The organism is Lacisediminimonas profundi, from assembly GCF_008831265.1.
Lineage (GTDB): Bacteria > Pseudomonadota > Gammaproteobacteria > Burkholderiales > Burkholderiaceae_D > Lacisediminimonas > Lacisediminimonas profundi.
Map to the genome: position 1 here is coordinate 57,672 of NZ_VTTH01000006.1, position 56,653 is coordinate 114,324.

Genomic DNA, 56,653 nt, shown 5'->3' on the forward strand with positions numbered 1-56,653 from the left:
CAGTTGCGGCGCGTTGCCATGACATGGGTTATAGGCGCTGCCGGTGTTGGCAATGCCGATCACGGGCCGGTCCAGCGCGGTGTCGGTATAGCCTGCACCCTTGATGAAAGCCTTGCGCAGGAACAGCGAGAAGCCGCTGTCGCCATAACTGGTCAGGCCTTTGCGCAGGCCGGTGGCGTCGGACGAGGGCTTCTTGATGGAATCGGAATCGGACATGATGAGGGAGTCGAAAGTCGAGGGGGAACGCAAAGCGGCGGATTGATGTCCCGCCGCCGGTATTTACAAGGCCGCCGCATCCGGCAAGGAAGCGGCGGCGGAATGCTTGTCCGCAAAGCGGCCAGCGCGATCCGCTGGCCGCTTTGCAGCGGTACTGGCAATTACTGGTCGGACTTGATGTTCGAGTCGGTAATCACCTTGGCCCAGCGGTTCACTTCCTGGTTCAGGCGTTCTGCAGCCTTGGCAGGCGTGGTCGCCGGCAGCGCATACACGCCCTGGCCGAGCATCTGCTGCTGTGCGACCGGATCCTTCATGATTTTCGCCAGTTCAACATTCAGCCGATCGATCACCGGGGCCGGGGTGCCGGTCGGGACCAGCACGCCAAAAGTCGAGCTGACGTCGAAATCCTTCAGGCCGGCTTCCATTGCCGTCGGCACGTCAGGCAGCATGCCGATGCGCTGGGCGGTGGTGACTGCCAGCGCGCGCAGCTTGCCGGACTTGACGAACTGCAGCGATGCAGGCGCCGTCTCGGTCATCATCAGCACGGTGCCGCCGATCAGGTCGACCATGGCCGGGCCGCTGCCCTTGTACGGGACATGGATCATTTCAATGCCGGCCTGGCGCTTGAACAGTTCAGCCGCCATGCGCTGCGGAGCGCCGGGGCCGGAAGAAGCATAGGTCAGCTTGTCCGGATTGGCGCGGCCATAGGCGATCAGCTCCTTCAGGTTGGTGGCCGGCACCGATGGATGCACGACGAACACCAGCGGCACGTGGCCGACGATCATGACCGGGGTCAGGTCTTTCAGCAGGTCATATTGCAGGCGGCCCTTCTCCAGCGTGGCCATGGTCGAGTGCGAAGTGATCGCGCCCATCAGGATGGTGTAGCCATCCGGCTTGGCCTTGGCGACTGCTGCCGCGCCGATGTTGCCGCCGGCGCCACCGCGATTTTCGACCACGACCTGCTGGCCGAGCGCTGTCGACAGGCGCTGTGCCAGGATGCGGCCGATGACATCGGTCGCGCCGCCGGGCGGATAGGGCACGACCATCGTGACCGGCTTTTCAGGCCAGGCAGCGAATGCCTGCAGCGGCATCATTGCGGACAGCGCGCCCACCAGGGCAGCAGTGGCCAGTACGGCCCTGCGCGTTTTCTTGAATGTCATGGAGTCTCCTGTCGGATTGATAGATGTCCGGATCCGTCTGGCGCGGACTCGGCGGAACCGCGATTATTGGCGCGGGACAGCCAACCGGAAAGTAGGCAATTTTTTCTTCACGAGAAGAATTTATTATCTTCCGACAGCGCACTACGAGCTATTACTGATCGCTCCACAGTTTGCCGCCAGTCGCCCAGTCTTCACGCTTCACTTCCTGGATGATGACGTCCACGCCTTCCGGCTTGCACCCCAGCGACTCGCAGGTGGCGTCGGTGATCGCTTTGACGAACGCGCGTTTTTGCTCGGCGCTACGGCCTGCAAACATTTGAACATTGATGGTTGGCATGTTTTCCCCTTCTCATTAAAGTCGGCAATCCGGATCGATCGCGTCCAGTTTACGCCACAGCGCCGGCCGTTCCAAACGGCCGGCGCTGTCATCTACGCCCTGCTCACTTGCCGATGGCAGGCGAGAGCTATCGTGGCTGTTGGGCCCCGGCTCCAGGTCCGCCTGCTGACCCACCTGCTGGTCCACCCTTCTCGCCGCCCGGCCCGCCCCGGTGTCCGCGCCCATGACGCTGATGCCCGGTGTTCTCGTTGAACACCTTCTGCTGCTCGGGCGTCAGGGTAGCGTAGAAGGCCTTGGTGGCGTCCAGCCGCTTGTTCAGCGCCGCTTCATGCGTCTTCATCAGCGCCAGGTGCTGCTCCATGCGTTCCGGCGCGCTCAGCGAGGCCCAGGCGGTGGCGTCGGGTCGCTGCGGGCGCTGGGCAGGCGTGATTGCTGCAAGGTAGTTTTTCCAGCCTTGCTCCTGGCCGGCATCGAGCTTGAGCTTGTCATGCAGTTCGGCCGAGCGCTTGCCGAAATATTCCTTCATCCTCGCCTCGCGCTGTTCCGGCGAGCCCTTGCCGGCGCCGTGCCCCTTCATGTGATGACCACCGCCGTGTCCCATCATGCAATGGTCGCCGCCATGTCCCATCATGCCGGGACCGCTGCCCGGGCCCGGCCCCGTTCCCGGCGCCGGCTGCGCCATCGCACCAACCGCTGCGGCACCCAGTCCGGCTGCGGTCACACCGATCAAAAACATCTTGCGAATCGTGTTCATGAATTGCTCCTTTGCTTGTTTAACCGTCCATGTGCCATTGCACATGTCTGCATGATGAGGACGCCATGTATCCTGCAAGTTTCGCCCAACCACGGATTTGTATCGCGATGTATCCCTGGGGCCTTGCGATACAGTGCGATACAAAGCCGCTACCCTGTCCGTTCATGCTGCACCGATAATCTTTCCATGGAAACCACCGCCACCGTACTGGTCGTTGATGATGATCGCGAGATCCGCTCGCTGCTGGGCGACTATCTGGAAGCAAACGGCTACCGCGCGGCGCTCGCGGCCGACGGCGTCGAGATGAAGCAGGTCCTGGACCGGCAGCATGTCGACCTGATGGTGCTCGACCTGAACCTGCCCGGCGAAGACGGCCTCACGCTGTGCCGCCGCCTGCGTGCCAGCTCGGACTTGCCGGTCATCATGCTGACGGCGCGCGACCAGCCGCTGGACCGCATCCTCGGACTGGAAATGGGTGCCGACGATTACTTGCCCAAGCCTTTTGAACCGCGCGAATTGCTGGCGCGCATCCGCAGCGTGCTGCGCCGGACCCAGGGGCTGAACAACCGCAACGACCCCGCTTCGAATCAGTCGCATCAACGCCTGGTCTTCAACGGCTGGTCACTCGACCTGGTTGCGCGCCACCTGGTCAACCCTCATGGCGTGGTGGTGATGCTGTCCGGCGCCGAATTCCGGCTGCTCAGGGTGTTCCTCGAACGCCCCAACCGCGTGCTGAACCGCGACCAGTTGCTGAACCTGACCCAGGGACGCGATGCCGATCCCTTCGACCGCTCGATCGACATCCAGGTCAGCCGCCTGCGGCAGAAGCTGGGCGATGACGCCCGCGCGCCGGCGATCATCAAGACCGTGCGCAACGGCGGATATGTACTGGCGGCAGATGTGAGCGCGGAAGACCGGACATGAGCTCCTTCCTCCGCTCGATGGCCGGGCGCGTATTCCTGATCCTGCTGGTGGGCGTGCTCGCCTCTGCGGCACTGACCTGGTGGCTGGCATTCGGCGAACGGCAGCGGACCTTCGCCCAGGTGCGCGACGCCCGTGTTGCCGAACTGATCGAACAATCGGTGCTTACTCTCGACGCCCTGCCAGCGGCCGAGCGCCAATCGCATCTGGAGCGGGCCCGTCGCTTCGGGGTGCGCTACGAAATCGTGGGCGCGCTCGACGCCAGCGAACGCGCGCAGGCGCAACCGGGTGCCGTCAGCCGTGCGGTGGCGGAACGGCTCGGCACCGGCTTCACGGTGATGCCGCTGCGCCTTGCGCCGGAAGCCTGCCCCGTCCCACGCATGCGGCCCCCGCCCGAGCACGGCATGATGGCGTGGCAGCAGCCTGCTCCGCGTGGCGGGTGCGAAGCACTCGCGGTCGGGCTGCGCGACGGCCAGTTCCTGCGCATCGCGATCCTGCCCGCCCGCAGCACGGCACCACCGCTGCCAGCCGACCTGCCGCTGTATATCGCCCTGTTCCTGCTGTGCATTGCCGCGCTCGTGTTCGCCGTCACCCGCATGACCATGCTACCCCTGCGCCAGCTTGCGAATGCGGCGCGGGAACTCGGTGAAGACCTTCAGCGGCCACCACTGCCAGAACAGGGAGCGACCGAAATCCGGCAGGCCACCGCGGCCTTCAACGCCATGCAGGCGCGCATCCGCCAGCAAATCCAGCAGCGCACCGAGATGCTGGCTGCCATCACCCACGATCTGCAGACGCCGCTGACGCGCCTGCGCCTGCGGCTGGAAAAAGTCAGTGATGCGGCGCTGCGCGACAAGCTGATTGAAGACCTGGCGGCCACGCAGGCGATGGTCAGGGAAGGACTGCTGCTTGCGCGCAGCATGGACAATTCGGAACCGATGCAGCCGGTGGACCTCGATTCGCTGCTCGACAGCGTATGCAGCGACGCCGCCGACGCCGGCGAAGACGTGCAACTGGAAGGGCAAAGCCGGATGTCGGTGCAGGCGCGGCCAACGGCATTGCGCCGGTGCCTGACCAACCTGGTGGATAACGCGGTGAAGTACGGCGGCCATGCCCGCGTGCAGGTCGAGGCGCGCGGCAGGCAGGCGCTGATACGCGTGTCCGATGGCGGGCCGGGCATACCCGAAGACCAGCAGGCCAGGGTGTTCGAACCGTTCTACCGGCTGGAGAACTCACGCTCGCGCGAGTCAGGCGGGACCGGGTTGGGGCTGACGATTGCGCGCAATATCGTTGAACAGCATGGCGGGACGATCAAGCTGGCCAACCGGGCGGAGGGCGGGTTGGAGGTGACGGTGGTTTTGCCGGGGAAGTGAACGTGTGATTCGCGCAGCGAGAGCGCCAACGGCCGATCGACTTTGTAGCTCCCTCCCTTTCAAGGGGAGGGAGCGTTCATGGCGTGCGCAGGTTCACGCTTCGCGCGACCTGCACACACGAACAATCAGCAATTCCCCTTCTTCGCCTGTCCCGGCGGGCATCCGTGCGGGTGTGGCTTCTTCTGCTTCCATTTCCCGTTCTTCAGCCGCCAGCCGTTGTCAGCCTGCTCCCACATCGGCGGTTCGTAAAAGTAACCGGCGCGCGCTGTTTCCCAATGGCCGGGGACCCAGACATGCCGGTAGCCATCCCAGTTCCAGAAGCCCGGAACCCATATGTGCCCGTGCCGCGGCGCAGGTACCGATTCCACCTGCACCGGAGGCGGCGGAACCGCGATGACGATGTTGATGCCGACTTGGGGCGATGCCAATGCCGGCAAGGCACAGCAACCAGCCAGCGCGACGGAAAGTAGCAGGTGCTTCGCAGCGTTCATACGGATGTCCTTTTGATCTGGATTCACGCTTCCGACTATACGCAGCCGCCAGCCAGGAACAATCAAAGATGCAATCCGTTACAGGCGCTGGAAAATGCGGCTGCATTGGCGGCCGGCGGCGAATGCCGCGCGGCCGCGGTCATGCTTACATGCCGACCGGATAACCATCCTTGCGGTGATCCGATGCAGCGATGTAGCCATTGGCGCTTTTCAGGGCGAGTTGGGCGCAGCCGAACTCGGTGTCGAAACGCTGCGCGACCTTCACCGTATGTCCCATTGCCGTCAGCCCGTCGATCACGTCGCGCGGGAAATTCCATTCGACGGCGACGGTGCTGTTGTCGTCCATCACACGCCAGCGCGGAGCGTCGCTGACCGCCTGCGGGTTCTGGCCGAAATCAGCGATGCGCGACGTCACCTGCACATGGCCCTGCGCCTGCATCGAACCGCCCATCACGCCGAAGCTCATCAGCGGCGCACCACCCCGGCTCAGGAAGCCGGGGATGATGGTATGGAACGGACGCTTGCCCGGGGCAACCTGGTTCGGATGGCCCGGCTTGAGCGAGAAGCCCCAGCCGCGGTTATGCAGCGCGATGCCAGTGTCCGGCACCACGACGCCCGAGCCGAAGCCCTTGAAGTTGGACTGGATGAAGGAGATCATCATGCCGTTCTCATCCGCAGCGGTCATGTAGACCGTGCCGCCGCCATGCGGATTGCCGGCACGCGCTGGCGACGCCCGCTTGCGGTCGATCAGGGCTGCGCGGCGCGCCAGGTAGCCACGGTCGAGCAAGTCGGCCGCAGTGACCGTCTTCATCGCATCTTCGTCGGCAACATATTCCGCCATGTCGGCGAACGCCATCTTCATCGCCTCGATCTGCAGATGGGTCGTCTCCAGCGTATCGCGCCCGGCGGCGCCGAGGTCGAAGTTGTCCAGCATGCCCAGCGCCATCAGCGCGCCGATGCCCTGCCCGCTCGGCCCGATTTCATGCAGCGTGACGTCGCGGTACTGCATCGAGATCGGGGTGACCCAGTCTGCCTTGTGCGCAGCCAGATCCTGCTCGTCGATCGCGCCGCCGGTGTTGCGCGCATGTTGGGCGATGGCCTGCGCCAGTTCACCGTGGTAGAAATCATCGCCGCCAGACTGCGCGATGCGTTCCAGCGTGCGCGCCTGCCCCGGGCAGATGAAACGTTCGCCAGGCAGCGGCGCGCGGCCGCCGGGAGCAAAGGCTTCACGGTAGCCCGGCTGGTTGATCATTTCTCCGATCTGCGCCTGCCATTGCCGGTGCACGGTGGGCGACACCATGTAGCCGCCGCGTGCATAGCGCAACGCCGGTTCGAACAGCTCGGCGAAAGGCAGCTTGCCGAAGCGGTCCGACAGCGCCCGCCAGGCTGACACCGTGCCGGGCACCGTCACCGAGTCCCAGCCGCGCAGCGGCACGGCATCGCGTCCCGCGAAATACTCGGGCGTCCACTTGCGCGGCGCGCGGCCGGACGCGTTCAGGCCGTGCATCTCCTTGCCGTCCCAGATGATGGCAAAGGCGTCGCCACCGATGCCGTTCATGCAGGGTTCGACCACGGACAGGGTGATCGCGGTGGCCAGCGCCGCATCCACCGCATTGCCGCCGCGGGCAAACATCTGCAGGCCTGCCGCAGACGCCAGCGGCTGCGAGGTGCTGACGACGTTGCCAGCCATTAGCGGAAAACGCTGCGATTGGTAGGGATAATCCAGCAGCGAATCGGGGTGATCTGGTTGCATCTTGTTCCTTGTGTCTCTAAGCAATCTTTAAATCTGAATCAGTCTTTTGATCGATTGTCGGATCAATCGAGTTTTACTTTGGCGGTTTCAACGACTTTGGCCCAGGTGTTGAACTCGCTGTCGAGCTGTTTGCCGAATTCATCCGGCGCGCTGTATCGCAGCTCCACGCCCTTGGCTTCCAGCGACTGGCGTACCGAAGGCGTGTTGATTGCCGCTTCGACTGCCTTGGCCAGCGCATTCACGATTGCCGGCGGGGTCCCCTTTGGTGCCACCAGACCGAACAGGTTTTCAGCAGCGAAGCCCGGCACGCCGCTTTCCTGCACAGTCGGCACATTCGGCAGGCTGTTCGCGCGCCGGCTCGACGCCACCGCCAGCACCTTGAGCTTGCCGGCCTTCACCAGCGGCATGGAGCCGGGAATGGAGTCGAACATCATCGCCGAGCTGCCGGAAATCAGTTCCGGCAAGGCCTGCGAACTGCCCTTGTAGGGCACATGCACGACGTCGACGCCGGTCTTCATCTTGAACAACTCGGATTCCAGATGCGACAGCGTGCCCGGACCCTGGGACGCAAAATTGTATTTGCCAGGCGATGCCTTCAGGAAGCCTACCAGCTGGGAAACGGTGGTGGCTGGCGTCGAATTCGGCACCACCAGGATGTGCGGCACCGTGCCAACACCCGCCACCGGCGTGAAGCTCTTGATCAGGTGGCCGGGCTGGGGCGAGTAGGCCGCCGCCGCGATGGCCGCATTGGTCACCGCTGCCATGTAGATGGTGTAGCCGTCCGGTGCTGCCTTGGCCGCCAGGTTCAGGCCGATATTGCCGCCCGCACCGGGACGGTTCTCCACCACCACGGTCTGGCCCAGGGTCTCGCTCATCTTCTGGCCGATTGCGCGCGCCAGGATGTCGGTCGCGCCGGCTGGCGGGAAGGACAGGATCATCTGGATCGGGCGATCCGGCCAGGCGGCCTGCGCCGGGACTGCGCACAGGGAGGCAGCAGCAATGGCGAGTGCGCCAAACAGCTGGCGGGACGAGAGCGGGACGCGGATGTCTTTTTTCATCAGTAACTTTCAGTGAAGTTGAATCGGTGACGATACCAGTACGAGATTTTTGCACGGATCAGTGATTTGCGCCTCTTGCGGCACATATTTGCGGCCGGCGACTGCAGCACCAGGATGGCAGCAAGCAGGGACAGCAAGAGGCAAGGAAGATTCGAGCAAGAAGCGGGCCCGAACCCCAGCAGCAAGTGCACAGGAGGTTCGGAACGGGCGCCGCAGACGAAAAAAAGGGGGGATCGACCGATCCCCCCTTTTCCTTCACGCCGAGCACACTGGGTAAGTGCGCCCCATCAGCCCGGGCTTAGTGGGCCCTGACCGCAGGCTTGCCTGCATATTGCTGAGGGAACAATTCCTTGTCGGTCAAGCCGCTGTCGGTTGAACGCAACTCGCCCGCCGCCTTGGCGTTACGGTACTCCTTCATCACTTCCGCCCGGGTCACCGTCGACGTCGATGCCGGGGCTGCCTCCGATCCCGGGTACAACTGGGACAGCGGCAGGTTCATGTCATTTGCCGAAAACGCGCCAGCCTGATGCGCCTTTTGAAAAGCCAGGACTTCGGTCCGGGCTTCGATGCGGGTTTTGGCGGAAGTTGCTGTCACTTCGGCCGGACCGCCGTAGAGTTGGGACGAAGGCAAGCTCATGTCGTTGCTGGAAAATTGGCCTGCAGTGACCGCGGCCGGCGCGGCCTGGGCGAAACCTGCTGCAGCGAGCGCGAGTGCGACCAGTGTTTTTGCGATATTGCGGTTCATGATTTTCCTTTCGGGGGAATGGCAGCCGGCCGGTATGGCCTGTTCAACGACTTGTTGTGGCTGCTCGATGGATGTAGTCTATTCATTCGACCTGCAATGAAAAATGCCGAAAACAGCAATGAATAATTTCTGAAAGAGAAATAATGGATCGCCTTCTTTCAATGCGCACGTTCACCCGGGTAGTCGATGCGGGCAGCTTTGCCGGCGCGGCGCGCGAGCTGGATCTGAACCAGGCCGTCGTCACCCGCCTGGTGGCCGACCTGGAACAGCATCTCGGCGCGCGGCTGCTGCAGCGGACCACCCGGTCGATGAGTCTCACCGAGGCCGGCGCCGCCTACCTGACTCGTTGCAGGGCGATCCTGGAACAAGTGGAAGCGGCCGAACTGGCCGTGTGTCAAGGCCAGGAGCAGCCCGCCGGGCGGGTACGGATCGCCCTGCCCATGCTGTTCGGCACCGACGTAATGCCGGAGCGTCTGAAGGATTTCCGGCAGCGGTATCCGAAGATCGTGCTCGACGTCACCCTGCTCGACCGTCCGATCGACCTGGTCAATGAAGGATTCGACCTTGCCGTCGTGACGTCGCTGCACGGGCCGGGCAGTGGATCGATTGTTTCCCGCCCGATGTTCGACATGCCCTTCTCCTTGTGCGCGTCACCCGACTACCTGGCCCGGCACCCGGCCCCGAAGACGCCTGCCGAACTGGCCGGGCACGCCTGTGTCGGCATCTTCCACAGCGTAGTGGGCGAGCAATGGTCACTGTCGGCAAAGGATGGTACGCAGGCAACGGTGCCGGTCGACATCGTGTTGTGGGCAGGGGACATGCGGCTGATGCGGGAATCGGTGCGCAGCGGCATAGGAATCGGCGTCCTGTCATGCCGGGCGATCGCAACCGACCAGTTGGCTGGCTTGCTGGTTCCGGTGCTGCCAGAATGGCGGATTGGCTCATTGTCGCTGTCGCTGACCTATCCCGGACGCGAGTTCATCCCCGCCCGGGTGCGAGCCGTGATCGACTTCATCCTCGAAGAATCCGACCGGGCCGCGCCCGCCGGCCAGCGCCGGCGCCCGAAGGATTCAATCACAAAAAGTCACAAGTCTATGAACCAATGACAGCTCTGTTTTGTGCGCTGCATCGTTTATAGTTGCAGCCAGTTCAGCATCCAGAAAAAGAGGACCCGAGATGACCGACCGCACTGCACGCACCCAATGTCACCGCCTTCAGGTAGCGACCAATTTGTACCGCTTCATCGAGGATCGGGTGCTGCCCGGCACCGGCGTCTCCAGCGATACATTCTGGCAAGGTTTTGATGCGATCGCACATGACCTGTCACCCAAAAATGCTGCACTGCTCGCAGAGCGCGACCGCTTGCAGTCCGAGCTCGACAAATGGCATGCTGCCAACCCGGGGCCGATCCGCGATGTGAAAGCCTACCGCGCCTTCCTGGAGTCGGTCGGTTACCTGGTGCCGATGCCGGCACAGGCCAAAATCACCACCACCAACGTCGATGCCGAACTGGCACTGCAGGCGGGTCCGCAACTGGTGGTGCCGATCCTGAACGCACGCTACGCGCTCAATGCAGCCAATGCACGCTGGGGTTCGCTGTATGACGCGCTGTATGGCACCGATGCGATCTCCGAAGCCGATGGTGCCGGCAGGACCGCGCCGGACGGCAGCGGCTACAACCAGGCGCGCGGCGCAAAAGTGATCGCCTACGCCCGCAACTTCCTCGACCAGGCAGCACCGCTGGCCCAGGGTTCGCACGCCGATGCGGCTGCTTACACGGTGGTGGGGGGCAAGCTGGCCGTGTCGCTGCAGAACGGCGGCGGCACCAGCCTGAAGGACGAGAGCAAGTTCGTCGGCTACCAGGGCGATGCCGCATCGCCCTCCTCGGTCCTGTTGTGCAACAACGGCCTGCACATCGACATGCAGATCGACCGCAGCACCCGCATCGGCAAACAGGACGCCGCCGGCGTGTCCGATGTCGTGATCGAGTCGGCGCTGTCGACCATCCTCGACCTGGAAGACTCCATCGCCGCAGTAGACGCCAACGACAAGGTGCTGGCCTATGAAAACTGGCTCGGCATCCTGCAGGCCACGCTGACCGAAAGCGTGACCAAGGGCGACAAGACCTTCACCCGCAGCCTGAACGGCGACCGCAAGTACACAGCGGCAGCCGGCGCGACCGATGCCAAGGATGGCATCGTCACGCTGCACGGGCGCTCGCTGCTGTTCCTGCGCAATGTCGGCCACCTGATGAGCAACCCCACCGTGTTGCTCGAAAACGGCACGGAAATTCCGGAAGGCATACTCGACGCCATCGTCACGGTGACCATCGCCGTGCACGACCTCAAGCGCCGCCAGGGCCAGGAAATCGGCAACTCGCGCAGCGGTTCGATCTATATCGTCAAGCCCAAGATGCATGGCCCGGCCGAGGCTGCCTTCGCCAGCGAGATGTTCGGCCGCGTCGAAGCCTTGCTCGGCCTGCCTGCCAACACGGTCAAGCTCGGCATCATGGATGAAGAGCGGCGCACCAGCGTCAACCTGAAAGCCTGTATCGCCGAAGCGCTGCCACGGGTCGCCTTCATCAACACCGGCTTCCTCGACCGCACCGGCGACGAGATGCACACCGCCATGCGCGCCGGCCCCATGTTCCGCAAGGGCGACATGAAGACCAGCACCTGGCTGACTGCCTACGAGCGCAACAATGTGCTGGTTGGCCTGGCCTGCGGTTTGCGCGGCAAGGCGCAGATCGGCAAGGGCATGTGGGCCATGCCGGATCTGATGGCGGCAATGCTGGAACAGAAAATCGTGCATCCGAAGGCCGGCGCCAACACGGCGTGGGTTCCCTCGCCCACCGCGGCCACGCTGCATGCGCTGCACTACCACCAGGTCAACGTCGCCGAGATCCAGAAGGAAATGGAAAAAACCGTCACCGACGCCGGGATCGATCGCCTGCTGGACGACCTGCTGCAGATTCCTGTCGTGCCGGAAGCGAAATGGTCGGCCGCCGAGATCCAGCAGGAGCTCGACAACAACTGCCAAGGCATCCTCGGCTACGTGGTGCGCTGGATTGACCAGGGCGTGGGCTGCTCGAAGGTGCCGGACATTCATAACGTCGGCCTGATGGAAGACCGCGCCACGCTGCGCATCTCCAGCCAGCATATTGCCAACTGGCTGCTGCATGGCGTCGTGTCGGAAGCACAGGTGCACGAGACACTGCAACGCATGGCTGCAGTGGTGGACGGCCAGAACCAGGGCGACCCCCTGTACCAGCCGATGGCGCCGGCTTTCGAAGCATCCTTTGCCTATCGCGCCGCACGCGACCTGATCCTGAAGGGACTGGAACAACCCAGCGGCTATACCGAGCCATTGCTGCATGGTTGGCGCCTGAAGCTGAAGGAAGCGCACGGCATCGCCTGATGCAAGGCTGGCCAGCCGGTCACCATGCTCCGGCTGGCTGGTCCGTGAAAACCGGCTTGCCGTATCAGTGCATCCCTTCACCCCGCCGGTAGGCCGACAGCCACAGGCTGCCCTCGCCGGGCGCTTGCGCCGCGTCCTTGTCCTCGTCCTTGTCCTCGTCCTTGTCCTCGTCCCCGTCGTCGTCCGGGAGCATGTCGAGGATGCGCCGCATGTCGGTGTTCAGGGCCGGGTTTTCCACGTTGAGCGCCATCCCCTGCTCCATCGCGGCTCGACAGGCGAGGAAGCGGTCGTGCATCAGATGCTGCAGCCCCAGCGCAAAATGGCGCAGGGGCTCGCCTTCGTCCATTGCGATGAGCGGCGACAGCGTGCTGCTAGCCTGCTCGACGCGCGCTGCGCATAAATACAGCAGACCCAGTTGCAAGCGGGCGGAGTGCAGGCCGGGCGCGACGATCAATGCCTGTTCCATCCCTTGCGCGGCGCGATCGTACAGTCCGATCCGGGCATGCTCGCCAGCCAGCAGGTAGAGCAGCTGGCCGTCCGGCGGCGCCTTGGCAATCGCACGCTTCAGATACAGGATCGCCTGTTCGGGCTGTTCGTTGCTGATGGCCTGGATGGCCAGGTATTTCAGTTCTTCGGCATCGAGGTCAATGTCGGGATTCATTGTTTTTCCTTGCGGATTGAAGGTGGGTGGAATGGCTGCCGGCCCTGTCGTGCCGCGTGGCGGCGCACGACGTCGATCAGGTTGCCCCCGGCCGGCGCGGGGAAACCCTGCATGACCTGCAACAGCAAGGCCCGGGCTTGCGCGGGCTGGCTACGATGTTCCAGCAGCAGGCTTTGCGCGAACCGGCCGGCAAAGGATTCCGGCTGCAGGCGCAGGGCGATCGCAGCCTCGCGCCCGGCTGCGTCCCAGTCCTGCTGCATCGCCTTGAGCACCGCCAGCGAGCCGTGGGTCTCGCCAAAATTGCGGTCCGCGGCAAGCGCCGATGAAAGCGTGGCGTCTGCCGCCGGCAAGTCGTCCTGCATCAGCTGTACCCAGGCCAGGGCATTCCAGGTGCCCAGGTGCGACGGCAGCAGTCGCACCGCGTTTTCAAGCGCCTGGCGCGCGCCGGCATGGTCAGCGGCCGCCAGGCGCGTCAGGCCAATGCCCATCCAGGCCCGGCCGTTGCCGGGATGCACGCTGGCTGCACGCTCGAAAACAGACAAGGCCTGGCCGTGCTGCTCCAGCGCCAGCCCGGCCGTGCCGGCCGCCAGCAGCGCGTCGATGTTGTGCGGATGCGCCGCCAGCACGCTCTGCGCCAGCGCCCTGCCCGGCTCCAGCTGATCGTGGTCGACGTAGAGCAGGCTCAGCATTCCCTGCGCGATGGGGTCTTCTCCCAGCGCGCTGGCCACCTGTATTGCCTGGTCGAGCTTGCCGGCCGCATGCAGCGCGCGCACGTAGAGATGATCGAAGCCAGGCAGGCTGGCCGCACGCGGCTGCAAGGCAGCAAGGATGGGTTCGGCTTCGCCATGGCGGTTGGCCAGGATCAGGGCGAGCGCATGCTGGAACAGCACCGCGTCCTGGCAATGGTCTTCGTCAAGCAGGGACTGGGTCAGGGCGAGGCCGGCAGCTAAGTCGCCCTCGTGGTTGCAGATCGTGGCCAGCCGGAATCGACTCACCGGATCGTGCGGCGCCAGCAGCAGGGCGCGTTCGACCAGTGCGCGCGCCGGCGCCCACTGCTCTTCCTGCAAGGCGCAGTCGGCAGCGTCCTGCAACAGCGGCAGATTGGCGGGATCCTGTTCGAGAAAGCCAAGCAAGCGGGCCAGCCGACCTCCGCCCAGGCTCACAGCGTCACCGTGCCAAAGGAACGCAGCGCCACGTGCGGCGGCACCTCGGTCATGGCCACCACCGACAATTGCGGCAGCACCCGTTCGGTCAGGCTGCGCAAATGGCGCCGCAGTTCAGGCGCGCACAGTAGCACCGGCATCATATTGTTCCTGACCATTTTTTCGACCTGCGCCGCCATGCGGGTGAGCAGTTGTTCCGCGTAGCGCGGCTCCAGCACCAGGGCGGTGCTGTTGTCGATGGCGCGCATGCTGCCAACCATGGTCTGCTCGATCGCCGGGTCCAGTGTCAGCACCGACAGTTCATTGGCGCGTCCGAGCAGGTCCTGGCAGATGGCCGGCGCCAGGCGCTGCCGGACCTGCTCGGTCAGGAGTGCTGCATCCCGGGTCTGGCGGGCGGCATCGGCCAGCACTTCAAGGATCAGCACCAGGTTGCGGATCGACACTTTCTCGCGCAGCAGGTTTTGCAGCACTTTCTGCACATCCGACAGCGACAGCGTGGCCGGGATCAGTTCCTCGACCAGGCCGGCGTCGGTCTTGCGCAGTTGGGCCAGCAAGCGTTCGACTTCGCTGCGCGAGAGCAGCAGCGCGCCGTTGGACTTCAGCACCTCGCCCAGGTGAGTCAGGAATACGGCCATCGGGTCGACCACCGTGTAGCCGGCGTGGCGAGCCTGGCTGCGCTGATCTTCGGCTATCCACTCGGCCGGCAAGCCGTAACTGGGATCGCGCGTCTCGATCCCGCGCAAGGGCGGCGCATCCGGCCCGGGCTTGAGAGCAAGCAGGCGGTCAGGCACCAATTCGCCCTCGGCCACCCGGTTGCCGTAGAGCTGGATCTCGTACCTGCCGGCCGCCAGCTTGCGATCGTCCCGCATGCGCACGGGCGGCAGGACGAAGCCGGCTTCCAGCGCAAGGTTCTTGCGCAACGTGCCAATGCGCTCCATCAGCGCGGCATTTCCGTCCGACAGCAGCGGCACCAGGTCCTGGCCGACCCGCACCTGGACCGGATCGACAGCGAGCAGGGCGTACAGGTCTTCGGCCTGTTGTCCGTGCTCGCCGGCGCCGGGGCTTTCGGCCGCCGCCGGGGACGTGCTGCCGGTACGTGCAAACCACCAGCTCAGGCCGACCACCAGCATCAGGCACAGTAGCGGAAACGCCGGCAAGCCCGGCAACAGCAGCATGATGAATATGGCCAGCATCACGATCAAGAGTGTCTTGGGAAACAGCGACAGCTGGCGCAGCAGTTCGGCCGAGAGATGGGTGTCCGACGATGAGCGGGTGACGATGATGCCGGTGCCCAGCGCAATCACCAGCGCCGGCACCTGGGTGACGATACCGTCGCCGATGGTCAGCAGGGAATAGGTGCGCAGGGCTTCATCCCACTTCATGCCCATTTGCATGACGCCGATCGCCCACCCACCGAGGATGTTGATCAGCAGGATGACGATGCCGGCGATGGCGTCGCCCTTGACGAACTTGGACGCGCCGTCCATGGCGCCATAGAAGCTGGCTTCGCGCTCGATGGTCTTGCGCCGGCGCTGTGCCTCGGCCTGGTCGATGAATCCCATGTTGAGGTCGGCGTCTATGCTCATCTGCTGGCCGGGCATGCTGTCGAGCGTGAAGCGCGCCGCCACCTCGGCCACCCGCTGCGCGCCATTGGTGATGACCACGTACTGCACGACCACCAGGATCAGGAACACGATCAGGCCGATCACATAATTGCCGCCCACGACATAGGTGCCGATGGTGTTGATGACACGGCCGCCATCGGCCGAGGACAGGATCAGGCGGGTGGCGGCGATATTGAGCGAAAGCCGGAACAACGTGGCGATCAGCAGCAGCGACGGAAAGGTGGAGAACTGCACCGGCGTCTGGGTGTAGAAGGTCAGCAGCAGCACCAGCAGCGCCAGGCAGATATTGGTGAGGATCAGGAAATCCAGCAGGCGCGCGGGAATGGGCGCGAACAGCACCACCAGGATGCCCAGCGTCAGCAGCACGAAGGCAACGTCGGCATGGCGGCCGAGAACCGTGCGCAGGCCGTTCATGCCTGCCGCTCCCGGCCTTGGCCCAGCATCTGATCCTGAATCTGATTCCGCAGACGCCCCTGGTCATGGCCGGCCCGCAACCACAACAGTACCCGCGCCACGGCCTGGTAACAGGCAGGGTGGATCGGCTGGTCCATGCCCGTGCTGCGAAACAGTTGCCGGGCCAGGTCGCGATTGCGCACGACAGGCACCCGGTGACGCCAGGCCATTTCACGCATCAGCGCAGCCAGTTCTCCGGCGCCCTTGGCCAGCACCACGGGCGCAGCCATTTCGCCCTCGTCGTATTTCAGCGCCACTGCCAGGCGAGTGGGATTGGTGATCAGCACATCGGCCTCCTTTACACGGCGCAGCGAACTGCTGCGCGTCCTTGCTTCGTTCTGCAGCGCCCTGCGGCGCGCGCGGATGCGCGGGTCGCCTTCACGCTGCTTGTGCTCGTCCAGCAACTCGCGCCGGCTCATGCGCATGCGCTTCATGTAGTCGCGCCGCGAAAACAGAATGTCCAGCACCACGATCGGCACCAGCACTGCCAGGCACGCCAGCAACAGTTGCAGCACCAGCCGGCACAGGACGATGGCCAGCATGCGCGGCTCGGCGCCGGGCAGGGCCAGCAGGGTGGGCAGCGCATTACGGATGAACCAGCCGATGGCCAAAGCCAGCAGCAGCGCCTTGAGCACCGCGCGCAAGGCGTCGAGCAACAGCTTGCCCTGGAAAAAGCGCTTGGCCCCCGCCACCGGATTCACCCGTTGCAGGTCGGGCTTGAGCGGGGTGAAGCTGAACACCGGCCCGGTCTGCACCAGGCAGCCGAGGGCCCCGATTGCCATCAGCAGCGCGATCAGGCCCGCCAGCAAGCGCAGATGTGCGGCAAACAGGGCCGCCGGAAGCGCCAGCGGATCCGCTTCCGACATTCGTCCCCAACCGGACGACAGCACCGTGGCGCACAGGCGCAGCATGCCGTCGGACAGACTGCGGCCGCCGTGGTACAGCATGCCGGTCAGAGTCGCCAGCGCAAGGAAGGCATTGAGGTCGGCGCCTTTGGGCACCGATCCCTTCCTGCGCGCCTGTTCCAGTTTCCAGGGCGTGGGTTGTTCATTGCGTTGCTGGTCGTTGTCTGCCATGTCTCATCTCGCCAGCAACTGGTCCCAGTAACGGAACACGCTGCCGTAAATGCGCGCCAGCACCGGTCCGAGCGCCGGCGCCGTCAAGGCCAGCAGAACCAGCCCCGCACACAGCTTCACCGGTATCGACAACAGGAATACATTGGCCTGTGGCAGCACGCGCGCCACCACGCTCATGCCGATGTCGACCAGCACCACGCACACCACCGCGGCGCCCACCAGCAGCAGGCCGAGGCTGAACATCAGGCCGAATTGCGCCACCACCGCAAGCGGCGGCACGCCGAGCGGACTGGCTGCCAGCGGCGCCGCGCGCAGCGACGCCGCCAGTGCGCGCAGTACCAGGTGATGGCCGTCCATGCCGAGGAAGGCGGCGATGCCGGTCATCTGCAGCAACAGGCCCAGCATGGGCGCCTGGCTTCGGGTGGCGGGATCGAACAGGGTGGACATCCCTATGCCCATCTGCAGTTCCAGCAGGCGCCCGCCCTGCAGGAAGGTCGCGAATGCCGTGGACAGCCCGAAGCCCAGCAGCGCGCCCCACAACGCCTCGCACAGCAGGGCCTGCACCAGGCCAGGCAGCGTTTCCAGGCGGACGCCGGAAGCCAGTGGCAAGCCGTCCTGCCAGCCCAGCGCCAGGCACAGGCACAGCGCCAGCAATGCCAGCACGCGGATATGCGCCGGCACCCCCGTGCCGCCCAGCAAGGGCGTCATGAACAACACGATGCCGAGGCGGACCGACAGCAGCAAGGCGGCCAGGACCGGACGCATGTCGAAAGGGAGCTGGATCGCCGTCATGGTCACAGGTAAGCCGGTATCGAGCCGATCATCGAGGAGGCGAATGCCACCACCTGGCGCATCATCCAGGGGCCGGCGATGACGATCACCGCCGTCACCGCCAGCAACTTGGGAACGAAGGAGAGGGACATCTCCTGGATCTGGGTGACGACCTGGAAGATGCTGACCAGCAGCCCCACCACCAGCGCAACCAGCAGTACCGGGGCGGCCACCAGCACCGCGGTCCACAAGGTCCTGGAGCCGAGCATGAGGGCGAGGTCAATTGACATGGTTTTTCCTGTTGATGGCATGGTTTTCCATTGATGGAATTGATGGCGTCGTTGTTGGCGTCTCTTGGCGCACGCTGCTAGTGAAAGCTGGCCAGCAGCGAACGCGCCACCAGGTTCCAGCCATCGATCAGGACGAAGGTCAGTATCTTGAGCGGCAGCGACACCATGACCGGCGGCACCATCATCATTCCCAGCGACATCAGCACAGATGACACCACCAGGTCGATCATGACGAAGGGCAGGAAGATCATGAAACCAATCTGGAATGCGGCACGCAGTTCGGACAACATGAAGGCGGGGGTCAGTTGCACCAGGCTCACGTCCTCGACACGCTTGGGTGGCGGCACATGCGCCAGTTCGCTCATCAGCGCAAGATCCGCTTCGCGCGTCTGGCGCAGCATGAAGTCACGCATCTGGGCCGACGCGATGTCGAGCGCCTGGGTGGATTCCATCTTCCCGGCGCTGTATGGCTGCCAGGCCTGATCGTTGATACGGGAAAGCACCGGCATCATGGCAAACAGCGACAGGAACAGCGCCAGGCTGACCAGAACCTGGTTGGGCGGGGTCTCGGGCATGCCAATCGCATGTCGCAACATGGCCAGCACCACGACGATGCGAGTGAATGCAGTCATCGTGACCAGGATCGCCGGCGCCAGGCTCAACAGGGAAAGCAACAGCAGGATGCGGATTGGCATCGCCAGGTCGGCACTTGATCCTCCCGGTGCAAATAGCCGCAGCTCGATCGCATTGGAAGGCGCTGCAGCCTCGGCGCCGGCGCAGGCCAGCAACAGCAAGCTACTGCCGAGCCACCGCCAGCCCTTAATGCTTGCAGTCCGATTCATGGGCTCGCGTCCCTGCCGTCGGCACGGGCAGTGTCGAACTGGGCCAGCGCCTCCATCCGGTCCGCGCATTGCGCGAACACGAACTCCCTGCCGCGCCATGCCACCACATGCACCATGGTGCGCATGGGCAGCCGCAGGCTGGCGACCCATTGCAGGTCCGGGCTGTTGACGGCCAGGCCTGGTATCCGGCCGGCAAGGCGTTTCCTCGCATAGGCCAGGACCAGCACCACGACCACCAGCAGCAACAGAGCCAGTCCGTAGCCGAGCACCAGTTGCGATGAAGTCGCCGCCGCCTCCTGCCGGTAGGGTATGCCGCTGGCACTATCCTGCGCGGCGCAACTGGCGCACCACAGCCAGGCCGGCACCAAACCCGGCAGCACCAGCATGCGAGCTGGCTTGCGCGCCTCAGCCCTCGCCATCGCAAACCTCCGTAATGCGCACGCCCAGCACATCGTCCACCACCACCAGCTCGCCGCGCGCGACCGTCTTGTGGTCCAGTTGCACGTCGACCACGGGATTGGTGCCGCAGTCCAGCGGCAGCACCGAACCATCACGCAATGCGAACAGGGCCGTCACGCTCAGTTCACCCTCGCCGACTACCGCGCGCACGCGCACCTTCAGGTCGCCGATCAGGTCGACTCGCCCCGCCAGCAGCGCCGGGCCATCCGGCGGCAGTGCCGGCAATGGCTGCAACTTGATCAGGTGGATGTCTGCGGTGGCTGTTGCGGCTGTTGCGGCTGTTGCGGCTGTTGCGGCTGTTGCGGCGGTTCCGGCGGTTGCGGCGGCTGCCGGGGCAGCTGCGGCGCCTGGGCAGTCCGCTACCATTTTGGTGCTCGGCATGATGTTCCCTCCATGTTCATTCATTCAATCACTCGATCATTCGGTCATTCAAAAACCTGGAGTACCGCCTGCCCGTCCTGCAGGCCCAGACCGGCACTACAAATCCGCGCCCCGGCCGGCGTCACCAGCGCCAGGCCGTCCTCGGGCCGCATGTCCAGCCGCAGCACGTTGCCCGGCTCCAGCGCCAGCAGTTCGGACAGGCGCAGCGTGGCGCTGCCGGCATGCAGCGCGTAACGAAGGCGGCTGCGGCCCAGGGCGTGCTGGCGGCCAGTCAGCGGTTTCCCGACCGCTACGGACGCGCCAAGCCATGGCGCCAGCAAGGGAAAGGACAGCCATACAGGAATCAGATCGGCGCCCATGGCCAAGGTCAAACCAGCGTTACCAGCGCCCTTGCCCGATGGCAGGTGCAATGACGGCCTGTCGCTGAACAGCCGGTTGACGCTTGCGCTGCCCGCGGGCAGCCCGGCCAACCGCGACAGCAAGTCGCGCAGCATGTAGCGCGCCATCAGCAGCGGCAGCTGATCGATCGGGCCGCGGTCGGGACCGTGACCGGACGACAGCTTGCCGGCCGCCCGCGTCCACAAAGCCGACAGCAGGGCCGGGGCGTAACTGGCTTGCGCCAGTGGCTTGCCGTCTTCATCCAGCAGCGTCAGCCACTGGCCGGGGCGCTGCGGGACCGTAGCGTCCCGCTCGACATCGGCCTGCTCTACACCTGCCTGCTCGACATCTGCCCGCTCCACATCGGGAAGCACCAGGTCGGGAGGCACCAGATTGGGAAGCACTACCTGGAGCACGGGCGCCGGATCGTCCCCGAACCAGGCCTCATTCCACGCCGCGACCAGTGGCCCGGCTGCGCGCGCAATGCATTCGCCGTCGCTCCGCCCCAGCAGGCGCCAGCACCGCATCGCGCTCAACGCCGGCCCCGCATATCGAACAATTGCTGCAGCATGTCATTGGCGGTGCTGATCACCTGGGACGAAGCCTGGTAGCCGCGCTGGGTCAGGATCAGCTCGGAGAACTGCTCCGTCAGGTCGACGTTGGAGCCTTCGACCTGTGCGCCCGAGACACTGCCGAATACACCACCTTGAGCAGTGCCGATGACAGGCTCGGCACCGCCCACGCTCATCCACAGGTTGTCGCCCGCCGTGACCATGTGTTCCTGATTGGCAAACCACGCCAGCGCAAGCCGCCCCATGCTCCGGCTCTGGCCATTGCTGTATTGCGCCAGCACCGTGCCATCGGCTTCGAAGCGGGTGCCCGTTATCGATCCGCTGCTGACCCCATCGGCCGATTGCAGGCTGGCGGTCGAGTCGGCGCCAACGCTGAAGCTGGTCAAGCCGCTGAAGCGGCCGGCTTCGCCAAAATCCAGCGTCACGTTCCGGGCCAAGGTGCCGGGAGGGGTCCAGCTGAAGCTGAACTTGTCGCTGCCGGCAGCCGGCGCGCCATCGGCTCCGAACACCAACGTGCCGCTGGCCAGCTGCCGCTGCTGCGAATCGGTCAGCGTGAAATCCCAGTCATGCCCGCCGCCGCCAGCAGCAGGATCGGTCTTGTCCGCAAATCTGATCGACACCGTGTGCGGCCCCCCGAGCGCATCGAACAGCGTGATGTTGTCGATGCTGTGCAGCTTGTCGCTGTCGGCCGTGGAAAGGCTGCCGGTGAACTTCATTACGCTGGTTGCACTGCCGGGGATGCTGCGCCAGCCAGCGATGTTCAGCGCTGCCGGTGCGCCGCCCTGCCCCATCACCATGACTGGCACATTGGCGCCGCGCGCTACCAGCATGCCAGCGGCGTCAAATTCGAACTGGCCGTCGCGCGTATACCTGGCTTGGCTGGCCTGGCTACCGTGGCGCAGGATGAAGTAGCCATTGCCGTCCAGCGCCGCATCCAGCGCGTTGCCGGTCGAGCGCAATTCGCCCTGCGACAGCACCTGCCGCGGCTGGCCGGTCGCCACGCCCCGCCCCGGCATGCCCCCCATGCCGTCCTCGCCGTAGAGAAGGTCCCGGAATTGCAGCACCGAGCGCTTGAAGCCGACCGTGTTCATGTTGGCCACGTTGCTGCTGATATTGGCCAGGCCGCGTGAGAAGGCGGCCATGGCGGTCATGCCGGTATTGATCGATTCGAACATGGCTTCCTCTTCAGCGAACCAGCGATACCTGCGACAGCGGCACATCGGCCAGGAAGCTGCCGTTGTCCGCTTTGACCGTCATCAGCGGCTGCCCCTCGCGAAAGCGCAGGGTCGTGACTTGGCCGGTGCTACTGGCGCCGTCTGCGCCCGTCACTTCCACGGTCTTGCCGAGCAGGCCAACCGACTGCGTGGCCGACTGGATGATGAGCAGCTGCTGCAGGCGTTCATTCATCTGCTGGCTTTGCTGCAGCGCCGTGAACTGGGCCAGCTGCGCGACGAATTGCTGGTTGTCCATTGGCTTCATGGGGTCCTGGTAAGTCAGCTGGGTCATCAGGATCTTCATGAAGTCGTCCAGCCCAAGGCTGCTGGCTGCAGCTGCGGGAGCGGCTGCGGCGGAAGTATTGGCCGCAGCCGGAACGGCGCCGATCGAGTCGATTGCCATGTGGGTGTCCTTTCAGGTCAGGGGAATATGAAGGCCATTGAGGGTGAATCCGGCCAGGCGCAAGCCCAGCCCGGCCAGCACCTGCCGCAGATCGGCAATGCATTGCGCCAGTGCCCTGCCGTCCCCGGCCAGCGTGCTGTCTCGCAGCCAGACCTGCATGCCGTCGTCCACGCGCACGAAATGCAGGTTGCGGGAAGGCCATGGAATGCTTGTGGCAAGCGTGGGCGCAGCAGCACTCACGTCAATGCCGATCAATGCCTGGGCAGTCGCAGGCATCGCTGGCCCGGTAGTGGCCGCTTGCGCTGCGGCGGTGGTTGCGGCGGCTGCTGACGCGGGCTGCGGCTGTGAATGCGGCTGTGAATTCAGCTCTACATGCGACCGCAAATCCGGTCGGGAATATGGCTGTGAAGCCCGTTGTGAAGCCAACTGTGAAGCCGCCGATGCCGGCGCACTTGCCGCGGACGATCCCGCTGGTCCGGCAGTGGCCTGTGCCACGCCCGGCTGGCGCAACGCCTCGAAAATCCCGGCGGCACCGCTCGCTGTTTCGACCGTGCCGGAGAGTGACGGCCGGATGTCGGCAGGCGCGGCCGAGGAGTCCGGTGCCGGCACTGAGCGAAAACGCCTGAGCGCGGACTGTTGCTCCTGCTCCAGAGCCTTGCGCCACGCCGCCATGCCCTGCTGCACGCTATCGCCCACATGGCGCTGCGAGTCCGGCCGGGCCGACAGTGACGGCAACAGCAACGGCAGCGGGTTCATGCCTGGCTCCGGTTGCCGTGCATCAGCCAGAGCGCGTCATGCTCGCGCTCATCGTGCCGGAGAAGCTTGTCCGTCCATTGCACAAGCTGGCGCTCGAAGTGTTTCTCCAACATGCGCAACGCGCGCTTCCTTTCCTGTGCGACTTGCAGGCACTGCTGGCGCTCGTGCAGCAATTGCGTGCGAATGCCGCGGGCCCGGTCCAATTCCTGTTGCAGGTGCCGCAGATATAGCCGGGCAAGACCTTGCCGCTCGCGGGCAAAGCGATCCGCTGCGGCGCGACCGGCTGGATGCGCGACCTCGGCACTTTCGCTCATCTGGCTCATCTGGCTCGTCTGGCTCGTCTGGCTCATGCTGCATATTTCATGCATGCCGCTGATGCCTCGCAAAAGACCTTCCACCTCATCGTCTGCGCAGGCCAGGCGCCGGTCCAGGTCGGCCAATGCGCAGGCCGCGGACTCGAGCGCTGCGGCACGCAACTGGCGCAGTGTTTGCAGGGACGGGGACCAGGCATGCATCTCATTGCTCCTTCAGGATGGCGGCCAGCAGTTGCAGCGACTGCGCGCGTGGCACGGCCTGTCCGATGTCCTGGCGCAGGAAGCGCTCCAGTTGAGGCGCAAGGTGCAGCGCACGGTCCAGCTCGGGATTGCTGCCGGCCTGGTAGGCGCCCAGTTCGACCAGGTCGCGGCTCTTGTGCTGGCGATGCAGGACGCCGACCGCGCGCCGGATCACTTCATGTTCGGCCGTGGTGGTCAGCGCCGGCATCAGGCGGCTCAGGCTCCGGAGCACGTCGATCGCCGGGAAATGACACTGCTCTGCCAGTTCCCGCGACAGCACGATGTGGCCATCGAGCACCGCGCGCACGGCATCCCCCACCGGATCGGCGGCCAGGTCATCGCCTTCGACCAGCACAGTGTAAAAGGCCGTGATCGATCCGACGGGCGATGTGCCGCAGCGCTCCAGCAACAGGGGCAGGCTGGCAAACACCGACGGCGTGTAGCCGCGCGCGGTCGGCGGCTCTCCGATTGCCAGGCCGATCTCGCGCTGGGCCATGGCGAAGCGGGTCACCGAATCCATGATCAGCGCAACCTCGGCGCCCTGGTCGCGGAAATGCTCGGCGATCGCGGTCGCTGCATATGCCGTATTGACCCGCACCAGCGCCGGCTGCTCCGACGTCGAAGCCACGACCACCGAGCGCGCCAGCCCCGCTGCACCCAAGGTGTTCTCGATGAATTCGCGCACTTCGCGGCCACGCTCGCCAACCAGGGCCAGCACGATGACGTCGGCCTTCAGATTGCGCGCCAGCATGGCGAGCAATGTGCTCTTGCCAACGCCCGCACCGGCGAAAATTCCCGTGCGCTGTCCACGGCCAAGCGTCAGCAAGGCGTCGATTGCGCGCACCCCGGTTTCAAGCACCGACGTGATCGGCGGACGTGACAGCGGGTTGATCGGATCCTTGCGCAGCGAAAGCATGGCTCGCGCTGGTGGCGCGGGCCGCCCATCGAGCGGTGCGCCAAAGGCATCGATCACGCGGCCGAGAAAGGCCGGCCCGGCTGGAACACGCAAAGGCTGGCCGAGGGCCACCACCTCGCTGCCAAGTCCCACGCCACGCAACTCGCCATACGGCATCAGCAATACCCGTCCGTTTCGCAAGCCGACCACTTCAGCCTGGACCGGCACCCCCGTAGCGCGAGAACGGACCGTGCACACTTCGCCGATCAGCGCGTCCGGGCCCTCTGCTTCAAGCAGCAGGCCGTGGCATTGCGCAATGCGGCCGGTGCGGCGCACCAGCTCGGCCCGGCGCACCGCTTCGATATAGCGCGCTGCGTTCATGCGGCCTGCCCGCGGCTGGCAAGTTGCGCCAGCAAGACCGTCCTGAGTTCGCCCAGTTGCGACTCCAGCCGTGCGTCAAGGCCACCGGCATCGGTCTCGATGATGCAGCCGCCAAGCTGCACCCTGTCGTCGGGCACCAGCCTGGGGTTGCCGGCGCACAAGGCCTCTTCATGCTGCCCGACCAGCGCAAAATCGCCCGGCGCCAGATGAATGGATAGCACGTGCCGCTGGCGGTGCTGTTCAAGCACACTCGCGACCATGCCGGCCACCGTGTCGCGCTGGCCGGCTGTTGCGCCCAGCAGGCGCAACAGCGCCGTCCACGCAATCTCGACCGCCAGCTCTTCGGCACCGGCTTGCCAAGCTGAAGTGGATTGCACGATCTGCTCGCCCAAGGCTTGCAGCGAGCGGGCATTCGCCTCGCTCTGTGCTCGCGAGCGCCGGTCGGCCTGTTCGGCGCGCTCCTGGCAGAGTTCCTGCCCGCGCGCCAAGCCCTGCTCCAGGCCGGCTTCGTGTCCTGCAACATGGCCTGCTTCATGGCCGGCGGCGAATCCCGCCGCATAACCCTGTTCGCGGCCGTCGGCATGGCGGTCGGCTTGCGCAGCTTCATCGCATGTCGAATGCGGCCGATCCTCATCACCCCGGATCACGCTCCTCCCGTACGGATCGCCGCCCGGGTTGCAGGCGACATTGCCACTGACCAGGCCCAAGGGCGGATCGCCGCCATCGGCAGGCGCAGGATTACCGATGGCGGCCATTTCGCTTTGCGCAAGTGGCGCGGGTGACGCCTGTCGGCGACCTTGCAAGCGGGTGAATCCGTCGTCGCCAGCAACACGAACGGTCTTGATGACAGCAATCATTCTCGCCCCCATGTGGAGGAAGCGGATGGAGCTGCCGCAGCATGCGTGCCGCTCCTGCCATCCACATTCAGCGCGGGCAGGCTTTCCGCCAGCGCATGCAACAAGGCCTGCGCCAGCGCCGGTCGCAACTGACCCGCGCGCGGGACCTGCTCAAGCAGCCGGCGTCGGTGCAGCCATGACCATCCGTCCCACACCGCCTTGCGCCAGCGCCAGTCATGCAGGCACAACACGAACGCCTGCAACGACTCCGGCTGCTGCGCCAGCAAGCGGCGCATGTGTTCGGGGGTGGCCTGGTCAATGAGCGCCAGCGATCCGGCCTCCAGGCCGTCGCTGGCAAGGGACGGCGGCAAGTCCTGCCCGCCTGCAAGCGCAGGCTCGACGCCAAGCGAGCGCAATTCCCGTAGCAGTCCGCGCAGGCGCTGGCGCCAGGCGGGCAGCAACTGGCGCAGCAGCCACCGGCGGTCGCGCCAGTGCAGTCCGTGCAGCGAAAAGGCCGCCGAACGCAGCCGCCCCTCCAGCTCGCGCTCGCTCATTGCCGGCTCCGGGGGGAAGCCGAAGCCGGGGCAAGCCAGTCCTGCAAGTCGCGCAGCATTTCACGCCGTGCCTGTTCGGACAAGCGATGCGTACCGGCCTGCCGCTGGCGCCACCCCAACAAGGCGGCCAGTCCGAGTAAGGCCGCCAGCAGCAGGCCAGCGAGCACCGGCAGCGTTCGATCCGCATGAATTTCCTGCCGGCGTTGCAGGTTGGGGGAAGCGGAGGAAGCGGGGGCGTGGGCAACATGATCGGCCGCCCCGCCCTTGCGAAGATCTGCGTGCACGGACGGTCGCGCCGCCACTGCGCCCTGCATACCGGACATGCCGGACATGCCGGGCGCAAGCGGCACCGCATCGTCCTGTTGCCCGCCGCCGGTGCCCGCCAGCTGCTCCATGCTGTACACGGCAATGCCGTCGCCGCGCCCCGGGGTCAGTCCGACCGCCATTCCCACGACATCGGTCAGGCGCTGCATGCGCTCGGCCGGCAGCGCGTCCGGCACGACGACGGCGACGCTGATCCTGCGCACCGCGCCCGGCGCCGCTATCATCTGCTCGATGCGCTTGCCGTGCTGGTACTCGAATTCGGCGACGCTGGACTCGTTCTGCTGCGCGCCGCCGGTGGCCGCCTCCTGCTGGGGCGTGCCCGGCGCGTTGCGCTGCCGCCCTTCCTTCTGACTGGTCTGCCGGCTGCGCAGCAGTGCACCGCCGCCCTCTGCGGGCGCCGCCAGCACCTGCTCCCGGGTCACCTTCAGCACGTCATGATTGAGTGCCACGTCGACAGTGACGATGGCGCGGCCCGGACCGATGGCGCGGTCCAGCACTGCCGCCGCCTTGTGGATGAAATAGCTCTCGGTCTGACGCTTGAGTTCCAGCCGCGCCGGGCTGGCGCCGGTGCCGTCGAGCGACTCCGGCTCCGGACTCAGGGCGACGCCACGGCTGTCCAGCAGGGTGACCGCATCCGGCTCGATTTGCGGTACGGCCGCCGCCACCAGGCGCCGTATGCCGGCCACTTGCGCGGCCTGCAATTGCTTGCCGGGGCGCGTGGTGATGGTGATGGACGCCTTGCCATGCGCATCGCCCCGCCGCAGCAGGCCCGATTCCGGAATCACCAAGTGCACCCGGGCTGCGCGCACTTCATCCAGCGCCATGATGGTACGTGCCAACTCACCCTGCATCGCGCGCTGGTAATTGATCTTTTGCGCAAACTCGGTCATGCCGATGTCGGCGTCGGAAAACAGCTCGAACCCGACCGTGCCCCTCAGGTTGACGCCCTTGCTCATCAGTTTCAGGCGCGTGCCATGGACCTCGGCCTTGTCCACCAGCACCGTGCGCCCTTCTTCCTGCAGGCGGTGCGGCACCTTCATGCGCTCCAGCTCCGAGACGATGGCGCCGGCATCCTGCGGATCGAGCTCGGCGAACAGCACCTGGTAGTCGGTCGCCAGCAACCAATAGCCAATGAACAGCATGCCCGCCAGGATGCCTGCGATTCCAGCGGCAAGCCCGCCACGCGCAAGATTGCCGAGCCCCTGCCAGCCTTGCTTCATTTGATCGAACATGTCGCTCCCCTCACAATTGCATGCGCTGCACTTCCTGCAGCGCTTCCATCACACGGTTGCGCACCTGCAGTGCGAGCTGGAACGCAATGCGCGCCTGTTCGAGGCTGATCATGACCTGGTGAATGCTGTCGGCCTGGCCGGCGGCCAGCCGCAACGACTGCCCCTGGGCCGCCTTCATCGTCTGGTCCAGCTCGCCCAGTTGCTGGCGCAGCACGGTGCCGAAGGAAGGAAGTCCTGCAGCGCCGCCGGACGCCATCGGGCCAGCCGCAGCGGGCGGCCCCACCCCGTCCTCGGGTGCATGGGCCAGCCGAGTGACGGCCAGGTCCGGGACTATCATGCTCAGGGCGCTCATCGGCCGCCTCCGATTTCCAGCGCCTTCATCGCCATGCTGCGCCCCGCCTTGATGGCTGACACATTGGCCTCGTACGCGCGGGTGGCCTGCATGATGCCAAGCATTTCGGACAGTGTGTCGATGCGCGGATATGCGACGAAACCGTTTGCGTCTGCATGTGGATGGCCGGGTTCGTGCATCAGCCGCGGCGCGGCATCGAGCTGCACCTGGCCGACCACGCGTGGCGCCGGCAGGGCTTCCTGCATGCCTGCCAGCATTGCAGGAAAGCTGGCCGGGGTTTCGATCAGCACGCGTGCGGCGCGATAGGTGCCGGTACCGGCCGCGCGCGTGACATGTGTGTGGGCGATATTGGATGCGGCGATGTCGGCCCGTGCTTTTTCCACGGCCATGCCGGCGGCGCCGACGGCGAATGCGGCCTGGTAATCCATGCCTATTTCTTCCCGTCGTTGCTGGCCAGCGAAAGCAGTTCCAGCTCTGCGCTGATGACCTTGACCAGGGCCTGGTGGTGCAGGACCGTTTGCGACAGCCCCACCACCTGGACATCGATGCCCGAGCCAGCACGCGCATCGTCGACCACGCGTGGCCGGGCATTTTCCAGGCCCGGTGGCGTGATGCGCGATTGTTCCAGCAGCTTGCGCATGCCTTCTTCGAAACTCACCTTGCGCGGCTGCCAGGCGCTACCGTCCGCATGAACGCTGCCGGCGTTGGCAATGTTGGCGCCGATCACCTGCTGGCGCAGGCTGGCTGCATCCAGCGCGAGGGGCAGCAACTGCAGCACCGGCGATGGAAAAATTGTCGTGATTGCTTGCGACACGGGACTCCTTTCTCGCACCTGCAGGGATGGGCGCAGGTGCATTCGGCCATTGGTATTGATCTGTTGGTATTGATCTATTTGTATTGATCCATTTGCGCTGGACTATTGGCCTTGCTTGTCGCTACTGGATGATCAGCTCCGCGCGCAGCGCGCCGGCCGCCTTGATTCCCTGCAGGATCGCGATCATGTCGCGCGGGCTGGCCTTGATCCGGTTGAGCGCCCGCACCAGGTCGCCGACCGTGCTGCCAAGCCCGAGCTGGACCGCCTGGGCGGGCGGCTCGGCGACGTCTATGCGGGTTTGCGGCACCACCTCGGACCGCACGCCGGGCCCGCTGCGCAATGGCAGAACCGGTTGCGACACGAGATAGTCGGTCACCACCGAAACCCGCAATTCGCCGTGGGAGATGGTTACGCGCGAGAGGGTTACGTCAGCGCCGGCAACTACCGTGCCGGTACGTTCGTTGACCACCACACGAGCGCGCTGGTCCGGCTGCACGTTCAAGCTTTCGATCCGGGTCATGAAGCCAACCAGCCGGCCACGCCATTCAGCGGGGACGCCAATGCTGACGGTGCCGGCATCCAGTGCAGCCGCCACCGGCTCGCTGAATCCGCCATTGATGGCGGTGGCGATTCGGCTGGCGGTGGTGTAGTCGGGTTCGGCAAGCAGGAATTCCAGCTTGCCGTCGCGCAGCACCTCGCTGCCGGCGGCCACTTCGATCGTGGCCCCGCCCGGTATTCCGCCCACGGTCGGATGGTTCTTTTGCACCACGTTGCCGTTCAGGCCGTACTTGTAGCCGCCGACCGACAGCGGCCCCTGCGCAAGCGCATACACCCGCCCGTCCGGTCCCTTTAACGGCGTCATCAGCAGCAGGCCGCCCAGCAAGCTGCGGGCGTCGCCCGCCGAGGTCACGGTGACATCGATACGGTCTCCGGTGCGCGCGAACGGCGGCAGGGTTGCCGTCACCATCACCACCGCAACATTGCGGCTCTGGATCTGGTCCTGCGGGATGATCAGGTCAAACTGGGTCAGTACATTGGCCAGCGACTGCCGGGTGGCCCGGTTGCGCTGGGAATCCCCGGTGCCAGCAAGGCCGGTGGCCAAGCCATGACCCACCAGCATGTTGTCGCGCCAGCCGCCAAACCGGCCGATGTCCTTGAGCCGCACGCTGTCCGCAGCGCTCGCAGTACCACCGGGCAGCAGCAGCGCACAGGCCAGCATCGTGCTCAGGAACTGTTGCCGCATCACAGCAGGCCCAGCCAGGAAAGCAGCCGGGTGAGGATGCCAGGACGCTGTTTCTCACCCAGCACGCCGTCGCCAACATAGCTGATGCGCGCATCGGCAAGGCGCGTCGACAGGACTGTATTGTTGTCGAGGATGTCGACTGGCCGTACCCGGCCTTCGAGCCGGATTTCCTGCTTTTCGTCGTTGACCAGGATTTGCTGTTCGCCGGCCACCTGCAACAGGCCACTGACCGGGTCTACCGCTTGCACGGTGACGGTGATCTGCGCCAGCAGCTTGCCAGAGCGCTGGATCTGCCCGCGGCCATTGAAGTTGTCGCCCATCGACAGGCTGGCGTCGCGCTCGCTGGTGGTCGATTTCCAGCCGAGCCGCAGCCCCCCGTTCTTTTCCGTGGTGGTGTTCGCGTTGGCGCTGGCGCTCGAGTTCTCGACCACCTGCACGGTGAGCACATCGCCCGCTCGCCAGGCGCGTTTGTCGGCGGTCAGAGAACGAAAAGTGGATCCACTCTGGAACAGGTCGGCGGCAGCGACTGACGGCAGGCCGCCGACCATGCACAGCAACACAAGGGATAGCGCCCTGCCCTGCTGCGGCAAGAGGGAAAATGTTGACGTCATTGCGTCCGGATCCAGTGTTCGCATCGGGCTCGCCTGTCCTTACCTTGCTTCGGCGACGCCGTTGCCAAGCACGGTGACCAGGTATTCCTGCTTGCTGCGCGGATTACGCACCCGCACCTGGCTGCCAGTGGCGCCCGATCCAAGGCTGGTGGCGCGATCCTCTATCGTCACACCGCCCTGGGTGACGCGAACGAGGACCTCGCTGCCGTGTTCCACCGCCCTGCTCCGGCGGTGTTCGTCGGACAGCACGGAGGTCAGCAGCACCGCGTCGGCGCCGGCAAGCGTCATGGCGTCACGCAAGGCCGGCAGGCGCCTTTCGAGCGCATGCTTGACGCGTTCCCGTGAGAGCCGCAAAGGCTCCCTGCGGGATCCGATCAGCGCCAGGGTGGTGGCTTCGATGATCTTTCGCAGTGCGGCATCAGTTGCTTCGACGCCAGCCACATCGATCACCTTCACCTCGCGTTGCGTCACCGTCGCGCTGTCGCGCAAATGAATCACAGCCGCTGCAGACTGAACGGAGCCGGAAAGTACAAGCAGCAATATCGCCGTCAGAATTTTCACAATGACCCTAGCGCCGCAGGTTGTTGACGATGCCCAGCATTTCATCTGTTGCCTGTACCAGCTTGGCGTTGAGTTCGTAGGCGCGCTGCGCAAGCGTCAGGCTGACGACCTGGTCCACCAGCTTGACATTGGAGGCTTCGAGATAGCCTTGGCTCAGCGTGCCGAATCCGCTGTCGCCGGGCTTGCCGAACTGCGGGTCGCCAGCTTTTTCACTGGATCCGTACAGGTTGCTGCCCAAGGGCGGCAGGCCGGCCGGATTGACGAAACGCACCAGTTCGATTTGTCCGGCCTCCACTGGCGCCTTCTCGTCAGGAACCGAAACCATGACCTTGCCGCTGCGGTCGATCCGGATGGCGGTGGCATCGTTTGGAATGGTGATTTGCTGGCGCAGCGGATAGCCGTCCGCACTGGCGAGCAAGCCATCGCGATTGACCTGCAGCGAAAGCGTGCGGGAATAGGCGCTACTGCCATCGGGGAGCAGGAGTTCGACCAGGCCCTCGCCACTGATCCCGAGGTCGAGCGGCTGGTCGGTCTTTTTCAGATCGCCGCTGGTGAATGTCTTGCCCAATGACAGGGCGACGCTACCCATGCCGGCCGCTCGCTGCAGGTCGTTGCCCGCGTCCATATCGGCACCGCCCGGCGAGGCGGCGTACATCAGGCTCTGGAAAGTGACCCGATCAGCCTTGAATCCTGGCGTGTTGACGTTGGCCACGTTATTGGAGATGGCGTCGATATGGGCCTGCTGCGCAGCCATGCCGGTTGCGCCGATGTAGAGTGAATTCATCATTCGCGGCGCGTCTTTAAAATTCACCGAGCTGCACAAGGACGCGCTCGTGCATGTCGCCGTACCACTGTATGACTTTCTGCCCGGCCTCGAAGTGACGCGTCGCCTGGATCAGTCGCACCATTTCCTCGGCGGCGACCACATTGGACGCTTCAAGGAAGCCCTGGCGCACGGCGCTGCCGCTCCCGCTGACGCCGGCAAGGTGGGCACCATCAGCACCATCGGCGAGTATCCGGGCGGCGCCCTGCAAATAGCGGCCATTGGCAGCAGGCGCCAGCTCACGGGGATCCTCGAAGCGCACCAGGCGCAACTGTCCGACCAGCCGGTCCTGCTCGAACAGTCGGCCGTCGCGATCGACTCGCACTTGCGCCGATTCAAGCCTGATCGAACCCGCAAGTCCGGCAACCGATCCGCCGCCAGGCGCAATCAACTGACCCATCGCATCGATCATGAAGTTGCCCTGCCTGGTGTAGCTGCTCACGCCATTGGCGACAATTTCGAAGAAGGCGCCGCCTTCGATTCCGAGGTCAAGTGGATTGCCTGTGGGGCGAAGCGGTCCCTGGCGAAAATCAGTGCCAGCCGCAGCGGCCGCCATACCTGCCGGGCTGGGCTCGGCAGCCTTGGATGCGACACTGGAAGCCGCATGCGAAACCAGGCTGGAAAATGCCTCCGCCCCGCCCACCGCCACACGCCGCTTGTAGCCTGGCGTCAGGAGATTGGCCAGGTTCTGGCTGAGGATATCGACACGCGCGGCGTCGGCGTGCATTGAGGCGGCAGCGATTGATGCGCCATCTGGCATGGACTGCAACTCCCTGGATGAATGAACCGATCGCGGTCTTGAGATAAGTCATCGGTTTGATTGATTCAGTTTGCAATGCATCAAGGCCTTGGCGGAAGACATGTTTAGGCGAGCTGGAGGAGTGATCAGAGATCGTTCGATTGTCGAGCCATACTTTCGAATAGCGATCAAACTCGATCTGAAATCGTGGGCTTCGTACGGCGGTCGACTGCTCGCGCCCGCCCTGTTTGATGGGTTTCGCAACGTGCCAAAGAAGGGGGGACCGCAGGAAAGGCAATTCATCGGCGTCATGCCCCTTATAGCTTGTCGCAGGCACGACAGAGAACCGGATCAAGGAGACAAGGCTTGCTGTTTGGCATAGCAGAGCACATTGGCTGGATCTGCATCGAGCAGATCCGCTGCATCCCGCAGGCTGATGGCACCGCGCATGGCCATGCTTGCGACCAATTTCGAGAACGCCTTCCCATTGCGGACTTGAATGGCCCGATGGAAATCACCCCCGCTGCCGCTTTTCAGGCCGGCCTGGCAGGTGCGTTGATAAATGCTCCGGTAAAACCCGGCGCGGACCCTCCCCAGTTCCAGCGCGCGCCGCGCGATCATCAGGGCACTCACCCTGATGTGGGACCGGACGAAAGTAAGCTTTCCTTCGTCGTTGTCCTGCACCGAATCCCATAGCGCCAGGAAAGGCTGCCTCGGCACGAGCAGTTCGCCCGCGACCTCATTGCAGAGTCGCGCTTGCTGGTTCTGCGAAAAAGGCGATGCATCCGAAATGCCGGACGCGCCGAGCCAGATGAGCGCCATTTCGTGCGCAAGCGTGACTGCCCAGGCGGCCGGAGCGTCAGCACCATTGATGAAGATTGCCGGCACATGAGGATCGCAGATGGCGACGCCACGAAATTCCGCGACCGATAGCTTGCGATTTTCGTCATTGCCCACGAATTCATTCCTGAACACCAGGATCCCGACATCGCCGGCCTTGTTGGCCAGGCAGGAATACAAGGCCTCCGCGGCGTCCTGTTGATAGACCTCCTCGTCAGTCAATCCGAGCATGCGCCGGATATCGGCGGCGATCGTCTCCGCAGGCATAGCAGGACTGAAGCGCCCGACAAAGTCCAATGGCTTGACCTGCGCAGCTTTCCGGCAAGCCCGATACCAATCCTGCTTGAACTTGAGCTCATCGACTGTTTCAAGAAAATCCTGACCCAGGGGAGCCGGCCGGGCATCCGTGCGGAAATCCACCAAAGGAGCCGCTTTCGCGCTTGCCACTGCGGCGGTGCCTCGCGCCCAAAGGCGATTCACGCACCCGCCCTGTCCCGGCTCAAATCGGAGGACCGGTCCTCGATGGAGGGTAGCGCGCAGAGAGTCGTGCATGGCGGTGTGCTCGGGCGGGAAGGAGCGAAAGTTTCGTTCCAGCAGCAGAAGACCGTACAGGATTGTTAAAGGTCAGATTTGACCGGACATCCTTCCGTGCGAATGCCTGACCATTGTGCGGTTTCATTTTCATGCGGCAAAAAAATGCGCCGCGTGAAGCTGTCAGGCGCGGTGAAACTGTGAGCTGCGCGGTCGCGTCTTGTCTTTCCCATCGCCCACAAGCATGTCCGACCGACGGGCGCAAACCCTTGATGCATCTCACAAGAACAAGGCAGCACATCGCTCATGCTCGATTTTCAGGGCGGGTCACGGATGGCCACGCCAAGTCCACGGAGGCAGCATGCCCTTGTTCCTGATGCAAACCCGGTTGTCGGCTGATGCGCTGCACCAGCCAAAATCCTTCGAGACCCTGGAACGCCATGTCGCTGACCAGATACAGGCGCACTGTCCGGAGGTGAAGTGGATCGCCAGCTATGCCGTGCTCGGCCCCTGCGACTACCTGGACGTGTTCGAGGCGCCGGACATCGATTCAGCCATGCGGGTATCGGTGCTGGTGCGCAGCTACGGCCGTGCCCACTCGCAAGTCTGGCCGGCACTGGAGTGGCACGATTTCAAGAAAGTGCTGCAAAAACTGCCTGACGAACCTGTCACCCGCCGGACCAAATGATGGCCTTGGGTGCAGCGACAAGATGCATCTATCCGCGATAGGTCGCGGCGGGGGCGGCATGGAGGAGAAGATGAATATCGGCGAAATCTGTACCCGTGTAACCGTGTTCGCCTACAAGGACATGAGCGTGAGCGAGGCAGCGCGGCTGATGCTTGAGCAGCATTCCGGCAGCCTGGTGGTGGTCGATGAAACCGGCAACGGCCGCGCCATCGTCGGCATCCTGACCGACCGCGATATTGTGGTTGCAGTGGTTGCCCGCGACTTCAACGCACAGAACATGCGGGTCGCTGAGGTCATGAGCGGCACCCCCATCACGTGCCGGGCCGAGGATTCGATGGCGGACGCGCTGGGCCTGATGCGCCGCAACGGCGTACGACGCATTCCGGTGGCGGATGCGCAAGGCATGTTGCTCGGCATCGTCACCATGGACGATTTGCTCGAAATCATCGCCGAGGAGATGCAGGGCTTCGTGCAGGTAATCCAGAACGAACGTAAGCGCGAAACCCGGGTACGCGGCTGACCCCAAGGCGCGAGCCTCATCGCATGGTCCCATGCTAAATTGTCGGGATTACCACCTGGCACGAGAGAGACCATGACACCATCCGCCGATTACCATGCGATGCTGCAAGTAGCCGTGGAGCAGGCGCGCCTTGGCCTGGCCGAGGGCGGAATCCCGATTGGCGCAGCATTGTTCACCAAGAGCGGTGAATTGCTGGGCGCCGGACACAATCGCCGGGTGCAGGAGGGCGATCCCTCGGTCCATGCCGAGACCGATGCCTTCCGCAAAGCCGGACGTCAACGCAGTTACCGCGACAAGGTGATGGTGACCACACTGGCACCTTGCTGGTACTGCAGCGGTCTGGTGCGCCAGTTCCAGATCGGAACGGTGGTGGTGGGCGAGTCGGTGAATTTCCCCGGCGGTCTCGACTGGCTGCGCGAGAACGGGGTCGAGGTCATCGACCTTGGCTCGCAGGAATGCGTGACGATGCTGGCTGACTACATCCGCCGGAATCCTGAAGTATGGAACGAAGACATCGGGCAGGACTGATCGGGTGATTCCCGGGTGATTCCCGATTGACTCCATCAAGGGCGCCCTTCCCTGCCCGGGTATCAGCCTCCGTGCTGCACGAAGGAACGCGCCACATCGACGAAGCCATCACGAATCACGGATTTCACGCCGCGATTCCAGCCCAGCGCCAATTCCAGTTGCGGCCCGCCGCCGACCAGATTGCGTAACACCAGGCCGTTCATGCGAATGCTGCGCGACGACGATGGCACCAGCGCCACACCCATCCCGCACGAAACCAGCATCAACATGGTCGGAATGTCGCCAACCTCTTGCACCACGCGCGCCTGGAAGCCGGCGTCCTGGCATGTCTGGAACACCAGTGTCTGCAGCGACGAGGAAAGCGAGCGGGAAAAGCAGATGAAGCCTTCCTGAGCCAGGTCCTTCAGATTAATGCGGGCCTGGGATGCCAGCGGGTGGGCCGCCGGCAGTGCCAGCACCAGGCGCTCGTGTGCAATGGTCAGCAGCTCGATATCGGGAGACTGGACCGGTGGCCGCAGGCAGCCGATATCCATGCGTTTGTCGACCAAGGCGTCAATCTGCATCGGCGTCAGCAGGCTGTCCTGCAGGACCAGTTCCACTTTCGGGAACTGGTGCCGATAAGCCATCAATATCTTCGGAAAATTGCTGTAGATCGCCGTGTTGGTGTAGCCGATCACCAGGCGGCCGACCAGCCCCTCCTCGGCCCGCATCACCGAGCGCTTGGCCTGCTCGGTGGCAGCCAGGATCGCCTGCGCTTCCACGATCAGCGCGCGCCCGGCGTCGGTCAGCTCGACCTTGTGCTTGGTGCGCCGGAACAGCATGACGCCAAGACTGTCCTCAAGCAGTTTGATTTGCCGCGACAGCGGCGACTGTGCAATGTGCGCCCGTTCTGCGGCACGGCCGAAATGAAGCTCCTGGGCTACCGCCAGGAAGTAACGCAGTTGTCGCAGTTCCATCCGAAAATGCTATCACAGCTTTTTCGGATGCTGTGCGCATGACTGCTTCGCAGACACGTTGACGCCCTGGCAGCCTGGCAGCTTGGCGCAAGGTGTCCCGCCGGGACTCAGCTCGCTGCGTCCGGGGGAGCCGCGAGGTACTCGCGGCGCAGGCGCAGCTTGTCGACCTTGCCGGCGCCGTTTTTCGGCAGCGATTCCCGGAAGATCATGCGCCGCGGCTGCTTGTAGCGCGCCAGGCGGCCGTCCAGGTTTGCCAGCACATCCTGCTCGCTCACGCTGAAGCCGGGCTTGATGCTGAGAACCGCGCATACCGTCTCGCCCCAACGGGCATCCGGCAATCCGATCACCGCCGCTTCCAGTATCGGCGGATATTCCACCAGGCGCGACTCGACCTCGGTCGCATAGACGTTCTCGCCGCCGGTAATGATCATGTCCTTGAGTCGGCCGGCAACCCGCAGATAGCCGTCCTCATCCACCTGCCCGAGGTCGCCGGTGCGCAACCAGCCGTCATGCATGACTCCCTGCGTATCGGCCTCGCGCTTCCAGTAACCCTGCATGACATTGGGTCCGCGAACTTCGATTTCGCCGATCTCACCTGCGCTTGCCACTGCCGCGGCGGAGGCCTCTGCGCCACTTTCGGCCTCGCCGGCACGGATCCGGAACTCGCTGAACAGCGGCGACAGGCCGGTGCTCATCTGCTTGCTCGGCGGCGCTGTCGGCGACAGCGCCGCAACCAGCACGGTGGCCTCGGTAAGGCCGTAACGATGGATCACGGCAACCTCGCGCCGGCGATACTCTGCGATCAAGGCTTCCGGCACCGGCGCGCCGCCGACGATGACGGCGCGCAGCGAACTGAGGTCGGTGGATTCGAATGCCGGATGGGCTGCCATGGTCTTGTACATTGCCGGAACCCCGGCGATCAGGGTGATCTTTTCATCGGCGATCCGGCGCAGCACCTGGTTCTCGTCAAATGCGCGTTCAAGATGGATGCAGGCGCCACGCAGGAAGCAGTCCATGAAAGTGGCGACCGGCGCCGCATGGAACAAGGGCGCGGAAATCAGCACCTTGTCGCTGGCAAAGCCGCCCTGCAGCAGGATGATATTGAGCGTGTTCCAGAACAGGTTGCCGTGACTGAGCATCACGCCTTTCGGATGGCCGGTGCTGCCGGAGGTGTACAGCAACCACGCAGTCTCGTCCCAGCCGGCCATGCGCAGGGGGGGCGCCGCGGCTACCGGCCCGGCCTCCATCATCGCCAGCAACTCGTCATCCTGCTCCCGTCCTGAACGCACGAACTGCGGACATGGGCAGCCCTGCTGCACGGCATGGCGAATGGCATCGAACCGGTCGCCGTATATCAGCATGCTGGCGTCGCAGTCATTGATGATTGCGACCACCTCGGGTGCGCTCAAGCGAAAGTTGACCGGCACAAAAATGGCGCCGATGCGCGCAGCCGCGAACATGACGACAGCAAAACGGGCATCGTTGTAATCAAGGAAAGCGACGCGATCGCCAGCCTTGATGCCGCGCCGCTCAAGTTCGGCGGCCAGGCGAATCGCGCTTTGCTGCAACTGGCCATAGGTCCACCGCTCCGCGCGCTCCGCCTCGTGCCAGTAGACAATGCATTCCAGCCCGGGCTGCAAGTGGGCGCGCCGCTCCAGCCAGGAGGCAGGGCTCGGATTGACGGACATCGGGGTATTCGTGCTCAGCATGGCGGGTCTTGTCTGTTTCTGTTGAATGAGGTGCGGGATGGGGGGCGTCTCAGGCGCCGCCTCAGGGCTTTGCCGCGGGTGGCGGCACGGTGCGCAGCGATTTTTCCTGCTCGCTGCGCGCCTTGATTCGCGTGCGCGCTTCCACCCATTGCTCATCGCTCCAATCCGCGTACTGGGTGAAGTAAGAGCCGCGCGCAAGGTTATAGGCGCCATCGATGGCAATCGTCTCGCCACTCAGCCACGCGCAGCCGTCGGCCATCAGGAAGGCTGCCAGGTTTCCAAGCTCATCCATCTGGCCAAGCCGGCGCATCGGGTTCTCCCGGGTTTCCAGCTCATGCGGATTGTCGCCGGGCCGCAGGCGCGCGGTGGCGCCTGGTGTCGGGAAGATGCCGGGTGCAATGGCGTTCAGCCGTATGCCGTAGCGGCCCCATTCGGTGGCAAGCGATTTGGTCATCGCATCGATGCCGGCCTTGGCCATGGCGGAAGGGACGACGTAGGGCGATCCCGTGCGAACCCAAGTGGTGACGATGGAGAGCACCGTGCCCTTCAATTGCTGGGCTATCCAGCGTTTGCCGACCGCCTGGGTCACATAAAAGGTCCCATGCAAGACGGTATTGGCGATGGCGTCAAAGCCGCCTGGCGACAAATCCTCGGTGCGGCTGACGAAATTCCCGGCCGCATTATTGACCAGGCCAGTCAGCGGACCGCTCTCCCACAATTCGCCGATGCAGCGATCAACCGCGTCGGCGTCGCGCAGGTCGAGCGCTACGGTTTGCACGATGCCCCCGTGCTGTTCCATCAATTCCCGCGCGGTGTCGTCCAGCACGCTCTGCCGCCGGCCGCAAATGCAAACGGTGGCGCCAAGCGACAGCAGCCGTGCCGCGATCTCGCGGCCCAGCCCGGTACCGCCACCAGTCACAAGTATGCGGTGTCCTTTGAACAGCTCCGGCTTGAACATGGGTCTCCTCGCTGGCCTGCCGGCCTTGTATTGGAATCTGCATTTTTCAGACGCGGAGTATGCGGTTGCAGCAGGCTGCGACGCCAACACTAATTTTGGAATGCGTAAGACCCACAAGGTCTTGAAGCCTCGCGCGCACAGGCCTAACATCTGCCGCACTAGAATCACAGAGACACGGCACGGCGCCGAACGGGACCCAGCGATGCACTTTGACGAACTGAACGAGGAACAGCGCCAGCTGCGTGACAGCCTGCAGCGGGCGATGGAAAAAATCCTCACTCCCGAATACCTTCACCGCATGGACCAGGAAGGCCGTTACCCCTACGAAGCCTACCAGGCGTGGGTCGAACTCGGCCTGACCGGACGCGGTATTCCCGAGGAATACGGCGGTTATGGCGGCACCATGGAAGATCTGGCATTGATTGCCGAGGACCTGGCCGCCTGGAGTTACGACCTGTCGACTGCGTACACAGTGCCGCTGTTTACCGGACAGACCTTGCTCAAGTGCGGCCGGGAGGAGCAGAAAGCCGAATTCCTGCCTCAACTGGCACAGGGAAAAATCCGCATGTCGGTCTGCATCAGCGAGCCGGCCGCCGGATCGGATGTCGCAGCAATCCAGACCCGCGCGGTGGCCGACGGCGATCATTGGATCCTCAACGGGCAGAAAGTCTGGATCACTGGCGCCGGCGCGGACAACACCCTGTTGCATGTCTATGCCCGCACCGACAGCACAGTGTCGGCACGCAAGGGCCTGTCGATTTTCCTGATTGAAAACACCCATCCCGGAATCGAATTGCGCAAGCTGGAGATGCTCGGCCGGCGCGGCGCCGGCAGCTACGAAGTATTCCTGAGCGACGTGCGGGTGCACAAGAGCCGCATCCTGGGCGAAGTGAACCGTGGCTGGGAATACCTGCTGGCAGGCTTGCAGGGCGAACGCGCCCTGACCTCGGCAGGCTATGCCGGAGCCAGCCAGAGCGTGGTCAACCTCGCCGTCAGCCATGCGCGCGAGCGCAGGCAATTCGGCAAATCGATCGCCGAGTTCCAGGCAATTTCACACATGCTGGCCGACATGCAGACCGAGGCCAGCGCTGCGCGCCTGCTGGCGTTTTCCGCAGCGGCAAAGTTGGCCCGCGGCCAGGACGCGCTGCGCGAGGTGTCGATGGCCAAGCTGTTCGGCTCCGAAACCTATATCAAGCTCGCCAACCAGGGCATGCAGATCATGGGCGCTTCCGGCTACAGCCTGGAGTACCCGATGCAGCGCCATTTCCGCGACGCCCGCAGCACTACCATTGGCGCCGGCAGTTCGCAGATGCAACGCAGCACCATTGCCTCGACCATGGACCTGGTTCCGGCGCGCTAGCGATGCCCCTCTTTTGAACGGCCCCGCCTCATCCATTTTTCATATTCATCAACCATGAATTCATCAACCATAACAAGGACCAGAGACATGATCACCCCGTTCCGCCGACTTCTTCTTGCGCTTGGACTGGCTGCCGCCTGCGCCGGCGCCCACGCCCAATACCCTGCGCGCCCCATCACGATGGTGGTGCCCTTCCCTCCCGGCGGCACCTCGGATTCGCTGGCGCGGATCATCGCGAAGAATGTCGGGGAAAACCTGGGCCAGTCGGTCGTCGTCGAGAACAAGCCTGGCGTCGAAGGGCAGATCGCCGCACAGGACATCGCGAAGTCCGCACCTGACGGCTACCGGATCGCGCTGGTCACTTCCGGCAATTTTTCCGTCCTGCCGGCGATGCGCAAGAATCCGCCGTATGACGTGATCACTGACTTCACCCCGATCGCCGACGTCGGCCGTTACGCGTTCTTCCTGTACGTGAATCCATCCGTGCCTGCAAAGAACATGCGCGAGTTCATCGCCCATGCGAAGGCCAACCCGGGAAAAATGAGCTATGGCAGCGGCAACGGCACCGGGGTGCTGGTGTTTGCACAGATCAAGAGCTTGTTCGGCATCGACCTGCTGCATGTTCCCTACAAGGGTGAGCCGCCGGCCATGACGGATCTGTTGGCAGGCCGCCTGGACGCGATGATTGCCACCGGCGCCGGCCTTCCTTTTGCGAAGGAGGGCAAGCTGCGTCCCCTGGTAACCCTGCTGCCGACGCGTTCGCCGCTGGCGCCGGAGGTGCCGGTCATGCGCGAGGCTGGGATGAGCGAATTGCCAGTCGTGATCTGGGCTGCGGTGGTTGGCCCGGCCGGCATGCCGAAGGATATCGTCGAGCGGCTGAACAAGGCGGTGCTGGCGTCCCTGGCAAAGCCCGATGTGGTGGCAAGCATCGAGCAGATGGGTTTTGCCGTCACTCCCGGCCGGCCGGAAGTCCTGGGCAACCTGATCAAGACCCAGGTCGGCGCATACACGAAGCTGGTGAAGTCCATCGGCATTCCGCTGCAATAAATCCGGTGAGCGCAAACATGCCTGATATCCGGACTTCGCAACGCCCGCTTCCAGATCACATACCGCCGGTGCTGCGCCGGCTGTCACTGCCGGTGATTGCTTCGCCGATGTTCACCGTCAGTTATCCCGATCTGGTGCTGGCGCAATGCAAGGCCGGCATCGTCGGCTCGTTTCCGGCGCTCAACGCACGCCAGCCGGAACTGCTGGACGAGTGGCTCAACAGCATGAAGGAAGAGCTGCAGGCATACCAGCGCGACAACCCGCAGGCGATCGTCGGGCCGATCGCCGTCAACCAGATTGCACATGCGTCCAACGTGAGACTGGAGCAGGACGTTGCGACCTGCATCCGCCACAAAGTGCCGATCCTGATTACCTCGCTGCGGGCGCCCGCGCCCGAGATCATCGCCGAAGTGCATGCGTATGGCGGAATCATCCTGCATGACGTGATCAACCTGCGGCATGCGATGAAAGCCCTTGACGCAGGCGTCGATGGCCTGATCCTGGTCGCGGCAGGCGCCGGCGGGCACGCCGGCACCCTGTCGCCGATGGCCCTGGTCGGTGAAGTGCGCAAACGATTCAAGGGACTGCTCGCACTGTCGGGCTCGATCGCCACCGGCGACGCGATCCTGGCGGCGCAAGCGATGGGCGCCGACTTCGCCTACATGGGCACGCGTTTCATCGCCAGCGTCGAAGCCAATGCCAGCGAGGAATACAAGCAGTCGCTGTTGCGTGCCAGCGCATCGGACATCATCTACAGCAACCTGTTCTCCGGCGTGCATGGCAACTATGTGCGCGAGAGCATCGAACGCTCCGGGCTCGACCCGGACAATCTCGCCGTGGCCGACAAGAGCAAGATGAGCTTCGCCGATGGCCGCTCCAAGGCCAAGGCATGGAAGGACATCTGGGGCGCAGGCCAGGGCGTTGCCGTGATCGACGACCTGCCGACCACCGCAGAAATTGTCGCGCGGCTCAAGCGGGAATATGCTGCCGCGCGGGAACGGATCATGTAGTTAATTGGGGTCAGACTAGTCTGACCCCAATTAACTTTACTTAGCGTAGATCATACGACGCTCCCCGCGTCCGGAACATGATGAAGCCTTGCCGAAAAATAGTGCCGGGCAGGCTTTGCCCAAGGCATCCCGGGTCACATGGCCAGCGCTGCGCCGACGACCTCGGGTCCGGGCGAGGAGAAGGTCATCAACATCAAAGAGTCCGCCGCACGCAAGGCGCTGCCACCGCGCAACGCCCGGGATAGCGAATTGCTGCGCTCCGAGTTGTTCAGCATCGAACAACTGAAGCGGCATGCGGCTACGCTGGCTGCCGAGCGCCGGATCGATCCGCATCCGGGGCCGGACCGGCTGCTGCCACGCCTGGCGGACAATGCGCAGGTCCTGCTGGCGGCGTATGACGTCGTGACAGCCGCAGTGACCAAGGGGCAACGGATCGCGCCGCCAGAGGCCTGGCTGCTCGACAATTTCTATCTGATCGAACAGCAGATCGGCCTGGCGCGCCGCTATCTGCCGCGCGGATACAGCCAGCAGTTGCCGCGCCTGGCCGCGGGCCCATCGGCCGGCTTTCCGCGGATTTACGAACTGGCGCTGGAGTTGATTTCCCACATGGATGGCCGCGTCGACAGCGGCAACACCACCGAGTTCATCGCAGCCTACCAGGCTGTCGAGCCACTGAAGCTGGGTGAATTGTGGGCCTTTCCGATCATGCTGCAACTGGCGCTGCTGGAAAACCTGCGCCGCGTGGCCGTCCGCATTGCCCAGCGGCGTGAAGAGCGCGACACCGCCATCCTGTGGGCGGAACGCATGCTTGCGATGGCGGAAAAGGAACCCGATCAGCTGATCCACTTGCTGGCCGAATTTGCCCATACCGATGTACCGCTGACGGCACCGTTCGTGGAGGAATTTTACGCAAGGATCCAGTCGCAGGGCGGCGCCATGAGCTTCGTCCAGGCCTGGATCGAGCAGAAGCTGCTCGAACAGGGAGTGACGGCCACGCAGTTATCGGAGACGGCCGGTCGGGCCTCGGCCACCAATCAGATATCGATCGCCAACAGCATCGGCAGCCTGCGCTTCATTGGCGCCATGGATTGGAAGAGCTTCGTCGAGTCGCTCAGCGTGGTCGAACAGACCTTGCGTGAAGACCCGGCTGGCATGCACGCCGGCCAGGATTTTCCCACCCGCGACCGCTACCGGCATGTGATCGAGGATATGGCGCGCGGCAGCACTTGCAGCGAGCCGGAGGTGGCGCGCACTGCAATCAGCCTGGCGCAGACCGCGGCAACGCAACGCGGCCCGGACGACCGCAGCGCGCATGTCGGCTTCTACCTGATCGATCAGGGGCGGCAAAGCCTGGAGAGGGCGATCAAGTGCCGCTTGTCGTGCAGATCGCGGATAGCCCGGGCATGCCGGCGCTTCCGCCTGGCGCTCTACCTCGGCCCGATCCTGTTGATCACTGCGCTGGTGAGCGTGGCCGTGCTGCGGACTTCAGGAGGATTGGAGTCGGACGGTTGGCTGGCCTGGGTTTTTGCCCTCCCACTCGTGATCGCATGCTCTGCGCTGGCAGTGCCACTGGTGAACCTGCTGATCACGCTGACCCTGCCGCCACGCGCATTGCCACGACTGGACTTTTCCAACGGCATCCCGGACAGCCATCGAACCATGGTGGTCGTACCCACCCTGCTGGCCAAGCTGGAGGATATCGATGCGCTGGTGGAGGCAATGGAGATCCGCTACCTCGGCAATCGCGACCCCAATCTGTTCTTTGCCCTGCTCACAGACCTTCCAGACGCGCTCGAACAAAGCATGCCGGATGATGAGTCCCTGCTTGCCCGCGCACGCGCTGCCGTGCAGGAGCTCAACCAGACTTACAGCGATGACCGGCCGTGCATCTTCTATCTGTTTCACCGGCCACGGATGTGGAACGCAGTCGAGCGGGTGTGGATGGGCTATGAGCGCAAGCGCGGCAAACTGGAGCAGTTCAATGCCCGGCTCCGAGGACAGGCGCAATCCGCTTTTTCCGAGATTGTCGGCGACCAGTCGGTTTTCGCATCGATCCGGTATGTGATCACGCTCGATACCGACACCCAACTGCCGCGCGATGCGGCACGCGCCCTGATCGGGAACCTTGCGCATTCACTCAACCGGCCGGTCTACGATGCCAGGAAGGGACGCATTGTAGATGGCTACGCGATCCTGCAACCGCGCGCCTCGATCAGCATGTCCAGCGCCGGGCAGTCACGATTTACCAAGCTGTTCGCGGGCGAATCGGGCATCGATCCCTACACGCGCGAGGTATCCGATGTCTATCAGGATGTTTTTGCCGAAGGTTCGTTCGTCGGCAAGGGAATCTACGATGTCGATGCCTTTCGCCAGGCGGTCGACGAGCGCTTCCCGGAAAACCTGATCCTGAGTCACGACCTGCTGGAAAGCGGTTACGCGCGATCGGCACTGGTGGCCGATATCGACCTGATCGAAGATCATCCCGCCAGTTACGCAATGGAGGCCAGCCGGCGCCACCGCTGGATCCGCGGCGACTGGCAACTGGCCGGCTGGCTGCGCCCCCGGGTGCCGGGTCCGCCCGGGGAAGACGGGGGCAATGGAGAGCGCTCCAGAAACCCGCTGTCTGCCTTGTCGGTATGGAAGCTGTTCGACAATCTGCGGCGCAGCCTGGTGTCGCCAGCGCTGCTGGCCTTGCTGCTAGCCGGATGGCTGCTGGGGCCGGGACCGGCCTGGTTCTGGAGCTTGCTGGTCGCCGCCGTAGTATTCCTGCCGGCGCTGCTGGCGACCGTGGTCGAACTGATCCGCAAGCCCGACGAACGCGATTGGCTGGTGCACCTGAGCCTGACGGCAAGATCCGCAACCCGCCCGCTGGCGCGCACCTTGCTGGTCCTGGTGTTCCTGCCCTACGACAGCTTGATCTGCCTGGATGCGATCCTGCGTTCAGGCATGCGCATGCCATTCACGCGGCAAGGCTTGCTGATCTGGCACTTGCCCTCTTACGCAGTGCGCAACGCGCGCCGCACGCTGGCCGATTTTTCCAGGGAAATGTGGATCGGCCCGGCGGTGGCGCTGGGCGTAATGCTGGCGATCGAACAGGAGCGGATGCCAGGCTGGATCTGGGTTGCGCCCATCCTGTTGCTGTGGCTGCTGTCACCGGTCGTTGGCTGGTGGATCAGCCAACCGCTGGCGTCGCCGGCGCCGGACCTGAGCGCTGATCAACAAACCTTCTTGCGCAGCGCGGCGCGCCGCACTTGGCGCTATTTCGCCGACTTCGTCGCCCCGCTGGACAACTGGCTGCCGCCCGACAACTTCCAGCAGAATCCGGCGCCGGCGATCGCCTCGCGCACTTCGCCCACCAACATGGGCATGTCCTTGCTGGCAGACCTGGCGGCATACGATTTCGGATATCTGACGCTAGGCGAATCCCTGCAGCGCATGAGCGACACGATGGCCTCGATGAAGAAACTGGAACGCTATCGTGGACATCTCTACAACTGGTACGACACCCGCACGCTGCAACCTCTGCATCCGCAATATGTGTCCTCGGTAGACAGCGGCAACCTGGCCGGCAGCCTGCTCACGCTGCAGGCAGGACTGGCCGAGCTGAAAAACCAGCCGGTGCTGTCACCCAACGCGCTGCACGGGCTGCAGGACACGTTGCAGGTGCTGGCCGAGATGCTGCCCGCGTCCCCTCCCCCCGAACTGTCGAAAAAGATCCGCATGTTGCAGGACACCCTGCGCGCACTCACCGTAGACGGAGCGCCGCAGACGCTGGCTGCCGGCGTCAACGCGCTGGGCCACATCCACCGTGCTGGCGGCGACCTGGTCACATTGCTGCCAACGGATATCGATATCGAAGGCGATCTGTTTTACTGGGCGCGCGCCTTCGACCATCAGTTGCGCGTCCTGCGCGACGAGCTTGCATCGCTGACGCTGACACTTGACCCACGGCATGGCAGCGCCATGCCGACCTGGAACGAACTGGCTGGCGCGCGGGCGGCAGACGGACTCAAGCAGCTTGGCATGATCGATGAACTGATCCGGGACTGCCGCGAACTGGCGGCAATGGATTTCGACTTTCTCTATGACGCTTCGTGCGGCCTGCTGGCCATTGGCTACGACGTCGGCGAGCGGCGCCGCGATCCCTCCTGCTACGACCTGCTGGCATCCGAAGCGCGCCTGGCCAGCTTCCTGCTGATCGCGCAGGGACAGGTGCCGCAGAAGCACTGGTTCTCGCTGGGCCGGCTGCTGACCAGCCATGGCGGCGACGTCAGCCTGATCTCATGGAGCGGCTCGATGTTCGAGTACCTGATGCCGCAGTTGATCATGCCGAGCTTTCCCAACACCTTGCTCGAGCAGACCTGCAAGGCGGCGGTATCGCGCCAGATCGAATACGGCCGGCAACGCGCGGTGCCATGGGGAATTTCGGAGTCCTGCTATAACGCTACCGACATGCACCAGGTGTACCAATACCGTGCATTCGGCGTTCCCGGCCTGGGCTTCAAGCGTGGACTGGGAGATGACCTCGTCATCGCGCCCTATGCCAGCGCATTGGCCCTGACCGTGCTGCCGCGCGAAGCGTGCCGCAACTTGCAGGCACTGGCCGAGCATGGCTTCCTGGGCGCCTACGGCTTCTACGAAGCCATCGATTACACGCCGTCCCGCGTGCCACGGGGCAAGCAGCACGCCATCGTGCGTTCGTTCATGGCGCATCACCAGGGCATGAGCCTGCTGGCCTTCGCGCATGTATTGCTCAATCAGCCGATGCAGCGCCGCTTCATGTCCGACCCGCTCTCGCGAGCGACCGAACTGCTGCTGCAGGAGCGGGTGCCGAAGAAAGGCGCCACCCTGCACCCGCACGCAGCCGAGGTGAGCGCCGCCGCGCGCCCGCCCAGTGCGGAAGCAGGCACGATCATGCGCGTGTTTTCCGACCCGAACACGCAAATCCCCGAAGTCCACCTGTTGTCCAACGGCCGCTATCATGTGATGGCGACCCATGCCGGCGGCAGCTACAGCCGCTGGCGCGATCTTGCGGTGACCCGTTGGCGGGAAGATGCCACGGCCGATGGCTGGGGCACTTTCATCTACCTGCGCGACAGCGACACCGGACGTTACTGGTCGGCCGCGCATCAGCCGACGCTGCGCCCGGCCGACCATTACGCGGCAATCTTCGTGCAGGGCCGCGCCGAATACCGGCGTCGCGACTACGCGGTGGAAGTGCATACCGAGATCAGCGTTTCCCCTGAAGACGATGTCGAGATCCGGCGCGTCACGCTCACCAACCAGTCGCCCCGGCATCGTCATATCGAAGTGACCAGCTACGCTGAAGTGGTGCTGGCGCCGCTGAACGCCGACCTGGCGCACCGCGCGTTCAGCAATCTGTTCGTGCAGACGGAGATTTTGCCCGAACAGCAAGCCATTCTCTGCACCCGCCGTCCGCGTACTGCGGAAGAGCGGGTGCCATGGATGTTTCACCTGCTGGCCGCACCGGGCGTGGAGGCCGAGCTCGCGTCCTACGAGACCGACCGCGCCAGATTCATCGGACGCGGCCGGACGGCGGCCAACCCGGTGGCATTGGATAGCAGCAAAGGCGGGCCAGCCTTGTCGAACACCGCCGGGCCAGTACTCGATCCGGTGGTCGCTATCCGCCGCACCCTGCACCTGGCCCCGGACGAATCGGCAACCATCCAGATCATTTCCGGGGTCGCCGACACGCGTGAGGGCGCATTGGCCTTGCTCGGCAAATATTGCGACCGGCACTTCGTCGAGCGCGCCTTCGAAATGGCCTGGTTCCAGAGCCAGGAGGTGCTGCGCCACCTGAATGCCAGCGAAGCCGATGCCCAGGTCTTCGGCCGCCTGGCCACCTCGGTCATTTACGCCAGTCCCCTGCGCCGCGCAGCGCCCCGGATCATTGCCCGCAACCAGCTTGGACAGTCCGGACTGTGGCGCTTCGGCATCTCGGGCGACATGCCGATGGTGCTGCTGCAAATCGGCGACATCAACCGCATCGATCTGGTCAAGCAGGTGTTGCAAGCGCATGCCTATTGGCGAATCAAAGGTCTGAGCGCCGACCTGGTGATCCTGAACGAGGACTTTTCGGGTTACCGCGCCGTGCTGCAGGACGAGATCATGCGGCTGATCAACATCGGCCCCGAAGCGCACATGCTCGACAAGCCGGGCGGACTGTTCGTGCGACGCGCCGAAGAACTCTCGGAGGACGAGCGGGTGTTGCTGCAGACGGTCGCCCGCATCGTCTTCAGCGATACCGCCGACACCCTGATCGAGCAGGTCGAGCGCCGGGTGTCGGCGGAGCGCGTGTCGGACCGCCTGGAGCCGGTGCAGAAAGCCGCCGCCGAGCCGGTGTATCCATTGGCCCCACGCGATCTGGTCTTCGGCAACGGCATGGGCGGCTTCACCTCCGACGGACACGAATACGTGGTCACGCTGGAACCGGGCCAGAACACGCCGGCGCCGTGGGCCAACGTCATCGCCAGCCCGCACATCGGCACCGTCGTCAGCGAAAGCGGCAGCGCCTATACCTGGGCAGAGAACGCACACGAATTCCGGCTGACATCCTGGAACAACGATCCGCTCAGCGACAGCAGCGGCGAGGCGCACTACATCCGCGATGACGAAACCGGTGCGTTCTGGTCGCCGACGCCGCTGCCTGCCCGCGGCCGCTCCGGCTATGTTTGCCGGCACGGCTTCGGCTACAGCGTCTTCGAGCACTACGAAGCCGGCATCAACTCGGAGATGACTGCCTACGTCGCCATGGACGCCCCGGTGAAGTTCGTGGTGATCAAGCTGCGCAACCAGTCCAGCAGAGATCGTAGCCTGTCCTTGACCGGATACTGGGAACTGGTTCTCGGCGAGTGGCGGCACGCCAACATGATGCACATCGTTACCGAAGCGGACACCTACACCGGCGCGCTGTTTGCCCGCAATGCCTACGGCCGCGAATGCGCCAATCGGGTGGTATTTGCCCACGTCAGCGAGCGCGACCCGGCTGTGAGCGGAAGCCGTACCGAGTTCATCGGCCGCAACGGATCGCTCGCCAGCCCGGCGGCGATGCGCCGCAAGCGCCTGTCGGGCCGGACTGGCGCGGGCCTTGATCCGTGCGCCGCGGTGCAGGCGCGGATAGAACTGGCTCCGGGGCAAACGAGCGAGATCGTGTTCGTATTCGGCGCGGCCCGTGACGCTGGCGAGGCGAGGCATTTCATCGAACGCTTCGGCGGGCGCGCGGGGGCCCGGCAGGCACTGGAATCCGTGTGGGAACACTGGAACCGCACCCTGGGCGCAGTGCAGGTGAAGACCCCGGACCCGGCACTGGACCTGCTGGCCAACGGCTGGCTGGTCTACCAGACCCTGTCCTGCCGGCTGTGGGGCCGCAGCGGCTATTACCAGTCCGGCGGCGCCTACGGCTTCCGCGATCAGCTGCAGGACACCATGGCCTTGATCCATGCCGCGCCCTGGCTCGCGCGCGAACAGTTGATCCGTTGCGCCGGGCGCCAGTTCCTCAAGGGCGACGTCCAGCACTGGTGGCATCCGCCCAACGGGCAAGGCGTGCGAACCCATTTTTCGGACGACTATCTATGGCTGCCGTATGCAGCATGCCGCTATGTAATGACGACCGGCGACACCGGCGTGCTGGACGAGTCCATCCATTTCCTGGAAGGACGCGAGCTGAATCCGGAGGAAGAGGCTTACTACGACCAGCCGCAACGCTCGCCTGAAGCTGCCACCCTGTACGAGCACTGCGTGCGTGCGATAAAGAACGGACTGCGTTTTGGCGCGCATCAAATGCCGCTGATGGGATGCGGCGACTGGAACGACGGCATGAATCTGGTCGGCCGCGACGGCAAGGGCGAGAGCGTATGGCTGGCCTGGTTCCTGTTCGATAACCTGCAGCTGTTTTCAGGCCTGGCGCGCAGCCACGGCGACCACCAGTTTGCCGAAGCATGCAGCACCCAGGCCGAACTGCTGCGCAGCCATATCGAGGCCAGCGCCTGGGACGGCGGCTGGTACCGCCGCGCCTGGTTCGACGACGGCACTCCGCTCGGCTCCTCCGTCAATGAAGAGTGCCAGATCGATTCGATCAGCCAGAGTTGGGCGGTGATCTCAAACGGGGGCAATCCGATGCGGGCGCGGCAGGCAATGGAAGCAGTGGACAAGCGCCTGGTCCGGCGCGATTCCCGGTTGATCCAGCTGCTCGATCCGCCCTTCGATCACTCGGACCTGGAACCCGGCTATATCAAGGGCTACGTGCCTGGCGTGCGCGAAAACGGTGGTCAATATACCCATGCCGCGATCTGGACCACGATGGCGTTTGCCATGATGGGCGACACGGCACGCGCGTGGGAACTATTCGCCATGATCAACCCGATCCGCCACGGCAACACGCCAGCGGCGATCGAGCTGTACAAGGTCGAACCATACGTCATGTGCGCCGACATCTACGGTTCCGCGCCGCACACTGGCCGCGGCGGCTGGACCTGGTACACCGGCGCCGCCGGCTGGATGTACCGGCTGACTGTCGAAACCCTGTTGGGCCTGCAACTGGAAGTGGATCAACTGCGCATTGCGCCATGCATCCCGGCCGACTGGCCGTCGTACCTGATCCACTACCGCTATCGGGATACCGTGTATCACATCGCCGTCAGCCAGGTCGTCGGCGCCGGAGAACATCCGCAGCAGGTGACTCGCGTCACGCTGGACGGTGCCGGACTCAAGCTGCCAGCGGCGGGGAAAACCGGGCGAACGCAAGCCTTGATCCCTCTGGTTGACGACCGCAAGGAGCATCGGGTGGAGGTGCGCTTGGGGTAGACGCAACCCGTGTGCATGCATGTCGACTCCCCGGCTGCGGCGCTACGCCCGCATCGGCTCCGCCACCCCAGTCAGATCGCCTTGATCACCCCGCCGTCGACCTGCAATGCGACGCCGTTGATATAGGACGCCTGCTCGGAGACAAGAAAGCATACGGCGCTGGCGATTTCATGCGCCTCGCCCAGGCGACCCACGGGGATGCCGCCCACCTTCATCCTGACGTAATCATCAGCGCCGCCCTTGGCTTCTTCCGCACCCTTCTTGAAACGGTCGGTGTTGATGGGCCCTGGCACGATCACGTTGACCAGCACGCCATCCTGTCCGGCCTCGTTGGCCAGGTACTTGAACAAGCCGGCCACACCCGGCCGGGTGGCGACCGAAGTCACCAGGTCCGGGATCGGTTCGCGCACCGAGCGGGCCTGCACGGTGACTACCCTTCCCCATTTTCGCTGCCGCATGCCAGGCACCAGCTTGCGCGTGAGCCGGAATCCGGCAAGCACCGTGACATCGAAGGCTTCCAGCAGATCGGCGTCGGAGACCTCGGCAAAGCCGCCACGCTTGGGAGAACCGCCGATGAACACCAGGATGTCCACTTGCCCGAAGCGCTCATTGGCAGCATTGCAAAGCCGGTCGATGTCGGCGGCGCTGCTCAAGTCCGCCTGCACCGCAAGCACATTGCCCTCCCCTGCCAACTGCGTCACTTCCTGCGCCGCCGCCTCCAGCCGCTCCGCATTGCGCGCGCACATCACGATCCTGGCACCTTCGGCGGCCAATGCGAGTGCACACTGCTTGCCGATGCCATTGCTCGACGCCGTCACCAGGGCAATCTTGCCCTTCAAGCCGAGATCCATTCCTATGCTCCTTCCTGCAAAGCGGATTCCAGATACATCTCTTCATAGACTGCAGCGGGCGACATATCCGCCGCCCCGGGATACCTGGCGCGGAACGAATCAATCACCCGCTGTATGCCTTCACGCGAAGCTGCCGGCCGATCCTGAAATCGCCTCGCATAGAAGCGCTGGATCGCGGCCGCCTGCGTAGCATCCACAAAACCCAGATGGCGCTGCAACACCGGAATGACTTGTTCCGATTCGCTCTTGAACAAGCGGATGGCGCGTACATAGGCGGTCACCACTTTCTTCACCAGTCCAGGCTGCGCCGCAGCCAACCGGCGGGTGGTAGCCAGCACCGGCCCCTGGTAGCCCAGCGCTTGCCCAAGGTCGGCCAATTCGCAAAAGCCAAAAGCCACCTCGCCTGCCAGCTTGTAATCGGCAGTCAGTACGCCTGCGTCGATACGGCCGTCGGCCAGCGCACGATAGATCGCCGGGTAGGTGCCAAGCGCCACCAGCGTCGCATCATGCTTGCCCCAGCGCGCCAGAATCTGGCTGGCTGAAAAACCGGTCTGGCCGGCGGCAGATAGCACCCCCACGGTGGAAATCCGGGCCGGATCGGTGATGCCATTCCGACCGAGCAGGTGCAATGCGGCAAGCTTCTCGGCCGCCATCACGATCAGCGGGTCGTGGCCGTCCAGCGCGGCCTGAACCACTGGCACCGATCCGAATTCCGCAAACTGGAATTCGCCACCGATCAACCCGGCCACGCCATCGGGCCCGGCAGTCTCTTCCCGGACGATCTGCAGGTCCAGGCCCTGCGCCGCAAATGTGCCCAACGCGCGCCCGATCACGCCCAGGCTCTGCGCGGTGGAGCGCAGCCCGAGCGCCAGCGTCACCGGCGTGAGCGCCGCGTCAGGATCCGGCCCGCCGTGGCCGCTGCCATTCTTGTTCATGCCCCGCCTCCCCTGTTCCATTTCTTGCGGCCACATCACCGGATGCGCAGCAAATTCAAAACCGTTAGCCAACTAAGCATTGCTAATAACATTAGCATCGTTTGATCAAATCGTGCGTGAAAAAAATGGCGCTCCGCCGGGCGTCACCGCGATGGTGCGCCGCATCACCAACCCGGTGCCCAAGGCGAGAAGTGGGACCGATCAAAGCCAGGAAATGTCCGATAAGGTGCATGGGCGGCCTCGAAATTGATAGCGGCAGCGGGCACTTTTCTTGCGATCAGTGATCATGAAAAAAACGCTTTTCAGCAAAACAAAAACTCTGATACTGTTAGGACACTAACTAACTTTGACAGGCATGGACATGAACGTGTCGACATCCGAAATCAAGTTTGTGGAGCGACCCGGCCAGCAGGGCGGCAAGGCGCCGGCAGCTCGTCGCAACCCGTGGAAGGACGTGGAAGAAAAGTTTGCGCTCGGCCTGCGCAACCACTGGTATGCGATCCTGCCCAGCGACGAACTGCCGCTGGACAAGCCGGTCGGAATCAAGCGCCTCGGCGCCGACCTGGTGGTGTGGCGCGACGCTGAAGGCCAGGTGCGCGTATTCGAAGACCGCTGCCCGCACCGCGGCGCCAAGCTCTCGCTGGGCGTGCAACAGGACGGTGGACTGCGCTGCTGGTATCACGGATGGAAGTTCGACAGCGAGGGCCAGTGCAATTCGATCCCATCCGAAGGCGGCGAATGCGCGACCTCGAAACGGGTGCGCGTGCGCTCCTATCCGGTCGAAGAGCATGGCGGCCTGATCTTCGCCTATTTCTCCAGCGACGACAGCCCTCCCGCCGTGCCCTGCCAGAATCCCTATGAACTGGAAAGCCCCGAATGGAACGGATTCATCGTCCGCCACCACTGGCAGGGCGTGCCGTGGATACGGGCGATGGACAACCTGATCGATCCGATCCATGGGCCGTTCCTCCACATGGGGACTTACACGCTGAGTTCGAACAAGGGCCATACCGACACGATCGAGGTGCGCAAGAACCCGGACGACAGCTATTTCGTCGGCCGCAAGGGACAGGCGCTGGTCAATTTCGACTTCACCGAATACCACTTTCCCAACTGGTTCCGGCTTGACATTCCCTACCCCTGGTCGGCCGGACCTGGTGGACCAATGCGCATCCTGGTGCTAGTGTGCCCGATCGACGCCGATTCGTGCCAGGTGTACATGGTCCGCAAACGCAAGATCACCGGCTGGAAATGGTGGTTGTGGAAGGCGCTATGGCACATCCGCCTTGAAAAGAAAATGTGGCAGGTGATCGACCAGGACGTCGCCATCCTGAGTTCGCAGGACGGCACTACCTGTCTCGACCATGAAAGCCTGGTGCAAAGCGATGCGGGCATCGCAACCATGCGCAAGCTGTTCCGCGAGGCTGCTCAAGCGAAGGAGGATCGTCCATGAGCCTGTACACAGTGCAGCAAACCCTGTTCCGGCTCAAGAAAGACAAGCCATTTTCCGCCACGTTCAAGGAGCTTGGCGCCGCCGCACTGGCGACGCTGGACCTGTCGGAACAAGAGCGCGATGCCGTTGCCAATGGCGACCTCGCCGGGCTGTATCGAATGGGCGTGCACCCGCTGCTGCTGGCGCCCTATGCACGCCTGATGGGCATTGCACGGCCGCGCTACCAGGAGCTGCTGGCGCCGCTGGCAGGCCTGCAACGGCTGAAGAGTTGAGAGATTCAGAGATGATCGCCGTTTTCCCTGCCAACGCAGCACAACGCATGGAGTATCAAAATGGGTAGTCTGGTTTTTGCCGGGGCAATGAGCCACGCGCCAGGTATCGCGGCATTCACCAGCGCCGCCGAAGAAGGGCAGCGCCAGAGATTCTTTGCTGCGGTCGAACAGGCCCGGGAACAGCTAGCGCAAGCGCGTCCCGATGTGCTGGTGGTGATTGCACCCGACCATTTCGCCAACTTCTTCATCGACAACATGCCGGCCGCCTGTGTCACGACAGCCGAGTCCTATGTCGGCCCGATCGAGGACTGGCTGGGCATGCCGAAAACCAGGATTCCGGGCGCCCCGGCACTGGCGCGTTCGATCCTGGCCCGCGCATTCGCAAACGACATCGAACCGGCGTTCTCGGAGAGCGTTGAGCTCGATCATGGCGTCATGGTCGCGCTCAAACTCCTGACACCGGACCTCGACATTCCTATTGTCTGGATCATGCAGAATTGCCAGGTGCCGCCGCTGATGTCCCTGAAGCGTTGCTATGCGCTGGGCAGAGCCGTTCGCGAAGCAATCGATGCCAGCACGCTGCGGGTCGCCGTGGTCGGCACCGGCGGACTGTCGCATGCCCCCGGCGCGGCAGAGGCAGACCAGCTTGATCCCGCATTCGACCGTCACTTCCTGTCGCTACTCGACCAGAACGCGATTCCAGAAGTTCTGGCACTGACCAATGAGCGGATCGATGCCGCCGGTTTTGGCGCCTGGGAAATCAGGCAGTGGGTTACCGCCCTCGGCGTGGCGCATGACCGCAAGCCACGCACGCTGGCGTACGAGGATATCCATGCCTGGGACACCGGCTGCGCGGTGGCGCTGTACGAATGATTCCTGTCCAGCCTGCATGCAAGAGCCGGCAATGGTCTGCACGGCGTGCCGAACATGCGGCTGCCCCGCCTCACCATGGTAATCACGAATGACTACGACGAAATCCATAAA

Annotated in this window: 55 protein-coding genes (2 of these 55 only partly in view); 15 read left to right on the plus strand and 40 right to left on the minus strand. The window is 64.2% G+C overall.

Annotated features, from left to right (window positions below):
• The 4 genes from FVE66_RS16580 to FVE66_RS16595 form a co-directional block, all read right to left on the minus strand.
• On the minus strand, positions 1–216 hold the beginning of the coding sequence (locus tag FVE66_RS16580; RefSeq protein ID WP_151448588.1) for an IlvD/Edd family dehydratase. Its footprint begins 1,536 nt before the window's first position; 216 of the gene's 1,752 nt are visible here — the first part of the coding sequence; its start codon is at positions 214–216; the stop codon falls past the left edge of the window.
• 161 nt (positions 217–377) lie between these two features.
• Positions 378–1,376 (minus strand): Bug family tripartite tricarboxylate transporter substrate binding protein, encoded by a 999-nt coding sequence (locus tag FVE66_RS16585; RefSeq protein WP_151448589.1) that lies wholly within the window; start codon positions 1,374–1,376, stop codon positions 378–380.
• 151 nt (positions 1,377–1,527) lie between these two features.
• Complete coding sequence (locus tag FVE66_RS16590) at positions 1,528–1,713, minus strand: 4-oxalocrotonate tautomerase (RefSeq protein ID WP_151448590.1); 186 nt, start codon at positions 1,711–1,713, stop codon at positions 1,528–1,530.
• A gap of 127 nt (positions 1,714–1,840) precedes the next feature.
• On the minus strand, positions 1,841–2,467 hold the full coding sequence (locus FVE66_RS16595) for a Spy/CpxP family protein refolding chaperone (protein ID WP_161993312.1): 627 nt from the start codon (positions 2,465–2,467) through the stop codon (positions 1,841–1,843).
• A gap of 186 nt (positions 2,468–2,653) precedes the next feature.
• On the opposite strand from FVE66_RS16595, the gene FVE66_RS16600 reads away from it, so the two are divergent.
• Positions 2,654–3,391: a response regulator gene (locus FVE66_RS16600; protein WP_151448592.1), complete on the plus strand. Its 738-nt coding sequence runs from the start codon at positions 2,654–2,656 to the stop codon at positions 3,389–3,391.
• Positions 3,388–4,761, plus strand: coding sequence for an ATP-binding protein (locus tag FVE66_RS16605; protein ID WP_151448593.1), 1,374 nt, complete (start codon positions 3,388–3,390; stop codon positions 4,759–4,761). Before FVE66_RS16600 ends, FVE66_RS16605 begins: the two co-directional genes overlap by 4 nt.
• 125 nt (positions 4,762–4,886) lie before the next feature.
• On the opposite strand, the gene FVE66_RS16610 is transcribed toward FVE66_RS16605, so the two are convergent.
• From FVE66_RS16610 to FVE66_RS16625, 4 genes are all read right to left on the minus strand, one after another.
• On the minus strand, positions 4,887–5,252 hold the full coding sequence (locus FVE66_RS16610; RefSeq protein ID WP_151448594.1) for a YXWGXW repeat-containing protein: 366 nt from the start codon (positions 5,250–5,252) through the stop codon (positions 4,887–4,889).
• Between the two features lie 145 nt (positions 5,253–5,397).
• Positions 5,398–7,005: a gamma-glutamyltransferase family protein gene (locus FVE66_RS16615; protein ID WP_151448595.1), complete on the minus strand. Its 1,608-nt coding sequence runs from the start codon at positions 7,003–7,005 to the stop codon at positions 5,398–5,400.
• Positions 7,006–7,067: 62 nt separating this feature from the next.
• Positions 7,068–8,063: a Bug family tripartite tricarboxylate transporter substrate binding protein gene (locus FVE66_RS16620; RefSeq protein ID WP_151448596.1), complete on the minus strand. Its 996-nt coding sequence runs from the start codon at positions 8,061–8,063 to the stop codon at positions 7,068–7,070.
• Positions 8,064–8,361: 298 nt separating this feature from the next.
• Positions 8,362–8,808: a hypothetical protein gene (locus FVE66_RS16625; RefSeq protein ID WP_151448597.1), complete on the minus strand. Its 447-nt coding sequence runs from the start codon at positions 8,806–8,808 to the stop codon at positions 8,362–8,364.
• Positions 8,809–8,951: 143 nt separating this feature from the next.
• On the opposite strand from FVE66_RS16625, the gene FVE66_RS16630 reads away from it, so the two are divergent.
• Positions 8,952–9,914 (plus strand): LysR family transcriptional regulator, encoded by a 963-nt coding sequence (locus tag FVE66_RS16630; RefSeq protein ID WP_151448598.1) that lies wholly within the window; start codon positions 8,952–8,954, stop codon positions 9,912–9,914.
• A gap of 70 nt (positions 9,915–9,984) precedes the next feature.
• The gene (locus tag FVE66_RS16635) at positions 9,985–12,225 is read left to right on the plus strand and encodes a malate synthase G (RefSeq protein ID WP_151448599.1); all 2,241 of its coding nucleotides are present in this window, start codon (positions 9,985–9,987) and stop codon (positions 12,223–12,225) included.
• Positions 12,226–12,289: 64 nt separating this feature from the next.
• Here the strand turns inward: FVE66_RS16635 and FVE66_RS16640 are convergent, their stop codons facing one another.
• From FVE66_RS16640 to FVE66_RS16770, 27 genes are all read right to left on the minus strand, one after another.
• Complete coding sequence (locus FVE66_RS16640; RefSeq protein WP_151448600.1) at positions 12,290–12,886, minus strand: tetratricopeptide repeat protein; 597 nt, start codon at positions 12,884–12,886, stop codon at positions 12,290–12,292.
• Complete coding sequence (locus FVE66_RS16645; RefSeq protein ID WP_151448601.1) at positions 12,883–14,049, minus strand: tetratricopeptide repeat protein; 1,167 nt, start codon at positions 14,047–14,049, stop codon at positions 12,883–12,885. Before FVE66_RS16645 ends, FVE66_RS16640 begins: the two co-directional genes overlap by 4 nt.
• Positions 14,046–16,088: a flagellar biosynthesis protein FlhA gene (gene flhA / locus FVE66_RS16650; RefSeq protein ID WP_151448602.1), complete on the minus strand. Its 2,043-nt coding sequence runs from the start codon at positions 16,086–16,088 to the stop codon at positions 14,046–14,048. Before flhA ends, FVE66_RS16645 begins: the two co-directional genes overlap by 4 nt.
• The gene (locus FVE66_RS16655) at positions 16,085–17,203 is read right to left on the minus strand and encodes an EscU/YscU/HrcU family type III secretion system export apparatus switch protein (protein WP_151448603.1); all 1,119 of its coding nucleotides are present in this window, start codon (positions 17,201–17,203) and stop codon (positions 16,085–16,087) included. Before FVE66_RS16655 ends, flhA begins: the two co-directional genes overlap by 4 nt.
• Positions 17,204–17,206: 3 nt before the next feature.
• Positions 17,207–17,995, minus strand: a complete 789-nt coding sequence (locus FVE66_RS16660) for a flagellar biosynthetic protein FliR (protein WP_151448604.1) — start codon at positions 17,993–17,995, stop codon at positions 17,207–17,209.
• 2 nt (positions 17,996–17,997) lie between these two features.
• Positions 17,998–18,264: a flagellar biosynthesis protein FliQ gene (fliQ, locus tag FVE66_RS16665; RefSeq protein ID WP_151448605.1), complete on the minus strand. Its 267-nt coding sequence runs from the start codon at positions 18,262–18,264 to the stop codon at positions 17,998–18,000.
• A 77-nt stretch (positions 18,265–18,341) separates the two neighbouring features.
• Positions 18,342–19,106: a flagellar type III secretion system pore protein FliP gene (fliP, locus tag FVE66_RS16670; protein ID WP_151448606.1), complete on the minus strand. Its 765-nt coding sequence runs from the start codon at positions 19,104–19,106 to the stop codon at positions 18,342–18,344.
• Complete coding sequence (locus FVE66_RS16675) at positions 19,103–19,525, minus strand: hypothetical protein (RefSeq protein ID WP_151448607.1); 423 nt, start codon at positions 19,523–19,525, stop codon at positions 19,103–19,105. The genes fliP and FVE66_RS16675 overlap by 4 nt, the downstream gene beginning before the upstream one ends.
• Positions 19,512–19,946, minus strand: a complete 435-nt coding sequence (locus FVE66_RS16680; protein WP_151448608.1) for a FliM/FliN family flagellar motor switch protein — start codon at positions 19,944–19,946, stop codon at positions 19,512–19,514. The genes FVE66_RS16675 and FVE66_RS16680 overlap by 14 nt, the downstream gene beginning before the upstream one ends.
• Before the next feature lie 44 nt (positions 19,947–19,990).
• On the minus strand, positions 19,991–20,851 hold the full coding sequence (locus FVE66_RS16685) for a FliM/FliN family flagellar motor switch protein (protein WP_151448609.1): 861 nt from the start codon (positions 20,849–20,851) through the stop codon (positions 19,991–19,993).
• A 5-nt stretch (positions 20,852–20,856) separates the two neighbouring features.
• Positions 20,857–22,071: a flagellar hook protein FlgE gene (locus tag FVE66_RS16690; RefSeq protein WP_161993313.1), complete on the minus strand. Its 1,215-nt coding sequence runs from the start codon at positions 22,069–22,071 to the stop codon at positions 20,857–20,859.
• A 10-nt stretch (positions 22,072–22,081) separates the two neighbouring features.
• A complete protein-coding gene (locus tag FVE66_RS16695) occupies positions 22,082–22,513 on the minus strand; it encodes a flagellar hook assembly protein FlgD (protein ID WP_151448611.1) in 432 nt (143 codons plus the stop codon).
• Positions 22,514–22,525: 12 nt separating this feature from the next.
• Entirely contained in the window at positions 22,526–23,269 is a 744-nt protein-coding gene (locus FVE66_RS16700; RefSeq protein WP_151448612.1) for a hypothetical protein, read from the minus strand.
• Complete coding sequence (locus FVE66_RS16705) at positions 23,266–23,709, minus strand: hypothetical protein (RefSeq protein WP_151448613.1); 444 nt, start codon at positions 23,707–23,709, stop codon at positions 23,266–23,268. Before FVE66_RS16705 ends, FVE66_RS16700 begins: the two co-directional genes overlap by 4 nt.
• A gap of 76 nt (positions 23,710–23,785) precedes the next feature.
• Positions 23,786–25,099 carry a FliI/YscN family ATPase gene (locus tag FVE66_RS16710; protein WP_151448614.1) on the minus strand — a complete coding sequence of 438 codons (1,314 nt, stop codon included), beginning with the start codon at positions 25,097–25,099 and terminating at the stop codon, positions 23,786–23,788.
• Positions 25,096–25,956 carry a FliH/SctL family protein gene (locus FVE66_RS16715; RefSeq protein ID WP_206668780.1) on the minus strand — a complete coding sequence of 287 codons (861 nt, stop codon included), beginning with the start codon at positions 25,954–25,956 and terminating at the stop codon, positions 25,096–25,098. Before FVE66_RS16715 ends, FVE66_RS16710 begins: the two co-directional genes overlap by 4 nt.
• Positions 25,953–26,489, minus strand: a complete 537-nt coding sequence (locus tag FVE66_RS16720) for a hypothetical protein (protein ID WP_151448616.1) — start codon at positions 26,487–26,489, stop codon at positions 25,953–25,955. The genes FVE66_RS16715 and FVE66_RS16720 overlap by 4 nt, the downstream gene beginning before the upstream one ends.
• On the minus strand, positions 26,486–28,045 hold the full coding sequence (gene fliF, locus FVE66_RS16725; RefSeq protein ID WP_151448617.1) for a flagellar basal-body MS-ring/collar protein FliF: 1,560 nt from the start codon (positions 28,043–28,045) through the stop codon (positions 26,486–26,488). The genes FVE66_RS16720 and fliF overlap by 4 nt, the downstream gene beginning before the upstream one ends.
• A gap of 10 nt (positions 28,046–28,055) precedes the next feature.
• Complete coding sequence (gene fliE, locus FVE66_RS16730; protein ID WP_206668781.1) at positions 28,056–28,397, minus strand: flagellar hook-basal body complex protein FliE; 342 nt, start codon at positions 28,395–28,397, stop codon at positions 28,056–28,058.
• On the minus strand, positions 28,394–28,825 hold the full coding sequence (gene flgC, locus FVE66_RS16735; RefSeq protein WP_151448618.1) for a flagellar basal body rod protein FlgC: 432 nt from the start codon (positions 28,823–28,825) through the stop codon (positions 28,394–28,396). Before flgC ends, fliE begins: the two co-directional genes overlap by 4 nt.
• Positions 28,826–28,827: 2 nt before the next feature.
• Positions 28,828–29,211: a flagellar basal body rod protein FlgB gene (locus FVE66_RS16740; protein ID WP_151448619.1), complete on the minus strand. Its 384-nt coding sequence runs from the start codon at positions 29,209–29,211 to the stop codon at positions 28,828–28,830.
• Positions 29,212–29,332: 121 nt separating this feature from the next.
• Entirely contained in the window at positions 29,333–30,454 is a 1,122-nt protein-coding gene (locus tag FVE66_RS16745; RefSeq protein ID WP_151448620.1) for a flagellar basal body P-ring protein FlgI, read from the minus strand.
• Positions 30,454–31,089 (minus strand): flagellar basal body L-ring protein FlgH, encoded by a 636-nt coding sequence (locus FVE66_RS16750; protein ID WP_241673254.1) that lies wholly within the window; start codon positions 31,087–31,089, stop codon positions 30,454–30,456. The genes FVE66_RS16745 and FVE66_RS16750 overlap by 1 nt, the downstream gene beginning before the upstream one ends.
• 15 nt (positions 31,090–31,104) lie before the next feature.
• Positions 31,105–31,563 (minus strand): flagella basal body P-ring formation protein FlgA, encoded by a 459-nt coding sequence (locus FVE66_RS16755; RefSeq protein WP_161993315.1) that lies wholly within the window; start codon positions 31,561–31,563, stop codon positions 31,105–31,107.
• A gap of 70 nt (positions 31,564–31,633) precedes the next feature.
• Positions 31,634–32,413 (minus strand): flagellar basal-body rod protein FlgG, encoded by a 780-nt coding sequence (gene flgG, locus FVE66_RS16760; RefSeq protein ID WP_151448622.1) that lies wholly within the window; start codon positions 32,411–32,413, stop codon positions 31,634–31,636.
• A gap of 13 nt (positions 32,414–32,426) precedes the next feature.
• Positions 32,427–33,209 (minus strand): flagellar hook-basal body protein, encoded by a 783-nt coding sequence (locus FVE66_RS16765; RefSeq protein WP_151448623.1) that lies wholly within the window; start codon positions 33,207–33,209, stop codon positions 32,427–32,429.
• A 330-nt stretch (positions 33,210–33,539) separates the two neighbouring features.
• Positions 33,540–34,580 (minus strand): ImmA/IrrE family metallo-endopeptidase, encoded by a 1,041-nt coding sequence (locus FVE66_RS16770; RefSeq protein WP_151448624.1) that lies wholly within the window; start codon positions 34,578–34,580, stop codon positions 33,540–33,542.
• Between the two features lie 340 nt (positions 34,581–34,920).
• Between FVE66_RS16770 and FVE66_RS16775 the strand changes: the two genes are divergently transcribed.
• From FVE66_RS16775 to FVE66_RS16785, 3 genes are all read left to right on the plus strand, one after another.
• On the plus strand, positions 34,921–35,247 hold the full coding sequence (locus FVE66_RS16775) for a GYD domain-containing protein (RefSeq protein ID WP_151448625.1): 327 nt from the start codon (positions 34,921–34,923) through the stop codon (positions 35,245–35,247).
• A 70-nt stretch (positions 35,248–35,317) separates the two neighbouring features.
• Complete coding sequence (locus FVE66_RS16780) at positions 35,318–35,767, plus strand: CBS domain-containing protein (RefSeq protein WP_161993316.1); 450 nt, start codon at positions 35,318–35,320, stop codon at positions 35,765–35,767.
• Positions 35,768–35,839: 72 nt separating this feature from the next.
• A complete protein-coding gene (locus FVE66_RS16785) occupies positions 35,840–36,295 on the plus strand; it encodes a nucleoside deaminase (protein WP_151448627.1) in 456 nt (151 codons plus the stop codon).
• Between the two features lie 62 nt (positions 36,296–36,357).
• On the opposite strand, the gene FVE66_RS16790 is transcribed toward FVE66_RS16785, so the two are convergent.
• From FVE66_RS16790 to FVE66_RS16800, 3 genes are all read right to left on the minus strand, one after another.
• Complete coding sequence (locus tag FVE66_RS16790; RefSeq protein WP_151448628.1) at positions 36,358–37,251, minus strand: LysR family transcriptional regulator; 894 nt, start codon at positions 37,249–37,251, stop codon at positions 36,358–36,360.
• 107 nt (positions 37,252–37,358) lie between these two features.
• On the minus strand, positions 37,359–38,960 hold the full coding sequence (locus FVE66_RS16795) for an AMP-binding protein (RefSeq protein ID WP_161993317.1): 1,602 nt from the start codon (positions 38,958–38,960) through the stop codon (positions 37,359–37,361).
• A gap of 61 nt (positions 38,961–39,021) precedes the next feature.
• Positions 39,022–39,918, minus strand: a complete 897-nt coding sequence (locus tag FVE66_RS16800) for an SDR family oxidoreductase (protein ID WP_151448630.1) — start codon at positions 39,916–39,918, stop codon at positions 39,022–39,024.
• A gap of 202 nt (positions 39,919–40,120) precedes the next feature.
• Here FVE66_RS16800 and FVE66_RS16805 point away from each other — a divergent pair, with 202 nt between their 5' ends.
• From FVE66_RS16805 to FVE66_RS16820, 4 genes are all read left to right on the plus strand, one after another.
• Positions 40,121–41,278, plus strand: coding sequence for an acyl-CoA dehydrogenase family protein (locus FVE66_RS16805; protein ID WP_161993318.1), 1,158 nt, complete (start codon positions 40,121–40,123; stop codon positions 41,276–41,278).
• A gap of 87 nt (positions 41,279–41,365) precedes the next feature.
• Entirely contained in the window at positions 41,366–42,325 is a 960-nt protein-coding gene (locus tag FVE66_RS16810; RefSeq protein WP_151448632.1) for a Bug family tripartite tricarboxylate transporter substrate binding protein, read from the plus strand.
• A 17-nt stretch (positions 42,326–42,342) separates the two neighbouring features.
• Positions 42,343–43,335 (plus strand): NAD(P)H-dependent flavin oxidoreductase, encoded by a 993-nt coding sequence (locus tag FVE66_RS16815; RefSeq protein WP_151448633.1) that lies wholly within the window; start codon positions 42,343–42,345, stop codon positions 43,333–43,335.
• Positions 43,336–43,473: 138 nt separating this feature from the next.
• Positions 43,474–52,158, plus strand: a complete 8,685-nt coding sequence (locus FVE66_RS16820; RefSeq protein ID WP_206668782.1) for a glycoside hydrolase family 94 protein — start codon at positions 43,474–43,476, stop codon at positions 52,156–52,158.
• A gap of 71 nt (positions 52,159–52,229) precedes the next feature.
• Here the strand turns inward: FVE66_RS16820 and FVE66_RS16825 are convergent, their stop codons facing one another.
• Positions 52,230–53,009: an SDR family oxidoreductase gene (locus FVE66_RS16825; protein WP_151448634.1), complete on the minus strand. Its 780-nt coding sequence runs from the start codon at positions 53,007–53,009 to the stop codon at positions 52,230–52,232.
• A 2-nt stretch (positions 53,010–53,011) separates the two neighbouring features.
• Positions 53,012–53,944: an ABC transporter substrate-binding protein gene (locus FVE66_RS16830; RefSeq protein ID WP_161993319.1), complete on the minus strand. Its 933-nt coding sequence runs from the start codon at positions 53,942–53,944 to the stop codon at positions 53,012–53,014.
• 361 nt (positions 53,945–54,305) lie between these two features.
• Between FVE66_RS16830 and FVE66_RS16835 the strand changes: the two genes are divergently transcribed.
• The 4 genes from FVE66_RS16835 to FVE66_RS16850 form a co-directional block, all read left to right on the plus strand.
• A complete protein-coding gene (locus FVE66_RS16835; RefSeq protein WP_161993320.1) occupies positions 54,306–55,397 on the plus strand; it encodes an aromatic ring-hydroxylating dioxygenase subunit alpha in 1,092 nt (363 codons plus the stop codon).
• The gene (locus FVE66_RS16840; protein ID WP_151448637.1) at positions 55,394–55,669 is read left to right on the plus strand and encodes a hypothetical protein; all 276 of its coding nucleotides are present in this window, start codon (positions 55,394–55,396) and stop codon (positions 55,667–55,669) included. Before FVE66_RS16835 ends, FVE66_RS16840 begins: the two co-directional genes overlap by 4 nt.
• A 60-nt stretch (positions 55,670–55,729) precedes the next feature.
• The gene (locus FVE66_RS16845; protein WP_151448638.1) at positions 55,730–56,542 is read left to right on the plus strand and encodes a DODA-type extradiol aromatic ring-opening family dioxygenase; all 813 of its coding nucleotides are present in this window, start codon (positions 55,730–55,732) and stop codon (positions 56,540–56,542) included.
• Positions 56,543–56,630: 88 nt separating this feature from the next.
• Positions 56,631–56,653: the start of a MarR family winged helix-turn-helix transcriptional regulator gene (locus FVE66_RS16850; protein ID WP_151448639.1), read on the plus strand. Its footprint extends 499 nt past the window's final position; the window shows 23 of its 522 coding nt (coding positions 1–23); its start codon is at positions 56,631–56,633; the stop codon falls past the right edge of the window.

Coding starts and splice junctions, on each gene's coding strand:
- FVE66_RS16770 (WP_151448624.1), bottom strand. CDS start 34,580: ATGCACGACTCTCTGCGCGCTACCCTCCATCGAGGACCGGTCCTCCGA.
- FVE66_RS16630 (WP_151448598.1), top strand. CDS start 8,952: ATGGATCGCCTTCTTTCAATGCGCACGTTCACCCGGGTAGTCGATGCG.
- FVE66_RS16700 (WP_151448612.1), bottom strand. CDS start 23,269: ATGAACCCGCTGCCGTTGCTGTTGCCGTCACTGTCGGCCCGGCCGGAC.
- FVE66_RS16795 (WP_161993317.1), bottom strand. CDS start 38,960: ATGCTGAGCACGAATACCCCGATGTCCGTCAATCCGAGCCCTGCCTCC.
- FVE66_RS16605 (WP_151448593.1), top strand. CDS start 3,388: ATGAGCTCCTTCCTCCGCTCGATGGCCGGGCGCGTATTCCTGATCCTG.
- FVE66_RS16765 (WP_151448623.1), bottom strand. CDS start 33,209: ATGCCAGATGGCGCATCAATCGCTGCCGCCTCAATGCACGCCGACGCC.
- FVE66_RS16715 (WP_206668780.1), bottom strand. CDS start 25,956: ATGATTGCTGTCATCAAGACCGTTCGTGTTGCTGGCGACGACGGATTC.
- FVE66_RS16690 (WP_161993313.1), bottom strand. CDS start 22,071: ATGTTCGAATCGATCAATACCGGCATGACCGCCATGGCCGCCTTCTCA.
- FVE66_RS16805 (WP_161993318.1), top strand. CDS start 40,121: ATGCACTTTGACGAACTGAACGAGGAACAGCGCCAGCTGCGTGACAGC.
- FVE66_RS16845 (WP_151448638.1), top strand. CDS start 55,730: ATGGGTAGTCTGGTTTTTGCCGGGGCAATGAGCCACGCGCCAGGTATC.
- flgG (WP_151448622.1), bottom strand. CDS start 32,413: ATGATGAATTCACTCTACATCGGCGCAACCGGCATGGCTGCGCAGCAG.
- FVE66_RS16625 (WP_151448597.1), bottom strand. CDS start 8,808: ATGAACCGCAATATCGCAAAAACACTGGTCGCACTCGCGCTCGCTGCA.
- FVE66_RS16680 (WP_151448608.1), bottom strand. CDS start 19,946: ATGCCGAGCACCAAAATGGTAGCGGACTGCCCAGGCGCCGCAGCTGCC.
- FVE66_RS16595 (WP_161993312.1), bottom strand. CDS start 2,467: ATGAACACGATTCGCAAGATGTTTTTGATCGGTGTGACCGCAGCCGGA.
- FVE66_RS16785 (WP_151448627.1), top strand. CDS start 35,840: ATGACACCATCCGCCGATTACCATGCGATGCTGCAAGTAGCCGTGGAG.
- FVE66_RS16615 (WP_151448595.1), bottom strand. CDS start 7,005: ATGCAACCAGATCACCCCGATTCGCTGCTGGATTATCCCTACCAATCG.
- FVE66_RS16790 (WP_151448628.1), bottom strand. CDS start 37,251: ATGGAACTGCGACAACTGCGTTACTTCCTGGCGGTAGCCCAGGAGCTT.
- fliF (WP_151448617.1), bottom strand. CDS start 28,045: ATGTTCGATCAAATGAAGCAAGGCTGGCAGGGGCTCGGCAATCTTGCG.
- FVE66_RS16720 (WP_151448616.1), bottom strand. CDS start 26,489: ATGAGCGAGCGCGAGCTGGAGGGGCGGCTGCGTTCGGCGGCCTTTTCG.
- FVE66_RS16610 (WP_151448594.1), bottom strand. CDS start 5,252: ATGAACGCTGCGAAGCACCTGCTACTTTCCGTCGCGCTGGCTGGTTGC.
- FVE66_RS16655 (WP_151448603.1), bottom strand. CDS start 17,203: ATGGCAGACAACGACCAGCAACGCAATGAACAACCCACGCCCTGGAAA.
- FVE66_RS16830 (WP_161993319.1), bottom strand. CDS start 53,944: ATGAACAAGAATGGCAGCGGCCACGGCGGGCCGGATCCTGACGCGGCG.
- fliE (WP_206668781.1), bottom strand. CDS start 28,397: ATGAGCGCCCTGAGCATGATAGTCCCGGACCTGGCCGTCACTCGGCTG.
- FVE66_RS16585 (WP_151448589.1), bottom strand. CDS start 1,376: ATGACATTCAAGAAAACGCGCAGGGCCGTACTGGCCACTGCTGCCCTG.
- FVE66_RS16660 (WP_151448604.1), bottom strand. CDS start 17,995: ATGACGGCGATCCAGCTCCCTTTCGACATGCGTCCGGTCCTGGCCGCC.
- flhA (WP_151448602.1), bottom strand. CDS start 16,088: ATGAACGGCCTGCGCACGGTTCTCGGCCGCCATGCCGACGTTGCCTTC.
- fliP (WP_151448606.1), bottom strand. CDS start 19,106: ATGAATCGGACTGCAAGCATTAAGGGCTGGCGGTGGCTCGGCAGTAGC.
- FVE66_RS16775 (WP_151448625.1), top strand. CDS start 34,921: ATGCCCTTGTTCCTGATGCAAACCCGGTTGTCGGCTGATGCGCTGCAC.
- FVE66_RS16835 (WP_161993320.1), top strand. CDS start 54,306: ATGAACGTGTCGACATCCGAAATCAAGTTTGTGGAGCGACCCGGCCAG.
- FVE66_RS16640 (WP_151448600.1), bottom strand. CDS start 12,886: ATGAATCCCGACATTGACCTCGATGCCGAAGAACTGAAATACCTGGCC.
- FVE66_RS16685 (WP_151448609.1), bottom strand. CDS start 20,851: ATGCGGTGCTGGCGCCTGCTGGGGCGGAGCGACGGCGAATGCATTGCG.
- FVE66_RS16780 (WP_161993316.1), top strand. CDS start 35,318: ATGAATATCGGCGAAATCTGTACCCGTGTAACCGTGTTCGCCTACAAG.
- FVE66_RS16590 (WP_151448590.1), bottom strand. CDS start 1,713: ATGCCAACCATCAATGTTCAAATGTTTGCAGGCCGTAGCGCCGAGCAA.
- FVE66_RS16800 (WP_151448630.1), bottom strand. CDS start 39,918: ATGTTCAAGCCGGAGCTGTTCAAAGGACACCGCATACTTGTGACTGGT.
- FVE66_RS16745 (WP_151448620.1), bottom strand. CDS start 30,454: ATGCGGCAACAGTTCCTGAGCACGATGCTGGCCTGTGCGCTGCTGCTG.
- FVE66_RS16825 (WP_151448634.1), bottom strand. CDS start 53,009: ATGGATCTCGGCTTGAAGGGCAAGATTGCCCTGGTGACGGCGTCGAGC.
- FVE66_RS16620 (WP_151448596.1), bottom strand. CDS start 8,063: ATGAAAAAAGACATCCGCGTCCCGCTCTCGTCCCGCCAGCTGTTTGGC.
- flgC (WP_151448618.1), bottom strand. CDS start 28,825: ATGGATTACCAGGCCGCATTCGCCGTCGGCGCCGCCGGCATGGCCGTG.
- FVE66_RS16815 (WP_151448633.1), top strand. CDS start 42,343: ATGCCTGATATCCGGACTTCGCAACGCCCGCTTCCAGATCACATACCG.
- FVE66_RS16695 (WP_151448611.1), bottom strand. CDS start 22,513: ATGGCAATCGACTCGATCGGCGCCGTTCCGGCTGCGGCCAATACTTCC.
- FVE66_RS16810 (WP_151448632.1), top strand. CDS start 41,366: ATGATCACCCCGTTCCGCCGACTTCTTCTTGCGCTTGGACTGGCTGCC.
- FVE66_RS16710 (WP_151448614.1), bottom strand. CDS start 25,099: ATGAACGCAGCGCGCTATATCGAAGCGGTGCGCCGGGCCGAGCTGGTG.
- FVE66_RS16635 (WP_151448599.1), top strand. CDS start 9,985: ATGACCGACCGCACTGCACGCACCCAATGTCACCGCCTTCAGGTAGCG.
- FVE66_RS16820 (WP_206668782.1), top strand. CDS start 43,474: ATGGCCAGCGCTGCGCCGACGACCTCGGGTCCGGGCGAGGAGAAGGTC.
- FVE66_RS16750 (WP_241673254.1), bottom strand. CDS start 31,089: ATGCGAACACTGGATCCGGACGCAATGACGTCAACATTTTCCCTCTTG.
- FVE66_RS16600 (WP_151448592.1), top strand. CDS start 2,654: ATGGAAACCACCGCCACCGTACTGGTCGTTGATGATGATCGCGAGATC.
- fliQ (WP_151448605.1), bottom strand. CDS start 18,264: ATGTCAATTGACCTCGCCCTCATGCTCGGCTCCAGGACCTTGTGGACC.
- FVE66_RS16675 (WP_151448607.1), bottom strand. CDS start 19,525: ATGGCGAGGGCTGAGGCGCGCAAGCCAGCTCGCATGCTGGTGCTGCCG.
- FVE66_RS16840 (WP_151448637.1), top strand. CDS start 55,394: ATGAGCCTGTACACAGTGCAGCAAACCCTGTTCCGGCTCAAGAAAGAC.